This window comes from Prauserella flavalba, assembly GCF_003202235.1.
In the GTDB taxonomy this organism is placed as follows: domain Bacteria; phylum Actinomycetota; class Actinomycetes; order Mycobacteriales; family Pseudonocardiaceae; genus Prauserella_A; species Prauserella_A flavalba.
Window position 1 is genome coordinate 1 of the sequence record NZ_MASU01000023.1, and the last position, 56385, is coordinate 56385.

Here is a 56385-nt window from a genome sequence, read left to right on the forward strand (position 1 = left end):
CCAGCCCGCTCGTGGAGGTGGACGGCCGCCGCATGCGGGTGTCCAACCTGGACAAGGTCCTCTATCCGCACGTGGGCTTCACGAAGGGTGAGGTACTCGACTACTACGCGCGTATCGCCCCGGTGCTGCTGCCGCACGTCAAGGACCGGCCGCTGACGCTCAAGCGCTACCCCAACGGCGTGGAGGGCAAGTCGTTCTTCGAGAAGGACGTCTCGCGGCACGCGCCGGAGTGGGTGCGCACGGTGTGCATCGAGACGCCGGGCAGCTCCCGCGGCTCCGACAAGGCCGACTACGCACTGATCCAGGACCTGCCCACGCTCGTCTGGGTGGCCAACCTCGCGAGCCTGGAGCTGCACATTCCACAGTGGACCGTCGGTCCGCGCGGCGCGAAGCGCAAGCCGGACCTGCTCGTGTTCGACCTCGACCCCGGCGAGCCCGCGACGATCGTGGAGTGCTGCGAGGTCGCGCTGCGGCTGCGGGACGAACTCGCCGAGGACGGTATCGAGGCCTACCCCAAGACCAGCGGCTCCAAGGGCATGCAGCTGTACTCGCCGGTTCGCGTGCGCTCGGCGGAGCGGACCCGCGAGTACGCCAAGCAGCTCGCCGAACGCCTGGAGAAGGCGATGCCCGAGCTGGTGGTGTCGCGGATGGCGAAGAACCTGCGCCCGCACAAGGTGTTCATCGACTGGAGCCAGAACAACACGCAGAAGACCACCGTGGCGCCGTACTCGCTGCGGGCGCGGCCGTCGCCGACCGTGTCGACTCCGCTGCTGTGGGACGAGGTCGCCGAGTGCGAGACAGCGGCCGACCTCGTGTTCACCGCCGACGAGGTGCTGGAGCGCGTCGAGGAGCACGGCGACCTCTTCGAGCCGCTGCTCGCCGGGGACCGCCCGGCGCTGTGAGGCGTTCGCGCTGGGCAACCCATCGCGCGCTGCTGGAGACCGTGGCCGACGTTATGCTCCTCCTCATGCCGAGGTCGGTCGATTCGGGGGGCCACGCGGAGAGCCGCCTCCGCCGCATCGAGGCGGTCACGGACAGCGCCCTCGCCCATCTCGATCTGGAGCAGCTGCTGCCGGAGCTGCTCAAACGCGTGCGCGAACTCCTCGACGCCGACACCGCCACCGTGCTGCTGCTCGACAGCGGCGGCGAGCACCTGGTGGCCGCGGCGGCCTCCGGCATCGAGGAGGAGGTGCGCCAGGGCGTGCGGATCCCGATCGGGGAGGGTTTCGCCGGGCACATCGCGGCCTCCCGTAAACCCCTGGTGATCCAGCAGGTCGATCCGACGACCGTGGTCAACCCGCTGCTGTGGGAGAAGGGCATCCGCTCGCTGGCCGGTGTCCCGCTGCTCGCCGGAGGCGAGATGCTCGGGGTGCTGCACGTCGGCACGCTCGACTCCACCCCGTTCACCGAGGACGACGTCGAGGTACTCCAGGTCGCGGGCGACCGGCTGGCGCTGGCGACCCGCACCGGGCTCACGCGCGGCGAGCGGGCCGCGGCGTCCGCGCTGCAGCGCACGCTGCTGCCCGCCCTGTTGCCCGCCATTCCCGGCTTGCAACTTTCGGCGAGGTACGCCCCCGGCGAGGCGAGCGGCGTCAGCGGCGACTGGTACGACGTGTTCACCCTGCCGTCGGGCTGGCTGTGCGTCGCGGTCGGCGACGTGGTGGGGCGTGGGCTGGCCGCGGCGACGGTGATGAGCAGGGTGCGCACGGCCACCCGCTCGTACGCGCTCGACTCGGACAGCCCCACCGAGGTGCTGACGCGGCTCGACCGGCACATGCGCCACTTCGAGCCGCAGACGATGGTGACGATGGCGTACGCGATGTGGGAGCCCTCGCTCAGCCGGATCCACCTGTCGCTCGCCGGGCATCTCGCACCGGTGCTCGCGCGGCCGGGCGAGCGGGCCGAGCTGATCGAAGTGCCGGTGGACCCGCCGATCGGCATCGGCACCGCTCCCGTGCAGCGCCGCAGCGTGACGGTCGGCATCCCGCAGGGCGCGACGGTGCTGTTCTACACCGACGGCCTCGTCGAGCGACGCGACCGCTCACTCGACGACGGGCTGGCGCTGCTGTGTGAAACCGTCGCCACGGGCCCGACCGAGCCGCTGTGCTCGCGTGTGATGTCGCGGCTCGTCGGCACCAGCCCCACCGACGACGACATCGCCGTGCTCGCCATGCGCAGACAGGAGGCCGAGGAGCTGCGGGAGATCAGCTTCGAGCTGGACGCGATCCCCGAGGTGCTCGCCGACGTCCGCGCGACGCTGCGCCGCTGGCTGCCGTCGGCAGGCGCGACACCGGAGGAGGCCGGGGACATGCTCGTGGTGGTCGGCGAGGCGTGCTCCAACGTCATCGAGCACGCGTACGGTCCGCTCGGCGGCACGCTCTCGCTGCGGCTCGAGGCACGCGAAGGGGAGGTACTCGCCACCGTGGGCGACACCGGCCACTGGCGATCGCCCCGCGGCACCCACCGGGGGAAGGGAACGGAGCTCATGCACCAGCTCAGCGACGACCTCAGGTTCGAACACGGACCGGGAGGAACCCTCGTGCACATCCGCAAGAACGTCACCGGCGGCGATCCGGCATGACGACGGCGAACGTCGAGGTGCTGTCGTCCGACGCCGGTGCGATCGAGATCGCGGTCACCGGCGAGGTGGACCTCTCCAACTGCGAGGTCGTCCAGGACGACATCTTCGCCGCGATCACCAACCACCTGCTGACCGTCCGCCTCAACCTCGCCGGTGTCACGTACCTCGACAGCGCGGGCCTGCGGATCCTCTTCGCGCTCGCGGAGCGGCTGCGGCTGCTGCAGACGGAGTGCCAGGTCATGGCCCCGTTCGGCTCGGCAAGCAGGCGGGTCATCGAACTGTCGGGCCTCAGCAACCTGGTGGAACTCCGGCCCTGACAAGGAAAACCCGCTAGCTTGGCGTGGTGACCTCGGCTCCGGAGCAAGAGAGCGGCAACAGGGTGCTCGCGGGCAGCTGGGTGGTGCTCCTGCTCCTGCTCATGATCGGCGGCGGCGGTGCGGGCGCGTTCGGGCTCGGCACGCTGGCGCGGGACTCGGGACTGCTCGACGGTGACTCCCCGGTGCTGATCCCCGTCTGGATCGCCGGGATCGCCGTAGGCGGCATGACCGGCATGGCCATCGCGGTCGGCCTCCGCGCGCTGCCCCGCCGGCTCCGCGACGGCAGGCTCGGAGAGGTGGCCAGGCTGATCCTCGTCTGTGCCGGGGCGACGGCACTCGGCACGGTGGCGTACCTCGGGATCGTCGGCGGCCTCGTGTCCGTGTGCGCTCTCGTGCTGCCGCACGGAGTGACCGAGTTCCTCGCGGTCATGCTCTCGATCTTCGGGCTGCCCGTCGTCGGCCCCGCGACCTACCACCTCGTCAGCCGAGGGCAACGGCGCGGGCGGGCGGGCGCTCAGCAGGAGGCCGGCTCCGCCACACCCGGGCAGGGCAGCCGGCGCGGCGGCACACCGTGCGTCTCCGGCCGGTACTCGAAATGCCACCACTCGTTGTCGTAGGTGCGGTAGAGGTCGTGACGCGCGCCGTGTTTCTCCAGCCACAGCGCGCCTTCCCGCGGGCGGACGTCGAGCGCGATCCCGGCGACGTGCCCCGATTCGGCGGGCGGCAGCACGCGCAGGCGCGCCGCGGCCGGTGAGCCGCAGCGCCGCACCTCCTCGTCGAAAAGCCGTTGCTGCGCCGCGGGATCCCGGTGCCCCGAGGTGAGCCCGATCAGCTGGCCGTGCCGCCAGAACGCCTCGGTACGCGCGGCGGTGAACGCGGCCCTCGCGCCGTCGGTGAGCCCCGTGAGGTCCTCGGCGGGGAAGCGCAGGCCCAGTGCCCACCCGCAGGCGAGCTCACGGGCCCGCCGAGGACGCCACACCAGCGCGGGCAGCAGCAACACGACGGCGAGGAACACCGTGACGACGGCGAAGAGCCGATCCCGGATGGTGGGTGGTTGGTCCATACCGCTCACGGTCGGCGGCGGATGTGCGCACCTCGCGCCACGCGTGTCACAGTTCGTCGACAGCTTCGCCCGCCGCGGGTCTGTGACAGAACCATGACATTTCCCGCACGAGCCCGGGACATCGCCGGGTGACACTGGTCCGGTGGTAACGGATGTGCGGGCCCGGACGCGCGACGGCGGGGCGGGACTCCTGCTGGCGGCCGTGGCGTGCGTGCTCGGACTTCTGGTGACCTGTGCCGTCTTCGTGTGGACGCCAGCCGGCCAGGAACTGGACCAGCTTCTGCTGGCCGGTCCCGGCCGGGACGGTGCGGCCGACGGGGCGGCGATGGCCCTGCTGTCGGTCGTGGGCGATCCGCTGGTGCTGGCCGTCGTGCTCGGCGGAGTGCTCGTCGCGGGGATGCTGAGCGGGAGGACCCGTGCCGCGCTCGCGGGCATCGTGCTGTTCGGCTGCTCGGTCGCGGGCGCGCGGGTGCTCAAGTCCGTGGTGACGCGGCCCGACCTCGACGTCACCGGATCGACCACACACAACAGCTTTCCCAGCGGGCACGTCGCGGCGACGACGGCGATCGTGCTGGCCGTCCTGCTCGTGCTGCCCGCGAAGGTCCGCTGGTGGGCCGCCGTACCGGGCCTCGCGGGAGCCGTCCTCGTCGGCGCCGCCACGATGATCGCGGGCTGGCACCGGCTCAGCGACGTCCTCGGCGCGATGCTGCTCGCCGGGGCGATCGGGTGTGTCGCCTTCTGGTCGGCGGGCGGCGCCCGGCGGCGGCTGTGATACTCGGCGGCGTGTCACGGGTGTTGCTGATCGAGGACGACGCGGCGGTGCGTCAGGGGCTCGAGCTCGCGCTCGGCAGGCAGGGACACCGCGTGGACGCGGTGGAGTCGGGCGAGAGCGGACTGGACCGGTTGCGCACCGAGCCGCCCGACGTCGTGGTGCTGGACCTGATGCTCCCCGGCATCGACGGCTTCGAGGTCTGCCGCCGCATCCAGGCCACCAGCGAGGTGCCGATCATCATGCTCACCGCGCGCGGCGACGACATGGACGTGGTGGCCGGGCTGGAGGCCGGCGCCGACGACTACGTGGTGAAACCGGTGCAGGCGAGGGTGCTGGAGGCGCGTATCCGCGCGGTGCTGCGGCGCACCGGCCGCGAGCAGGCGGCGCCGGAGGAGCGGTACGGCGACCTGACGATCGACCGCTCCGGGCTGGTGGTGACCAGGCAGGGCGCGCGCGTCGGGCTGACGCCCACCGAACTGCGGCTGCTGCTGGAGCTGTCGGCGACGCCCGGCCGCGTGTACAGCCGCCAGCAGCTGCTGGAATCGGTGTGGGACCAGGGATATCTCGGCGACTCGCGGCTCGTCGACGCGTGCGTGCAACGGTTGCGCGCGAAGATCGAGGACGATTCGGCGGCCCCGGTGTACGTGCAGACCGTGCGCGGGTTCGGGTACCGGTTCGGGCCGTTGTGAGCCGCCTCGGAAGCCTGCGGACCCGCCTGCTGCTCGCGTTCGCGACGCTGAGCGTGCTCACCGCGGTGGCCGTGGCCGGGGCGAGCTACGTGCAGTCGCGCAACCTGGTGCTGCAACAGGCACAGGACGCCGCCGTGGTGTCGATGACGACCCGGCTGGAGACGCTGTTCCCCCTGCGGGATCCGGAGCCGGACGAGGCGGGGCTTCGCGAGATCGCCGGCGTCGTCACCGACCGGGAGACCTCCGCCGTCGCGATCCACGGTGGCGCGCGGTCGGCGGGCGGGCTCGACCCCGAGGTGATCCCGGGGGAACTGCGCCTGACGGTGAGCGACGGCCGGATCGCGTGGCAGCGGGTGCAATTCGGCGGTGCGCCCGTGCTGATGATCGGGACGCCGTTGCTGATCGTGGGGCCCGACGGGATGACCGAGCCGTCCGGCATCGAGGTCTACACCGCGCGCAGCCTGCTCGCCGAGCAGCACAGCATCGAGCAGCTCGCCGAGCGGGCGTGGCTCATCGGCGGGGTGGCGCTGGCGGTCGCGGTCGCCGTCGCCCTGCTGGCCGCCCGCGGTGTGCTGCGTCCGGTGCGGGAGCTGGGCGACGCGGCGCGGCGGCTCGGCGAGGGCGACCTGAGCACCCGGATCGCCGTCCGGGGCTCCGACGAACTGGCCGAGGTCGGCCACACCTTCAACGACACGGCCGCCCAGCTGCAGCGGCACGTCGAGCGCCTGCGCGCGATGGAGGCCGACGCGCGGCGCTTCGTGGCCGACGTCTCGCACGAGCTGCGCACGCCGCTGGCGGCCGTCGCCGCGGTCGCGGACATCCTCGACGAGGACGCCGACGCCCTGCCCGACGAGCTCGGCCGCGCGGCCAGGCTCGTCAGCCAGGAGGCCCACAACCTGACCCGGCTCGTCAACGACCTGATGGAGATCAGCAGGTTCGACTCCGGCGCCGCGGCTTTGGAACCGGACGAGGTGGACGTGGCAGAGGTGGTGCGGGCGAGCCTGCGGGCGCGGGGTTTCACCGAGCGCGTCGAGACCGAACTGCCCCCGGTGACGGCCGTGGTCGATCCCCGGCGGGTGGACGTCATTGTCGCGAACCTCGTCGGCAACGCGCTGCGGCACGGCGAGCCGCCCGTGTCCGTGCGGCTGACGGGCGACGCGGAGTGGGTGACGGTGGAGGTGCGCGACCACGGGCCCGGACTCGACGCCGCCGTGCTGCCGCACGTGTTCGACCGGTTCTACAAGGCCGACGCGGCGAGGGCGCGTTCCGAGGGCAGCGGCCTCGGGCTGGCGATCGCGAGGGAGAACGCGGTGCTGCACCACGACGGCACGCGCAGGGGCGAGCTCACGGCTGCGTCCGCCCCCGACGGCGGGGCCGTGTTCACGCTGCGCCTGCCGCGGTGGGCAGGAGAGAGGGAGGCGCACGCATGAGGCGCGGGCTGTGGCCGGGTGTCGCCGCGCTGCTGGCGCTCGCCGGGTGCGGCGTGCAGCCGAGCGGGGTGATCGTCGGCGCGTCACCACCGAGCGGGGCGGCGGCACCGGGCCCTGCCACGACCCTGTACTTCCTCTCAGCTGGCAGGCCCTTCCCGGTGCTGCGTGCCGGGCCGCCGCTGTCCTATGCGGACACGCTGGCGGAGCTCGCGGCCGGCCCGACGGAGGAGGAGCGAGCACGCGGGCTCGGCACCGAGGTGCCGCCGGAGGCCGCGCCGTTCACGGTGACGGCGAGCGGCGCGGGCCGCGTGGTGGTGACCCTGTCCATGTCGCCGGAGCGGCTGTCCACTGTGGCCACCGAGCAGATCGCGTGCACGGCGGCGGACCGCCGCGGCGAGGTGGTGCTCTTCGGCGAGGGCCAGGGTCGCTCCGCGAGGTGCCCGCGGTAGAGCCGGGGTGAGATACCGTTCGGCCATGCGCAGGAACAGGCTCGTCGGCGTGGTCGTCGCGCTCGTGGTGGTGTGGATCGTGGTCGTCACCGTGCTGATCTCGCGCGAGCCCGAGCCCGGCGCCGCCTCGCCCGCCGAGCTGCGCGACCGGCTCGAACGCGCGCTGACCGAGCGCGACGCCGACGAGTTCGGGCTGCTGCTCGGCGGGCCGGGCGGGCAGGCCGACGACTTCGCCCAGACCTACGTCGACGAGCTGCGCGGCACGACGGGCGTGAGCGTCTCCCTGCGGCCGGACGGCACCGAGCCGCGCGTGGCGACGGTGAGCGGAACCCGCAGCGACGGCGAGCCGTTCACCTACGACCTCAGCGTGAGCGAGGCAGGCGGCCGCTGGCACGTCGACCTCACCCCGCCCCTGTAGCGGATCCGCACGAAAGGGTTCCATGACCAAGATCTTCAACGACCCCGCCGACTTCGCGGGCGACATGCTTTCCGGGTTCGCGCGCGCGTTCCCCGGGTTCGTGCAGCGGGTGCCCGGCGGGGTGGTCAGGGCGACGCAGGCGGCACCGGGCAAGGTCGCGGTGGTGGTCGGCGGCGGCAGCGGGCACTACCCGGCGTTCGCGGGCTGGGTGGGCCCCGGTCTCGCCGACGCCGCCGTGGTGGGCTACGTCTTCTCCTCGCCGTCCACGCAGCAGGTGGTGGCCGTCGCCACGGCCGCCGACGCGGGCGCGGGCGTGGTGCTCAGCTACGGCAACTACGCGGGCGACGTGCTGAACTTCGAGGCCGCCCGCGCCCAGCTCACCGACGCGGGCATCCCGGTGCGCTCGGTGGTGGTGAGCGACGACCTCGCGAGCGCGCCGCGGGACGAACGGTCCCTTCGCCGCGGCACGGCGGGCGATCTGGTGGTCGTGAAGATCGCCGGGGCCGCGGCCGAGGCCGGATACGACCTCGAGGGCGTGGTCCGCGTCGCCGAGCGCACCAACGCGGCGACGGTGTCGCTCGGGATCGCGTTCGAGGGTCCGACGCCGCCGGGTTCCCGTGGTCCGCTGTTCACCGTGCGCGACGGCCGGATGGGCGTCGGACTCGGCATCCACGGCGAGCCTGGCGTGTCGGAGGAACCGCTGCTCGGTGCGCGCGAGCTGGCCGGGCTGCTCGTCGGGCGGGTCCTCGCCGAGCGCCCCGACGGCGCGCGCAGGGCGACCGTGCTGCTCAACGGTATGGGCGCTACCAAGTACGAGGAACTGTTCGTGCTGTGGAACGAGGTCGTGCCCGCGCTGGAGGCCGAAGGGGTCGAGATCGTCGAGCCCGAGGTCGGCGAGCTGATCACAAGCCTCGACATGGCGGGGCTGTCGCTGACGATCACGTGGCTCGACGACGAACTGGAGGCGCTCTGGGGCGCGCCTGCGCAGAGCCCCGCCTACCGCAAGGGTCCCGCCGAGGCCGCCCCGCTCACGCCGAGGCCGGTGCCCGAGATCGCCGAGCGCGCGATCCCGGAGGCGAGCGAGGCGTCGCGGCACGTGGCGAAACTGGTGCACGCGGCGTTCGAGACCGCGGCGGCCGCGCTCGCCGAGGCCGAACCGGAGCTGGGCGAGCTCGACTCGGTGGCCGGCAACGGCGACCACGGGCGCGTCATGGCCAGGGGTGCCCGCGCGGCGGCGACCGCCGCGGGCAGGGCCGTCGAGGCAGGGGCGGGCACGGCCACGACGCTGCTGTTCGCCGCCGACGCCTGGAGCGACCGGGCCGGCGGTTCCTCCGGTGCGCTGTGGGGTGCGGGACTGCGCGCGGCCGCGCGGGTGCTCTCCGACACCGACCCGCCCGCGAACGCCGTGCAGGCCGCGTGCCGTTCCGCGCTCGACGCCGTGACCGCCTACGGCAACGCGCGCGTCGGCGACAAGACCGTGGTGGACGCGTTCCTGCCGTTCACCGAGAGCCTCGAGGCCGACCTCGCCGCCGAGCTGCCGCTCGGCCCGGCGTGGGTCAACGCCTCGGCGGTCGCCGCGCGGGCGGCCGAGGCGACCGCGTCGCTGAGTCCCCGGCTCGGCAGAGCGCGCCCGCTGGCGGCGCGCAGCCTCGGCCACCGCGACCCGGGCGCGGTGTCGTTCGCCGTGGTGGTCACGGCGATCGCGGAGCACGTCGCATGAACACCGCGCGCAGGGCCACGGTGCTGCGGGCTGCGGAGCTGTACTACGACGAGCACCTCACGATGGAGGCGATCGCGCAGGAGCTGGGCTGCTCGCGCGCGACCGTGTCGCGCCTGGTCGGAGAGGCCCGCACCGCCGGGCTCGTGGAGATCACCGTGCATCGCAGCGGCAGGGCGGCGAGCACGCTCGAACGCCTCATCGCGGAGCGCTACGGGGCGGAGGCCACGGTCGTCTCCCCTCCGGAGCGGGCGACCGAGGGCGAACGGCTGCTGCACGTCGCGACGCAGGCGGCGGCGAAGCTGCGGCTCACGCTCTCGCCCGACACCACGATCGCGGTCACGTGGGGCATCACCATCGCCACGCTCGCCCGCAACCTCACACCCGGCGTGGTCCCCGGGCTGCAGGTGGTGCAGATGAGCGGGTCGGGCAACACGTTCTCCTCCGGCGCCGAGTACGCCTCGGGGGTGTTCGACCGCTTCGGCGCGGTACTCGGCGCCCGGGTGCACCATTTCCCGGTGCCCGCGTTCTTCGACTCGGCCGCAACGCGGGCGGCGCTGTGGGCTGAGCACAGCGTCCAGCGCATCGTTCGCCTGCAGCAGCGGGCCGACGTCGCGCTGTTCTCCGTCGGCGCGCTCGGCGGCGGCATCCCCGGCCACCTCTACCGCGCCGGTTACCTCGATCGCGACGACCTGCGCTCGCTCACCGAGCAGGGCGTGGTGGGAGACCTCGGCACGGTGTTCCTCCACGCCACCGGGTCGAGTACCGACCTCGCGATGAACCAGCGCTCGAGCGGCCTGCCGATCGAGACGCTGCGCCGCATCCCCCGCCGCCTGTGCGTCGCACTCGGCGAGGCCAAGGCCCCCGTGCTGCGGGCCGCGCTGCTCGCGGGCGCCGTCACCGAGCTGATCGTCGACACGAGGGCCGCCGAACCCCTCGTCGGCTGAACACATTCTCATCCGAGGCCGCTTCTGGATCGAAACGGCTACCGAAATAGCCCCGATAACTGCAACTCCGTTCACCGACACTGGGCCGTTCTGGTTACGCGTGCTTAGCATCGCCGCAATCTTCAGCGCGTGTCAGGAGTGTCGACGTGGACGCCACCCAGCAGTCCCCCGTTGAGCGCTCGGCGATCAGAAAGGTCGCCGTGCGGCTCGTGCCCTTCGTGGCACTCATGTTCTTCATCAACTACCTCGACCGGACCGCGATCTCGTTCGCCGGCCCGAACGGGATGAACGACGACCTCGGCCTCACCGCCGCCCAGTACGGCTTCGCCTCCGGGGTGTTCTTCGTCGGCTACATCCTGCTTGAGGTGCCCAGCAACATCGCACTGCACCGCTTCGGTGCCCGCAAGTGGCTCGCGCGGATCATGGTGTCGTGGGGCATCGTCTCGCTGCTGTTCACCTGGGTGGACAGCGTCGGCGGCCTCTACACGCTGCGCCTGCTGCTCGGCATCGCCGAGGCCGGGTTCTTCCCCGGCGCGATCCTGTTCCTCTCGCTGTGGGTGCCCGCGCGGCACCGGAGCAAGATCCTCGCGCTGTTCTACCTCGCGCAACCGCTCACCACGGTCATCGGCGCCCCGCTCGCGGGCGCGCTCATCGAGCAGCACGGCGTGTTCGGCCTCGAGGGCTGGCGCTTCATGTTCCTGTGTGTTTCGGTGCCCGCGATCCTGGTCGGCATCGCCACCTGGTTCTACCTCAGCGACCGGCCCGCCGACGCGAAGTGGCTGACCCAGGCCGAGAAGGACTGGCTCACCGCCGAGCTCGAGGGTGAGGCCAAGACCAAGACCGGATCCGGTTCGCACAAGGGCGGCGTGCTGGCCGCGCTGCGCAGCGGTCGCGTGTGGACGCTCGCGCTCATCTACTTCGGCTTCATCTACGGCCTCTACGCACTCGCGTTCTTCCTGCCGACGATCATCAGCGGCTTCGAGGAGGACTTCGGCACCACGTTCACGGTGCTCGAGAAGGGCCTCATCACGGCGATCCCTTACGTGCCGGCGGCGATCGTGCTGTACCTGTGGTCGCGCGACGCGACCAGGCGCGGCCTGCAGACGTGGCACATCGCACTGCCCGCGCTCGTCGGCGGCGTGAGCGTCCCGATCGCGCTGTTCATGGGTTCGCCCGCGGCGACGATCGTGGTCATCACCATCACGGCGTGCGCGATCTTCGCGGCACTGCCCAACTTCTGGACCGTGCCCGCGCAGTTCCTCACCGGCGCGGCCGCCGCCGTCGGCATCGCGCTCATCAACACCTTCGGCAACGTCGCCGGCTTCGCCGCCGGATACGTCACCGGGTTCCTCAACGACGCCACGGGCTCCTACGTCCTACCCATGTTCGTCGTCGGCGGGCTGATGGTGCTCTCCGCGGTGCTGATGGTGGCGCTGGCCAAGCGGGGCCGCGTGCAGACCGGCGACCCCGACGAGAAAGCGGTGACCAAGGCATGACCAGGCTGTTCAACGACCCGGCCGAGTTCGCCGACGAGGTGCTCGACGGCTTCGTCGCGGCACACCGGCGGTGGGTCCGGCGCGTGCAGGGCGGCGTGGTGCGCAACACCGCCAAGACGCCGGGGCAGGTCGCGGTGCTCGTCGGTGGCGGTTCCGGCCACTACCCCGCGTTCACCGGGCTCGTCGGCCAGGGCCTCGCCCACGGCGCGGTGTCGGGCAACATCTTCGCCTCGCCCTCGGCGCAGCAGGCGTGCTCGGTCGCGAAGGCCGCCGAGAGCGGCGGCGGCGTGCTGCTGCTGTTCGGCAACTACGCGGGCGACGTGCTCCACTTCGGACACGCGGCGGAGATACTGACGCAGCAGGGCATTCCCACGAGGACGTTCGCGGTCACCGACGACGTGTCGAGCGCACCCGCCGACCAGGCCGCCAAGCGGCGTGGCGTCGCGGGCGACCTCACCGTGTTCAAGGCCGCCGCCGCGGCCGCCGAAGCGGGGCTCGGCCTCGACGAGGTGTACCGCGTCGCCGAGCGCGCCAACGACCGCACCCGCTCGCTCGGCGTCGCGTTCTCCGGCTGCACGCTGCCCGGCGCGGACGCGCCGCTGTTCACGGTCCCCGAGGGGAGGATGGCCGTGGGCATGGGCATCCACGGCGAGCCCGGCATCGACGAGGCCGACGTGCCGAGCGCCGACGGGCTGGCCGAGCTGTTCGTGAGCACACTGCTCGCCGACCTGCCCGCCGACCTCACCGACGTGCGCGGGCAGCGGGCGGGCGTGATCCTCAACGGGCTCGGCACCGTGAAGCACGAGGAGCTGTTCGTCGTCTACCGGCGCGTGGCGCAGTTGCTCGCCGAGGCGGGCGTCGAGGTGGTGGACCCCGAGGTCGGCGAGTTCGTCACGAGCTTCGACCTCGCGGGCGCCTCGCTCACCCTGTTCTGGCTGGACGAGGAGCTGGAGCGGTACTGGACGGCCCCCGCCGACGCGCCCGCGTTCCGCAAGGGCTCGCTCACCCCGGCGCCGCCCGCGCCCGAGGACCTCGCCGTGGACTCGGCCGAACAGACCGTGCCCGAGGCGAGCGAGGAGTCCCGCGAGGCGGCAGGCGTCGTACTCACCGCGCTGGAGGCCGTGCGCAAGGTGATCGACGGCAACGCCGACGAGCTGGGCCGGATCGACGCGGTCGCCGGCGACGGCGACCACGGCATCGGCATGCAGCGCGGCGCGGTCGCCGCCGTCGACGCCGCGCGGGAGGCGCTGCGGCTCGGCGCCGGTGCGGGCACGCTGCTCGCGCTCGCGGGCGACGCGTGGGCCGACAAGGCGGGCGGCACGTCCGGCGCACTGTGGGGCCTGCTGCTGCGCAGCATCGCGAACACGTTGGGGGACAAGGGGAAGCCCACCGCCGCGACCGTGAGCCAGGGGGTCGCGGCCGGGCTGGAGAGCGTGCTCAAGGTCGGCGGGGCGAAGGTCGGCGACAAGACGATGGTCGACGTGCTGGTGCCCTTCGCCGAGGCGCTCGCGGCCGGGGTCGGCGAGTCGAGGGGGCTCGCCGAGGCGTGGGGGCACGCGGCCGAGCAGGCCGACGCCGCCGCGAAGGCGACCGCGGACCTGGTGCCGAGGATCGGCAGGGCCAGGCCACTCGCCGAGAAGAGCGTGGGAACGCCCGATGCGGGCGCGGTGTCGCTGGCGCTCATCGCCGGCGTCGTGCACGGCGTGCTCGCCGACAGGAAAGGTGTGTGATGACGGCTCAGAAGTGGCGCATCGTGGTCGGGTCGGACGACGCCGGCTTCGACTACAAGGAGGCGCTCAAGGCGGACCTGGAGGCGAGCGAGCTCGTCGAGTCCGTTGTGGACGTCGGGGTGGACGCGGAGGGGCACACCCCGTACCCGACCGTCGCGGTCACCGCGGCCGAGCTGATCGCCAAGGGCGAGGCCGACCGCGCGCTGCTCGTGTGCGGCACGGGCCTCGGCGTGGCGATCTCGGCCAACAAGGTGCCCGGCATCCGCGCCGTCACCGCCCACGACAGCTTCTCCGTCGAGCGCTCCGTGCTGAGCAACAACGCGCAGGTGCTCACCTTCGGACAGCGCGTGATCGGCCTCGAACTGGCCCGCAGGCTCGCCCGCGAGTGGCTCACCTACACCTTCGACGAGAACTCTCCGTCGGCGAAGAAGGTGCAAGTGCTCACGGACTACGAGAGCGTGGGTTCGTGCTGACCCTGGGCATCAGCCTGAAGCTGTACTTCTCCCACGCCAGGACACTGGCGTGGAGCAGGGACGTGGCCGCGCTCGCCTCGCACGAGGCGATCGCGGGGGGGCACGCCGAGCTGTTCGTGCTCCCCTCGTTCCCGAGCATCCCGGCCGTGACCGAGATCTTCGCGGGCACGCCGGTGCGGGTGGGCGCGCAGGACCTGTGCGCCGACGACAGCGGCGCGTTCACCGGCGAGGTGGGCGGGCCGCTGCTGCGCGAGCTGGGCTGCGCCTACGCCGAGGTGGGCCACGCCGAACGGCGGCGTCTCTACGGCGAGGACGACGCGACCGTCGCCCGCAAGACCGCGGCGGCACTGCGCAACGACCTGGTGCCGGTGCTGTGCGTCGGCGAACCCGACCGGGTGCCCTCGGCCGAGGCAGCCGACCGCTGCGTCGCCGAGGTGGCATCCGCGCTCGGCGTCTCCTCGGGCCCCGTGGTGGTCGCCTACGAGCCGCACTGGGCGATCGGCGCCGCGCGGCCCGCGCCCGAGTCGCACATCGCCGAGGTGTGCGGCACGCTCAAGGACCGCCTCGGCGTCCGCGTGATCTACGGCGGCAGTGCCGGGCCGGGCCTGCTGACCCGGCTCGGCACCTCGGTCGGCGGGCTGTTCCTCGGCCGGTTCGCGCACGACCCCGCCGCCGTCGGGAAGATCCTGGACGAGGCGCTGGCACTGGCGAAGGGATCCTGATGGCGATCGGACTGAGCACGTACGCGTTCTTCTGGCGCATCTCCGACCGCGCCGAGAAACCGCTGACGCTCACGCGGATGCTGGAGCAGACCAGGGAGCTCGGCGCGGACGTCTTCCAGATCTGCGACCACCCACCGGTCGAGTCACTGTCCACAACGGAGCTGCGCGAGCTGCGGTCCGTGGCCGGCGACCTCGGGGTGACCCTTGAACTCGGCACGCGGGGCGTGCGGCCGGAGCACCTGAAGCGCTACCTCGACCTCGCCGAGGCGCTCGACGTGACGCTCGTGCGCAGCATGCTGTACTCCGCCGCCGACCGGCCCACGCTCGCCGAGGCCACCGAACGGCTCCGCGAGGCCGTGCCCGGCTACGCCGAGCGCGGCGTGACGCTCGCGCTGGAGACCTACGAGCAGGTGGCGTCGGCCGACCTCGTCGACGTCGTGGAGGCCGTCGGCAGCGACCACCTCGGCATCTGCCTCGACCCGGCCAACTGCGTGGCGAACCTCGAGCACCCGAGGCAGGTCGTGGAGACCACCGCCCGGCACGTGGCCAACCTCCACGTCAAGGACTTCGACTTCGCCCGCCAGGCGGGCTGGGTCGGATTCACGCTCTCCGGCTGCAGGCTCGGCGAGGGGCGCCTCGACTACGGCGCCATGATCGAGCGGGTCAGACCCGCCGAGAAGAACATCAACCAGATCGTGGAGCACTGGCTTCCGCTGCAGGACGACTTCGAGACCACCTGCAGGCTGGAGGACGAGTGGACGCGGCACAGTGTGGAATTCCTAAGGAGCAACTCATGACCACGGTCACCGTCGTCGGCGCGGGCGGCAAGATGGGCCAGCGCGTCTCCAACAACCTCGCGAAGAGCGACTACCGCGTCCTCTACAGCGAGAACTCGCCCAACGGGCGGGAACTGCTGGCGAGCCAGGGCCGCGAGGTGTCCGACTCGGCCGAGGCCGCGCGCGAGAGCGACGTCGTGATCCTCGCCGTGCCGGACGTCGTGCTCGGCAAGGTGTCCGAGGCGCTCGTGCCGGAGCTGAAGCCGGGCGCGATCGTGCTGACCCTCGACCCGGCGGCGGCGTACGCGGGCCTGCTGCACAAGCGCGACGACATCGAGTACGCCGTGGCGCACCCGTGCCACCCCTCGGTGTTCCTGGAGCGCACCACCAAGGAGGAGTACGCCGACACCTTCGGCGGAATCGCGGCACCGCAGGAGGTCGTCGCCGCGTTCGAGTCGGACAACGAGACCGCACGCAAGCTCGCCGACGACGTCATCCGCGTGATGTACGCACCCGTCGTGGACGTCCACTGGGTGACCGTGAAGCAGCTCGCGGTCCTGGAGCCGACGCTCGTGGAGACGGTCGCCTGCATGGTGGGCTCGCTGCTCAACGAGGCACTGCACGAGACCGTGCACACCGTCGGCGTCCCCGAGTCCGCCGCGCGCGCCATGCTGCTCGGCCACGTGCAGGTGGCGCTCACCAACACGTTGCGCGGGTCCAACCCGTTCTCCGACGCGTGCCTCATCGCGATGGACTACGGGCGCGAGACGATCGTGAAGGACGACTGGAAGAAGATCTTCGACGACCGCGAGCTCGACAAGGTGATCGCGCGGATGCTGAAGATCGACGCGGTGAAGCGCTCCTGACCCACAATGGGGCCATGCGCTATCTCCGGCTCGGCCCCGGCGACCGGCTGCCCGTCCTCGGTCAGGGCACCTGGCACATGGGTGAACGCGGACGTGACCGGAAGGCCGAGGTCGAGGCCCTGCGACTGGGTCTCGACCTCGGCGTTTCCCTGATCGACACCGCGGAGATGTACGGCGACGGCGGCGCCGAGGAGGTCGTCGGCGAAGCGATCGCGGGCCGCCGCGACGAGACGTTCCTGGTCAGCAAGGTCCTGCCGCACAACGCGAGCCTGCGCGGCACGATCGCGGCGTGCGAGCGGAGCCTTCGCCGCCTCGGCACCGACCGGCTCGACCTGTACCTGCTGCACTGGCGCGGCGGGCACCCGCTGGCGGAGACCCTGGAGGCGCTGGACCGGCTGCGCACCGACGGCAAGATCCGGCACTTCGGGGTCAGCAACTTCGACCGCGACGACCTGCGCGAGACGTGGCGGACGCCGTGCGGCGAGCACGTGGTGACCGACCAGGTGCTCTACAACCTCACGCGGCGCGGCCCCGAGTTCGACCTGCTGCCGTGGTGCCGGGAGCGCGGGGTGCCGGTGATGGCGTACTCGCCGATCGAGCAGGGCAGGCTGCTGCGTGACCGCGTGCTCGCCGAGGTCGCGCAGCGGCACGGCGTGACGCCCGCGCAGCTCGCGATCGCGTGGGTGCTCCACCAGCCGGGGGTGTGCGCGATCCCGAAGGCGGCGACGCGCGAGCACGTGGAACAGAACGCCGCGGCCCTGGAGGTGACCCTCACGCCGGAGGACCTCTCGGCCCTCGACACCCGCTTCCCACCCCCAAGCCGCCCGGAACCCCTTGAAATGCTCTGACCCCGTCCCTCCGTCCCCCAAGGCCACCTTTGTTGCGTTGAACGCAACTAAGGTGGCCTTGGGGGACGGTCACCGTGGCGGGGAGGGCTCCGTTCGTGGGAGTTGGCGGCGCAGGAGTGTGGCCGAGAGGACGGCGAGTGCGGCGAAGACGGCGGCGCCGACCCAACCCACCGCGTTCAGGCCCTCGGTGAACGCCTCGCGCGCGGAGCCCAGCAGCTCGGCTCCGGTCGGCGAGGGCAGCTCGCCCGCCGCCGCGGCGGCTCCGTTCACGCCCTCCCGCGCCGACTCCGCGACGTCGGCGGGTACCCCCGTGGGGAGCACGAGCCCCGCCCGGTACACGGCCGCGCCGAGGCTGCCGAGTGCCGCCAGCCCGAGCGCGATCCCCAGCTCGTTGCCGGTCTCCGAGATCGACGACGCCGACCCGGCCTTCTCCGGTGGCGCCGAGCCGACGACCAGGTCCGTGCCGAGCGCCGTCGGCGGAGCCACGCCGACACACGCGAGCGTGAAGCCGACCATCAGCAGCAGCGCCCCACCGGTGCCGCTCACCTGCGTGATCACCACACAGCCCACAGCCGCGACGAGCAGCGAGACCACCAGCACGTGCGGCACCGGAAAGCGGCGGGCCAGGTGCGGCGCGAGCTGCGCACTGACGATCATGGCAAGCGCTTGCGGCGCCAGCCACAGCCCCGACTGCAACGGCGAATGCCCCGCGACCGTCTGCAGGTACTGCGGCACGTAGAGGAACGTCCCCGCCATCACGACGCCGCCGAGCATCATCACCAGCAACATCGTGCTGAACGCGCCGCGGCGGAACAGGCGGACGTCGACGAGCGGGTCGGCGAGCGTGCGCTGCCGCCACACGAACGCCACGCCCATCGCGAGCCCGCCCGCGATCGCGAGTCCCTGCGGCCAGCGCCAGCCGTGCGCGGCCAGCTCCTTGAGACCCCACACCACCGGCAGGATCGCGGCGAGCGACAGCACGACGCTGACGAGGTCGAGCCGCCCGGCCACGGGAGCCCGGTACTCCGGCAGCAGCCGCTGCCCCGCCACCAGCAGCACGAGCATCACGGGAACGCCGAGCAGGAACACCGCGCCCCACCAGAAGAACTCGAGGATCACGCCGCCGACGATCGGGCCGACCGCGGTGCCGACCATGAAGCAACTCATCCACGCCGCGATCGCCACCGCGCGCTGGTGGGCGTCGGCGAACATGTTGCTGATCAGCGCGAGCGTGGAGGGCATGAGCGTCGCACCCGCGACACCGAGCAGCGCGCGAGCGGCGATGAGCATCTCCGCACTGGTCGAGTAGGCCGCCACCAGCGAGGCCGCGGTGAACGCGCTCGCCCCGATGAGCAGCAGCCGCCGCCTGCCGATCCGGTCGCCGAGCGTGCCCATCGTCACCAGGAAGCCGGCAACGAGGAAGCCGTAGATGTCGAGGATCCACAGCTGCTGGGTGCTGCTCGCGCCGAGGTCGGCGCTCAGGTGCGGCAGCGCCAGGAAGAGCACGCTCATGTCGAGCGACACCAGCAACGTCGGCAGCGCCAGCATCGCGAGCCCGACCCACTCCCTGCGGCCCGCCCTCGTCGCGGGCTGTTCCATCGTCACCATCTCGGCTCCTCCCGTGTTCACGGGGGACAGACCGGGGCAGGCCGGAGAACTCATCGCGCCCTCGCGATGAGTTCTTCCTGTCGGTGGGGTCTGTCAGGATGAGGACCTCGAGGCAGCGAAAGGGCACGGCCATGCCGCATACCAAGGTCGACGACGAGTTCCTGCGCCAGGCGGATCCGTTCCGGCGCGAACTGCTCGCGCACTGCTACCGCATGCTCGGCTCGGCACACGACGCCGAGGACCTGGTGCAGGAGACCTACTTGCGCGCGTGGCGCGCCTACGACAGGTTCGAGGGCCGCTCGTCGCTGCGCACGTGGCTGCACCGCATCGCCACCACGGCGTGCCTGACGGCACTGGAAAGCAGGAACAAGCGGCCGATGCCCACCGGGCTCGGCGGCGGCAGCGCCGATCCCGGCGACGACCTCGCCGACCGGCCCGAGGTCCCGTGGCTGGAGCCGATCCCCGACGTGCTGGCGGGCGCCGCGCCGAGCGACCCCGCCACGATCGTCACCGAGCGGGAGAGCATCCGCCTCGCACTCGTCGCCGCGTTGCAGCACCTGCCGCCCCGGCAGCGGGCGGTGCTGATCCTGCGAGACGTTCTCAAGTGGCGGGCCGCCGAGGTCGCCGAGGCCGTCGGGGTCACCACCACGGCCGTCAACAGCATCCTGCAGCGCGCCCGCGCGCAGCTCGCGCAGGTGTCGCCGACGCCGGACGACGTCGAGGAGCCCGCCGCGGCGGACCAGCGGGAGCTGCTGGAGAAGTACGTCGACGCGTTCGAGCGCAAGGACGTACCCGCCCTCGTGGAGCTGTTCACCACCGACATCGTGTGGGAGATGCCGCCGTTCGCCTCCTGGTACTCGGGTGCCGCCGACGTGGGCACACACCTGGCCGAGCGCTGCCCGGCGCGTCCCGGCGGCGTGCTCATGGTGCCGGTGGAGGCCAACGGGCAGCCCGCGTTCGCCCAGTACCTGCGCGACCCCGAGAGTGGCGAGTTCCGGGCCTTCACGCTGCAGGTGCTCACGTTGACGCGTGGGGGAATCGGCCACGTCGCCAACTTCATGGACACGCGGCTGTTCGAGCTGTTCGGCCTGCCGCCCACGCAGCCGTCACCCGGGGTCGCGGCCGAGGAAGGCCAGCAGCCGGTCGCCGGGGCCGGCCAGCGGTGACACCGCGACCGGCGCGGCGAACCGTGAAGGCCGGTCGGCACCGCTGACGAACAGGGGCACGAGCTCCAGCAGCTCGCGCGCGAGCGCGCGCGGAATGGGGCGGTCCGCATCGCAGGCGCGGGCGACGTCCCAGCCGTGCACGGCGACCTCGACGGCGCCGGCGCCCGCGACGAGGCCGGCCGCGAGCGGGCTGCCCGCGACGGAGATCGTGCCCGCGTCACCGGCGGAGGTCCACTCGCCCATGAGGTGACAGGCCCGCTCGCGCAGGGCGCCCACGAGGTCGGCGGGGTCGCTTCGGCTGGGCGGATCGAGCGCGATGACGCCGATGTCCGCGGCCTCGGACAGCGCGAGCAGCGAGTCGTCCATGTGCCCGAGCAGGTCGCCGAGGTCCCAGCGCCGGCAAGGTGTCGCCCGGGGCAGCGTCTCGCGGCTGACCAGGCGCAGGCTTCCGAGCGTGTAGCCGATCGCCCGCTCGAGCAGGTCCACCTCGTCGCCCATCGCCCACCTCCGTCGGGAGTACAGACCGGCGAAACCGCACAAACTCATCGCGAGTCGTGCACTCCGGACCGCGAGTCGTGCGCTCCCGACGGCGAGTCGTGCACTCCGGACCGCGAGTTGTGCGTTCCCGACCGTGCCTAGAGCCCGAGGTTCAGCTCCGGGATCCGGTCCCCGTAGCGGGCGACCAGCTCGGCATTGCGCTCGTCGCCACCGGGCACGTTCGCGCTCGTCCACAGCGGCAGCACCACGCCCCGTCGCACGGCGAGCCCGTCGAGTGCCGCGAGCAGGGCCGACCACACGTACGCGCCGAGGATCGTCGACACCGCAGCCGTCCTCGGCGCCGCGGCCGGATGCACGACGTCGCCCGGCGGTACCCCGGTGTCGAGCACCACCGTCGCGTGGTCGGCGAGCCGGGTGCCGGACCGGTCACTCGCCTGTGCCGACGCGGCCAGCGACGTCACCGCGATCACGGGCACGCCCCGCGCGAGCGCCGTCTGCGCGATCTCCACCGGGTACGGGTTGCGCCCGCTCGTGGAGAACACCACCACCACGTCGGCGGGCGTCGGCTCAGCGGCCTCGATCAACGCCCGCCCCCGCCCCGGCTCGCGTTCCGCGCCCGAGCTGCGCAGCGCGCCCAGCAGCGGCAGCACCTGCGGATCCCACAGCGGCCGGACCGCGGCGAGCCCGCCCGCGCGGTAGAACGTCTCGCACACCATCGCCAGCGAATGCCCGGCACCGGCGGCGTACACGAGGCCGTCGCCAGCCACAGCGTCGAGTACCAGTGCCGCCGCCCGTTGGATGTCACCGTGCCGCGCGTCGAGTCCGTCGAGCAGCTCCCGGACGTTCTCCCGCATGCTGGAGCCTCCTTCGATCGCCTGGTCACGCTAGAGCTCGCCAACGCGATTCGTCCAGACCAATTTCAATCTTGACCACCGGCCGCGCACCACTCTAGGTTCTTACATAGGACGTCCTATGTCCAGTTCACTCCCCCAGCAGCAAGGAGGCTGCCGATGCCCGCTGTGTCTCGCCGCACCGCCCTCTCCCTCGCCGGAGCCACCGTGGCCGGTCTCGCACTCGCACCGTCCGCCGGCGCGGCCACCCGCGCCGCGTCGGTGCCGTTCACATCGGGCACCGAGGGCTACCACACCTTCCGCATCCCCGCGCTCGTCCGCACGGCCTCGGGCGAACTGCTCGCGTTCGCCGAGGGCCGCGTCGAGTCGGCGGGCGACACCGGCGCGATCGAGGTGGTGCTGCGGCGGTCGGCCGACGGCGGGCGCACGTGGGGCCCGCTCTCCGTGGTGTCGAGCAACGGCAACGCCACCGCGGGCAACCCGGCGCCGGTGGTGCTGGACGGCGGCGACATCGTCCTGCTCACCACGCGCAACGGCCACGTCACCGAACGGGAGATCATGGAGGGCCTAGTGTCCGAAGCGGACACCAGGCGCGTGTTCGTGCAGCGCAGCACCGACGGCGGGCACACGTTCTCGCCCGCGCGGGAGATCACGGCGCAGGCGAAGGAACCCGGCTGGCGTTGGTACGCGACCGGACCCTGCCACGCCATCCAGCTGCGGCACGGCAGGCACGCGGGCCGCATCGTGGTGCCCGCCAACCACTCCGCCTCGCCGCGGGCGGGCTCACCCGACACCGGCGCGGAGGCGAAGTACTACGGCGGGCACTGCCTGCTCAGCGACGACGGCGGCCACACCTGGCGCATCGGCTTCACCGACACGCGCACCGACGGCTGGATCGCCGCCAACGAGACCACCGTGGCCGAGCTGCCCGACGGCACGCTGTACTTCAACAGCCGCGACCAGGGCGAATCGCCCGCGCACCGTCTCGACGCCTACAGCAGCGACGGCGGCGAGACGCTCGACGCGCCCTACCGCGAGCAGCCCGCGCTCACAGGCCCTCGCGTGCAGGGCAGCGTGCTGCAGACATCCAGGGGCGACGTGCTGCTGTTCGCCGGACCGTCCAATCCGGACGCCCGACGCGCGATGAGCCTCCGGGTCAGCGGCGACCGGGGTCGCACGTGGCGGACGGCGCACACCGTGTCCGACGCGCCCGCCGCGTACTCCGACCTGGTGCAGCTCGACGCCCGCACCGTCGGCCTGCTCTACGAGACCGGGACCGGCGGCAGCTACGAGACGATCGCCTTCGAGCGGCTGCCGATCCCGCGTCCCTGACCCGTCAGCTCGGCGCGTCGCCGAACTTCTCCGCCCCGTGCACGGCGCGGCCCGCGACGAACGTCGCCAGCACGCCGATGTCGCCGATCCGTTCGCTGGGCACGGTGGTGGGGTCGTCGTCGAGCAACACCAGGTCCGCGAACGCGCCCGCCGACAGGTGGCCGCGCTCGTGCTCCTGGCCGGCCGCGTAGGCGGAGTGGAGGGTGTAGGCGCGCAGGGCCTCCTCGGCGTCCACCCGCTCGTGGGTGCTCAGCACCGCACCGGCCTTGGTGGTGCGCTCGACCATCGACCGGATGCCGAGCAGCGGCGCCCCGGCCGACACGCACGGGCGATCGGAGCTGCCCGGCACCCGCAGCCCGGCGTCCACAAAGGACTTGTGCCGGTAGAGCCACGGCACGCGGTCCTCGCCGATCGCCTCGGCCATCGTGTCGCCGATCTCGTACAGGAACCGGGCCTGCGGCACCGGGACGACGTCGAGCGCGGCCATCCTGGCGAGCTGCTCGGGACGGACCATCGCCGCGTGCTCGATGCGGTGCCGCACACCGGGCCTCGGCAGCACACGCTGCGCTTCCTCGAAGGTGTCGAGCGTGAGGTCGATCGCGCGGTCACCGATCGCGTGCGCGGCGATGCGCCAGCCGCCCCTGTGCGCGGCGAGCATGCGTTCCCGCAGCACGTCGGGATCGTCCCCGAGCACGCCAAGGCCGCCATGCCCGCAGAACGGCTCCGTCACCGCGGCCGTACGGCTCGACAGCGCGCCGTCGGTGAAGATCTTCATCGGCCCGATGCGCAGGAAGTCGTCACCGAAACCCGTGCGCAGACCCAGATCGAGCCCGAAGGCGTCGCCGTGCAGCGGGTGCAGCATCTCGCTGGCGGGCATAAGCTCCACCCGCAGCGGCAGGAGCCCACGCTGTCGCGCCAGCTGGTAGGCCGCGGCCTCCGCCGGGCTGTGCCCGATCCAGCCGCCGCCGATCCCGGCCTCGGTGACGTGCGTGAGGCCCTCGGCGACGTACACGCGCGCCGCCCGGTCGATCGCCTCCACCAGCTCCTCGACGGGGTACGGCTTGACGAGCGCGTCGACCAGCTGCTGCGCCTGCTCGGCCAGCAGGCCCGTGGGCGCACCGTCGTCGTCCAGCTCGACGACGCCGCCTTCCGGCACCTTCGCGGAGCCGTCGAGCACCCCCGCCTGCGCGAGAATGGCGCTGCTCGCCACGCACATGTGCGCCGAACGGTGCTTCAGCCACACCGGCCTGCCGCCGCCGGCCCGGTCGAGCGCGGCGCGGTCGGGATGCCCGCCGAGGACGAAGTCGTCGTAGCCGGAGCCGATCACCCAGCCGTCGGAGGGCAGGTTCGCCGCCCGCGCCGCGACCGCGTCGTAGAGCTCCTCCGGCGTGCGGCAGACCGAAAGGTCCAGCTCCGCCAGCGAAAGGCCGTACCACACCATGTGGTTGTGCGCGTCGGCGAAGCCGGGGGTGAGCACGGCACCGTCGCCGTCGACGACGTGCCGCGCGGTCAGCCCCTCGACCTCCTCGTCGACGCCGACGATGCGGCCGTTCAGCACGCCGACCGTGTGCGCGCGGGGCCGGTCACCGGTCAGGGTCAACGCCCGCACGTCACGCAGCAGCAAGTCCAGCATCCGTGTCCTCTCACGCCAGGTTGTCCTACCGTCAACGGCAGCCTAGGCGCATGGTGCACGGCCGGGGCCGTGCCCGTCGAGGACTCCGGAGGTCACTTCCCGCGGCGGTCTCCCTTCACGGTGTGGTCGTCGATGTCGATCTGTTCCTTGCGCACCTCGTCGGTGATCGTCTGCTCCTCGGTGACCTGTTCGGTGCCGATGCGCACACGCTCCACGGGCACGGTCTCCTTCTTCACGACGGGCCGCTCGGCGTGCAGGATGACCTCCTGCTCGTCCTCGCCGATCTTGGCGCTGCCGTCGTGGATGCCGTCGGTGATCGGCTCGCGCTCGATCCGCACCTCCTCGTGGCTGACGGGCACGCTGATCTGCTGCTCCTCGGTGACGACGTGCTTGCGCAGGCGCACGCGACCGGTCTCGACCTGCTCGGTGGAGACCTTGAGCTGCTCCTCGCTGCGGGTCATGGACTCGCCCGTGGCGCCCTTCGACCGGTCCCGCTGCCGGCCACGCAGGCTCTCGGCGCCCGACATGCGCTGGCCCTGACGCTCACCGGCCTGGCCCGCTAGCTGTCCTGCCGCTTGACCGGTGGGCTGGGCGGCCGCGTGCCTGCCGGACTGGGTCATGGACTCGGTCGGCTGGGTGGCCTGGTCGCTGCCGGAGCGCGTGCCCATGCCCTGCATGCCGGCCATCGACTGACGTTCGTCCTTGCCGCGGCGGGCGTTCTCCATCGTGCTGCGCGGCGCGGGCAGATCGTAGTAGCGGTAGAGCTCGACGCTCTCCTCCTGCGAGAGGTGCCCGTCGGCCTCGATCCTCGGAGCGTCGGACACCTTGTCCTTCGCGACCTGGACGTGCAGCCCGTCGGAGTCGAGGCTGGCGCCGCGGAGGGGCACGAAGCTCTCCTTCTGACCGAACATTCCGGTCCGCACCGTGACCCATTCGGGCTCGTGGGTGTCGTCGGCGAGGTAGACGGTGCCCACCTTGCCGATCTTGCTTCCGCGCTGGTCGACGACCGTGCTGTCGACGAGATCGTCCGGCCTCATGGTGTGGGTCATGATCACGGTTCCTCTCGGTTGCCGTTGTCACTGACCCGATGGGGATCCGGGAGGCACTGAGCGAATGCCCGAGGCCCCGGGACGGCAACCGTGGAACCGCTCATGTGGGTGAAGTGCATGCTGTCCAGCGGAAGACGGCTCCTGCCTCGAGCGACCGGATCGGGGAACACTGTTGCCTCGTGCGAGACCGCTGTCTGCACGACGCACCGTTACCAGCCGGCCGGGACTTCGTGTCCGGGAGATTCGCCGTCGTGACCGGCGGGGGCCGCCACCTCGGCCGCGCGATCGCGCTCAGGCTCGCCGAGTCCGGCTGGGACTGCCTCGTCGCCGGACCCGACGAGACCGAGCTGACCGTCACCGCCAAGTCGACTTCGGCATCCGCCGGCACGATCGCGGTGTGCCCCCGCGACGTCGCGAGCCCGGACGGCAGGCACACGCTGACCTCGCTCGCGGCCGGCATCGCCGAGAGCATCGGCCTCTTCGTCAACGTTGATCCTCAGGAGGACCCGCGGACCGTCTCGGCCCTTTCCCGGTGGGCCATTCAACGGATGAGCGGCGCCGGCGGGTCGGTGGTCAACGTGGGGCGCGGGCTGGCCGCGCTGACCCGTGAGCTCGCCGTTGCCGCCGCGCGCTGGAACGTCCGCGTGAACACCGTGGCACCTGGGATGATCAAGACTCCTGAGCACGACGTCAGCCCCGAGATGGCGCAGCTGTTGTGTGACGCGACACCGTTGCGGCGGCTCGGCACACCCGACGACGTCGCCGCGGTCGTGGAGTTCCTCGCCTCCGACGGCGCCGCGTTCGTCACCGGTGCCGAGTGGGTCGTCGACGGCGGCTGGTCGGTGTGGTGAGGCTCAGTTCAGCCTCCAGCTGACCCACCCAGTCCACAGTGGACAGGATGTACCGACCACGGTGATCCTGCACCAGCCGCAGGTAGCGCGGTACACCCGAGCCCCCGGTCAAGCGTGAGCCGGAACACCACTCACTCCGAACCTACGACGATGGATCGAGTCGGAGCGCCGCAGCCGCATGGTCGAACCACGCGGCGAGGAACCGCTCGGGGTCCGTGTCGCCGGGCGTGTGCCCGATGAGCGTGTCGAGGATCGGGTAGTAGGTCAGCGACGCGAGCAGCACGGCGGCCGTCGCCTCCGGATCGGCGACGGCCGCCTCGCCGCGCTCACACAGCCCGGCGATCCACTCCCCGCAGACGCGATAGAGATGGGCGAGCACGCCCTGCCACATCCGCTCGAACAGTTCCGGAAAGCCGCCGAATTCGCGGATCATGATCCTGATCAGGTCCCGCTCGCTGTCCATGACCGCCCACACGACATCCGCCAGAAGCCGCAACGCCTCCCTCGGGTCCTCTGGCAGTTCGGCGACCGCCTCGGCGTGCTTCCTCGCGAGCGTCTCGACGTTGCGGGTGACCGCGTGTTCAAGCAGCGCCTTCTTCGAGGGGAAGTGCTTGTAGAGCGCGCCGGAGCCACCCGTGAGCCCGCTGGCGACCTGGATGTCCACGACCGATGTCGCGTCGTAGCCGCGGCTGGCGAAGAGCCTGATGGCCTCGTCGAGGATGCGGTGCCGCGTCTCGCCAGGCGTTGTTCGAGCCATAGTAAGAGAGTACTCTCTTACTATGGCTGGAGTGACGGTGGAGCGGACCGTCCGGTGCACGCCAGAGGAGTTCCTCGCGCTGGTGATGGACGCCGAGCGGTACGCGAAGATCGACGACAAGCTAGGACACATCGACTGGGTGCACCGCGACGGAGACGTCACCCAGTTCAAATTCCGCTCACGACTGCCCGGCCTGCCGGGGCCCGCGCCGAAGGTCGTGTCGCGGATGCGGCTCACCCCGGGCGAGCGGGTCGACATCGAATACGCCCCGCCGCCGCACAACCGGCTCGTTCGCAGGCTGTCCACCTTCGCGGCAAGCTTCGTCTGCGAACCCGCCGAGGACGGCACGAAGGTGACCAGGTCGGTCGAGATCGGCTTCCCGCCCGCGCTGCGATGGCTCGCCGAGCCGCTCCTGCGCCGGGCACTGCGCCGTGACGTCGAGCGCGAGATCGACGGCGCGAAGGCACTTCTGGAGCGGAGGAAGTAGAAAGGGAGTGTGGAGCCGGCAAGGGGACTCGAACCCCTGACCTGCTGTTTACAAGACAGCTGCTCTACCAACTGAGCTATGCCGGCCTGGCTCGCGGACACGCGAGCGCGGGCCCACTATATCCGCCACCGGCTCACCGAGACCTCCCGGCCGCGCGCGTTCGCCCGACTGCCGCACGGCCTCCGGAAAGTTAGATTGGTCGCCGGTCGCGGTGAACGGAAAACGTGGCGGACGCCACGGTGGTCAGCATGCAACGGCCGGAGCGCGCCGGTCGATGCTACGCGCGGAACCAGTAAGGAGGTGGCTGATGAAACTACGGCCGCGCGCGAGAACGGCGCTGAACCGCCGGCACGCGTGGCAGATCCTGGAAGCACCGGCCGAGGAACGGGCAGAGAAGCGAGTCCCACGGCAACAGCGCGGCCGCACGCTGCGCCAGCGGGCCTGGCACATCCTCGAAGCACCGACCGGCGAGCTTCCCGTGGTCGAGCCCCCGGCGACCATGGGTCCAGAACTTCCCGACGAAGCGACCCTGCATCTGGTCCTCGACCTCGTCGTCCGCATCGGCGAGGTCCAGATGGCCAGTGGCGCGGGCGCTTCCGACGTGACCGCGACGATCCTCGCCCTGACCCGTGCCCTCGGTCTACCTCACTGTGAGGTGGACGTCATTTTCACGTCCATCACCGTCAGCTGTCATCGAGGCAGCGACCTCTCGCCCGTGACGGCGGTGCGCGTGGTCCGCGCGCGCAGCCTCGACTACACGCGGCTCTCCGACACCGAGCGTCTCGTGCAGCAGCTGCTGCGCGGCAAGCTCAGCGCGGAGGAGGGCTACGCCGAACTGCACCGCATCACCAACGCGAAGCACCCGTACCCGCGCTGGGTTTCCACGCTCGCGTGGGGCGGTATGGCGGCCTCGATCTCACTGCTGCTGGGAGCCTCCGGCTGGGCGGCGATGGTCGCGTTCGTGATCAGCGCCGTCGTCGACCGCGTCGGCCGGATCCTGAACAAGCTGTCGCTGCCGTTCTTCTTCCAGCAGGTGGTCGGCGGGTTCGTCGCCACGCTGGCGGCGATCACGTTCGTCAACCTCGACATCATTCCCGAGGACAGACCGACGCTCGTGGTCGCCGCGGCACTGACCGTGCTCCTGTCCGGGCTCTCGACGGTCTCGGCGGTGCAGGACGCGATCACCGGCTACTACGTGACCGCGGCGGGCCGCAGTCTCGAGGTGGCGCTGATGAGTGCCGGGCTGATAACCGGCGTCGCGGCCGCGATCGGGCTCGCGGAACGCCTCGGCGTCGAGCGGACGCCGATCCCCGCGATCGACGCGCTCACGGCGGTGAACCTGCCCATCGTGATCCTCGCCGGGACCGGTGCGGCCGCGTGCTTCGCCCTCGCGTCGTACTCCAGCTTGCGCCCGATGGCGGTTGCGGCGGCGGCGGGTGCCGTCGGCGCGGGCGCCTACGGCGCGCTGACGATGCTGGACTCGAGCCAGATCATCGCCTCCGCGCTCGCCGCCACGTTGGTCGGCCTCGGCGGTGGCGTGCTCGCCCGCAGGCTGCGGGTGACCCCGCTGGTGGTCGCTGTGTCCGGCATCACGCCGTTGCTTCCCGGTTTCGCGACGTACCGCGGCCTGTCGCAACTGGCGGACTTCGGCACGGCGACCCAGCTGATGGAGGCGGTCGCGATCGGCCTGGCACTGGCCGCGGGAGTGGTGCTCGGCGAGTGGCTCGCGCAGCCGCTGCGCACCGGTCTCGGCAGGCTCGAGCGCAAGCTCGCAGGGCCCCGGATGGCCGGTCCGCTCGACGCTGGAAGCCGTCTGGAGTAAGCACATCGCGATAGTGTTTTCACATGCCCGCGACAGCCACGAAGTCCGAAGCACGCGCCGAGTTCGTCGTCGTCGCCAACCGGTTACCGGTGGACCTCGACCGTGCTGAAGACGGCACCCAGCGTTGGACACAGAGCCCCGGCGGGCTCGTGTCCGCGCTGGAGCCGTTCCTGCGCTCCCGCAAGGGGGCCTGGGTGGGCTGGCCCGGGGTTCCGGACGTCGAGGTGGACGAGTTCAGCGACGAAGGGCTCGTCCTCCACCCGGTGACGCTCACGTCCACCGACGTTCGCGACTACTACGAGGGTTTCTCCAACGCCACGCTGTGGCCGCTCTATCACGACGTGGTCGCCAGGCCGATCTTCGACCGCGGCTGGTGGGAGAGCTACGTCCGCGTCAACCGCCGCTTCGCCGAGGCGAGCGCGGCGGTGGCGGGCGAGGGCGCGACCGTGTGGGTGCAGGACTACCAGCTCCAGCTCGTCCCGAGCATGCTCCGCGAGCTGCGGCCCGATCTGCGGATCGGCTTCTTCCTGCACATCCCGTTCCCGCCGGTGGAGCTGTTCATGCAGATGCCGTGGCGGGCGGAGATCGTGCGCGGGCTCATCGGCGCCGACCTCGTGGGTTTCCACCGGCCGGGTGGCGCGCAGAACTTCCTGTGGCTGGCCCGGCAGCTGATCGGCCTGGAGCCGAGCAGGGGTTCGGTCGGCGTCCGCTCGAGACCGGGCATGGTGCAGGTCGGCGACCGCACCGTTCGCGTCGGCGCGTTCCCGATCTCGATCGACGCCGCGGGGCTCGACTCGCTCGCCCGCACCAAGGCCGTCGCCGACCGGGCCGCGCAGGTGCGCGCCGACCTCGGCAACCCGGAGACGATCCTGCTCGGCGTCGACCGCCTCGACTACACCAAGGGGATCGACCTGCGCCTGCAGGCCTTCCACGAGCTGCTGCAGGAGGGCAGGGTCAAGCCAGAGAACGTGACGTTCGTCCAGCTCGCCACCCCGAGCCGCGAGCGCGTGGAGCACTACCAGCGCATGCGCGGGGAGATCGAGCAGATGGTGGGCCGCATCAACGGCGAGTTCGCCCGCGTGGGCCACCCGGTCGTGCACTACCTTCACCAGTCGGTGAACCGGACGGAGCTCGCGGCATTCTTCTCCGCCGCCGACGTCATGGTGGTGACCCCGCTGCGTGACGGCATGAACCTGGTCTGCAAGGAGTACGTGGCGTGCAGGCACGACCTCGGCGGCGCGCTCGTCCTGTCGGAGTTCGCCGGCGCCGCGGCCGAGCTGAGCAGTGCGTTCCTGGTCAACCCGCACGACCTGGACGGGGTGAAGAATGCGCTGGAACAGGCTATTACGCTCGACCCCGCGGAAGGTCGGCGTAGGATGCGCGCCTTGCGTCGTCAGGTCCTGACGCACGACGTCGACAGGTGGGCGCGCTCGTTCCTCGAGGCTCTCGGGTCCGAGACGGCCGCCTGACTCCCCAGACCACTGCGAGCTCCTTGAGGAGGAGTGTTGACAGCCGAGGCCCTGCCCGCTGAGCTGCGGCGCGCGATCATGCAGATCGCCAGGACGCCGCGCCTGCTGGTCGCCTGCGACTACGACGGCACGTTGGCGCCGATCATGGAGAATCCGGACGAGGCGCGCCCTCGCTCCGAGTCGGTCGGAGCGCTGCGCTCGCTCGCCGGGCTCCACGAGACCACCACGGCCGTCATCTCCGGCCGCGCGCTGCGTGACCTCGCGACCCTGTCCCGCCTCCCCTCCGAGGTGCATCTCGTCGGCAGCCACGGCTCCGAGTTCGACATCGGCTTCGTCCACGAGCTCGACGCGCACGCCCGCGACCTGCACAGGCGCGTCGAGGAGGAGCTGGACCGGCTCATCGAGGGCGTCGCGGGCGCGTCGCTGGAGGTGAAGCCCGCGAGCATCGCCGTGCACGTCCGCCGCGCCTCGCGCGAGGACGCACACCGCATCGTCGAGGCCGTCCACAATGGACCATGCACGTGGGACGGCGTTTCGACCACCGACGGCAAAGAGGTCGTCGAGCTCTCGGTTGTCCAGACCAACAAGGGCGCCGCGCTCGACACCCTCCGGCACCAGGTGGGCGCCACGGCTGCCGTGTTCATCGGCGACGACGTCACCGACGAGAAGGCGTTCGCGCGGCTCGCGGGGCCCGACCTGGGCATCAAGGTCGGTGGGGGCGAGAGCCTCGCCCAGTACAACGTGGACGATCCCGAGCAGGTCGCCACCGTGCTCGCGTTCATGCTCGAGGAGCGGCGGAACTGGCTCTACGGTGAGCAGTCTCCCCCGATCGAGCGGCTTTCGATGCTCGCGTCGGAACGCTCCGTGGCGCTGGTGACACCCGACGCGAAGCTCACCTGGCTGTGTCACCCCGGCCCCGACGCGCCCGCCGTGTTCGCCGACCTGCTCGGCGGCGAGAGCGCGGGCCACTTCTCGATCAAGCCGCATCGCAACGGGCTGCCGCTCGGCCAGCGCTACCTGCCCAACACGATGACGGTGGAGACACGCTGGTCGCGCCTGCTGGTCACCGACTACATGGAACCGGAGTGCCCCGCGCACCGCACGGACATCGTGCGCGTCATCTCCGGTGAGGCCGCCGCGTCGATCGTGTTCGCGCCCCGGCCCGAGTTCGGCGGCGTGCCCGTGCGGCTGCTGCCGGAGGAGGACGGCCTCCGGGTGCTCGGCACGTCGGAGCCGTTCGTGCTGCGCGCGCCCGGCGTCCAGTGGGAGATCACGAGCGACGGGCTGCACGACACGGCCAGCGCGCTCGTGCAGCCCGAGCCGGGCAGGCCGGTGGTGCTGGAACTGCGCTGCGGGACGACCGACCTCGGCCCGCACGACCTGCCCGAGCTGGACCGCCGCGCCAAGGCCGGCGAGTACTGGAGCTCCTGGGCGACGACGCTGAAGCTGCCGACGGTGGAACCGGAGCTGGTGGCCCGCTCCGCGCTCACGCTGCGCGGGCTCGCCGACGCCGACACCGGCGGCGTGATGGCCGCGGCGACCACGTCGCTGCCCGAGGAGATCGGCGGCGTCCGGAACTGGGACTACCGGTACTGCTGGATCCGTGACGGCGCCATGACCGTGCGCGAGCTGGTGACGCTGGGCTCGCTGGAGGAGGCCGACGGCTTCCTGCGCTGGCTGCACGGCGTGCTGTCGACGCTGGCTGGCCCCGAGCGTCTGCACCCGCTGTACACGCTGTCGGGCACGCAGCTGGGCGCCGAGGCCGTGATCGACTCGCTGCCCGGGTACAAGGGCTCGCGCCCGGTGCGCGTCGGCAACCTGGCGAACCACCAGGTGCAGCTCGACGTGTTCGGCCCGGTGGTCGAGCTGGTGGTCACGCTGGCGGAGGCGCGCGGCATGCTGCGCGACGAGGACTGGCAGATGGTGCGCGCGATGGCCGAGGCGGTCAAGCGGCGCTGGAACGAGCCCGACCACGGCATCTGGGAGGAGCGGCACATGCCGCGTCACCGGGTGTATTCGCGGGTGATGTGCTGGCTGACGCTGGACCGGGCGATCAAGCTCGCCGAGGTCTACGACCGGCCGATCCCGGCCGGCTGGCCGGAGCTGCGCGACGAGATCGCGGCGGACGTGCTGGAGAAGGGCTGGAACGCGGAGGTCAACGCGTTCACCACGGCATACGACGGCACGGACCTGGACGCGGCGTCGCTGTTCGTGGGCCTGTCGGGGCTGCTGGACCCGCAGGACGAGCGGTTCCAGCAGACGGTGACGGCGATCGAGGCCGAGCTGCGCAGCGGGTCGACGGTCTACCGCTACCACCGCGACGACGGCCTGCCGGGCGGCGAGGGCGGCTTCCACCTGTGCGCGGCGTGGATGATCGAGGCGTACCTGCTGACGGGCCGCCGCACGGAGGCGCAGGAGCTGTTCGAGCAGCTGGTCGACGCGGCGGGCCCGACGGGCTTGCTGCCGGAGCAGTACGACCCGATCGCGGAACGCTCCCTGGGCAACCACCCACAGGCGTACTCGCACATCGGCCTGATCCGCTGCGCCCGCCTCCTGGCAGCCCAGTAACCCGCTAGACCGGTCCGCAGTGAAGGCCACCTTGCCTGCGCCCACCCGTCTCCCGCCACCACCCAAACGGAGGCGCTCCGCGCCGCTGTGCCACCCAACTGCAGTGAAGGTGGCCTTCACTGCAGTTGGGTGGCACGCGTCAGGGTTGGGAGCACGTCAGGCAGCGTCCGCGATGCGGACCGCGGGACGGGGACGAGCGGCAGCCGCTCTGTACGCGGCGTTCAGCTCGGCGACAACCGCGCCGGGGTCATTCAACAGGCGGGACGGCAGCGTCTGCACGACCGTCACACCCACCTCCGCGTAGCGGGTGTTTCTCGCCAACGTTCTCGCGTAGCCGTCGGCGGAGAAGTGGAAGTCGAGCGAGTCGACCTCCCACGCCAGGCCCACGTCGTCCCACCAGGCGTCGGGACAGGCGACATAAGTGCCGTCCGGCCCGCGGAGCTCGTGGTTCCAGTGCGTGGGCGGCACTGCGACATCAGCCACGATGCGACGGGCGTGGAACTCGGCGACGGAGCGGAGCCGCTCGATCTGAGCCAGCACCCGGCGAGGTATCGCGGTGCCCCGCTGAGTGCCGTGTTCCAGCTCGTACGACAACGTCTCCGTAGCGCACTGCCCACGCTGTACGGCCTCGATCAGTAGCTTGGCCACCGGGTCAGCGGCCCTGATCCGGCGGGCGGCATCGAGCACGGCACGCACGGGCGGCGCCAGTGGTACTTGATCGCGCCGGATCGCGGTCGGCATTCGTTTCGTTCGCTCCACCGTGAGGAAGCCACTGCTTTGCAGTTTGTGTTCATGCGGCACCAACACGTGCACACCGGCCGAGGCAGGTAGTGCCGTGTCCCGGAACCCGAGCCTCCGGCAAGCCTCCACGCCGGTGACGACGGCGTCCCCACCTGCGAACAACAACGCAGCGACGACCCGCTGCTCCTGAGTCGGCGGCGAAGTCTGGAACACGACGACGCCCGGCAGCAGGCGACGCCACGGTCCGTCCGGCAGGCAGCGCCGATACACGGTGCTGCTCGGCATGCCCAGCGCTTCCAGCGAAGCGACCCGGACAACACCGAGCCGGCTCCGTTGCCGCAGCAATTCGGGGTAGTCGGCCCAACGTCCTCTCTTCACCAGACAGATCCTGGAAACCACCGCGCCGAAAACGAACCCCCAATCTCCCCACCTGTGGACAACCACCCCCATGTGGACAACTCGCTCGCCACACCCCGACCGCAGTGAAGGCCACCTTCACTGCGTTGAACGCAGGCATGGTGGCCTTCACTGCAGTTGGGCCACTCGGTCAGCCGCCGGCTACCGAGGGGATGATCACCACTTCCGTATGGGGTTGCAGAGGGGTTGCGGGGCCGGCGAGGCGGCGGCACTCCTCGCCGTCCACGTAGAAGTTGACGTAGCGGCGCAAGGCTCCCCGTTCGTCTCGCAGACGCCGTTCCAGCGCCGGGTACCGCTCTCCCAGTGCGTCCAGCGCAGCGCCCAGCGTGCCCGCCGCCACTTCCACGTGCGACACCCCGCCGGCCAGCCCGCGCAGCATCGACGGCAGTCCCACCGAGGCCATTCAGATCACCGCGGCGCGCACGCAGAGCACGTCGGGCAGGTGACCGGCCACCTGGGCCCACGTGTCGCCCTCGTCGGCGCTCGCCCACACCTCGCCGGAGCGCGAGCCGAAGTACACGCCCGCCGGGTCGGCACTGTCCGTGCACATCGCGTCACGCATGACGGCGGACCAGAAGCCCACGTCGGGAAGGCCCTTGGACAGACCCGTCCACGAGTTTCCCGCGTTCTCACTGCGATACACACGGCACCGGCCCTGCGGCGGGAACCGCATCATCGACGACTCGAGCGGGAACGAGTAGATCACCTCGGACCGAGACGGGTGCGCGACCATCGGGAATCCGAAGTCGGCGGGCAGGCCCTCCGCGATCGACTCCCAGTTGCGCCCGCCGTCGGCACTTCGGTACACGCCGCTGTGGTTCTGCAGGTACTGCCGGTCGGGGTTCGCGGCATCCACCGCCACCTTGTGCACGCACTGGCCGTACTCCGGGTACTGCTGCCCCTCCGGCATGAACTCGGCGAAGATCCCGCTGTTCGACGCGGTCCAGCTCGCGCCGCCGTCCTCGGTGCGGTAGACCCCGCCGGTGGACATCGCGACGTTCACGCGCGCCGGGTCTCTCGGGTCCGGCAGCACGGTGTGCAGGGCCTTGCCCCCGCCGCCGGGCATCCAGTGCTCCCGGTGCGGGTGGTCCCACAGGCCCCGCACGAACTCGTACGTGCGACCTCCGTCGACGGACTTGAACAGTGCCGTCGGCTCCACACCCACGTACACCACGTCGGACTCGGGGCCGTACGCGAACTGCCACACGCCCTCCAGCGCGGCGCCGGTGTCCTCGGGGAAGGAGACGGGCGCGTCGTCGGGCTCGCTCCACGTCTCCCCCAGGTCATCGCTCGTGACGACGGTGGGCCCGAAATGGCTGTTCAGCACGGCCGCCGACAGTCGCGGTGTCTCGCGCCGCATGTCGATGCCGATCGCCTTCACGTCCGCGATCGGGAACTGCGGGCCGGACACGTCCCAGTGCCGTCTGTCCCGGCTGCGCGCGAGCCAGAGGCCCTTGCGCGTGCCGATGGCGAGCAGGATTTCCATGGTCACCTCCATGTGAGTCACATCACATCGAAGGCTACGCCGCAACACCGACAGAACCCGGCCGCGTCTCACCGGCGACGAGGCGGCCGGGAGGTCGTCGGGGGACTCCCCGGCCGCCTCCCTGTCACTTCACCGGCACGTACTTCACGGCGTGCACCGCACTCGCGAGATCGCCGACCTCCAGCGCCTTGATGCCCTCCGGCAGCGGCCCCGGGTCGGGCGGCACCAGCGCGTGGGTGAACCCCAGCCGCACCGCCTCGGCGAGCCGCCTGCCGACCCCCGTCACCCTCCGCACCTCGCCGGCCAGCCCCACCTCGCCGATCGCGACGAGCCGGGGCGAGAGCGCCTCGTCGCTGAACGCCGACGAGACCGCCAGCGCCGCGGCGAGGTCCACGGCGGGCTCGGTGACCTTCATGCCCCCGACCGTGGCCGTGTAGACGTCCTTGTCGCCGAGCAGCACGCCGCCCCGCTTCTCCAGCACCGCGAGCACCATGCTCACCCGCGCCGAGTCGAGCCCGCTCACCGCGCGCCTCGGCTGGTTCAGGTGGGAACGCCCGACGAGGGCCTGCACCTCGCACAGCAGCGGCCGCTTGCCCTCCACGGTCACCGTGACCGCCGTGCCGGGCACCGCCTCGGCGTGCCGGTTCAAAAACAGCCCCGAAGGGTCGGGGACGCCGGTGATGCCGTCGTCGCGCAGCTCGAAGCAGCCGATCTCGTCGGCGGCGCCGAAGCGGTTCTTCACGCCGCGGACCATGCGCAACGTCGAGTGCCGGTCGCCCTCGAAGTGCAGGACCACGTCCACCAGGTGCTCCAGCACGCGGGGCCCGGCCACCGAGCCCTCCTTGGTCACGTGCCCCACCAGCACCACAGGAAGGCCGCGTTCCTTGGCGAGCGCCACGAGCCCCGCGGTCACGGCCCGCACCTGCGTGACCCCGCCGGGAGCGCCGTCGACCTGCGGCGACGACATCGTCTGCACGGAGTCGACGATCAGCAGGCCCGGCTTGACGTCGTCGACGTGGCCGAGGATCGACGAGAGGTCGCTCTCGGCGGCGAGGTACATCTCGCCGTGGACGTTGCTGGTGCGCTCCGCCCTCAGCCGCACCTGGCCCGCGGACTCCTCGCCGGTGACGTACAGCGCGGCCCCCGCCCCGTCGGCGGCCGCCCATTGGTAGGCCACCTCCAGCAGCAGGGTGGACTTACCGACTCCCGGCTCACCGGCCAGCAGCACCACGACACCGGGCACGAGCCCGCCACCGAGCACGCGGTCCAGCTCCGAGACACCGGTGGGACGCGCGCGGGAACTCTCCACGTCGACGTCCGCGATGGGCCGCGCGGGCGCGCTCGGCGCTCCTGCCGCGACGCGCGCGATGGGCGGGCGCGTGTCACCGCGCTCCTCGATCGTCCCCCACGCCTGACACTCCGGGCAGCGACCGACCCACTTCGCGACCTCGAGACCGCATTCGGCGCAGCGGTAGCTGCTGGACCCCTTCTTGACCACGCGCAGACCGTAGCCGGGGGCACCGACAAAGCGGCGTCAGTGACCGCCTTCGCCGTGTCCTTCCTCGGCGACCCTCGGCTCCGAGGGGGCCATCACGGGCAGCTCGACGTCGACCGGGCCCGCGTCGCGGAAGGTCAGCGTCGCGATGACGGTCTGGCCGGGGCGGATCTCGCGCTTGAGGCCCTCGAGCACGATCTCGCCGTGGAGCTGCTTGCCCGCGCCGGGCTCGTTCGGCCCGATGGCCAGTGCCGTACCGGCGGGGACGGCGCGGTCACCCTGGACGGAGACGTTGGTCGCGGCGTCGGACGAGACCGACACCAGCTCGTCGTTGCGGCCGCTCCGGTTGACGATGCTCATGAGCACCTCGGCGTCGGAGCCCTCGAGGTAGGCGGCCGGCTGCACGTCCTCGGGGTAGGCGAGCTCGGCGTTGCGGATCGCGATGTCCTTCACCTCGGCCGACGCGCCGTTGATCGCCGCAGCCTGGGTGTCGGTCTGGGTGATCTGCCCCGCCCCGCACCCCGCGACGAGCAACGCGGTACCGAGACCGAGAACGGCCGAGCCCAGCATGCGACGTTTCACTTCCGAGTCCCTCCTAGCTAAGGACTTGCCCTGCCGCGCAGACTATCCCGGCGCCATATTCAGGGCGCGACGTGGTGGCCACTCGAGTGGTGCGACCCACCCCACAGCCCAAGATCAAACGTCCACAATGGATTCTATTAACGCCGGGAAAAGCATCCGCGCCCACCTGCGTGAGTATGCGAATCGACGGTTTGTCAACCCCTGGGCGCCCCTTGATCAGGCCACTGACCTGCGAGGACGAGTGCGGGTGGCTGGTTAGCCCTGGATGCTCCGTGCTAAGCTGGATACAGCGAAAGGGGCAGAGGACACATGGTTTTCAAGGTCGGAGAGACCGTCGTCTACCCGCACCACGGTGCCGCACTCATCGAAGCGATCGAGACACGCGTGATCAAGGGCGAGGAAAAGCAATACCTCGTCCTCAAGGTCGCGCAGGGAGATCTCACCGTTCGCGTTCCCGCCGACAACGCCGAGATCGTCGGCGTGCGTGATGTCGTGGGTCAGGACGGCCTCAACCGCGTCTTCGACGTGCTGCGTGCACCTCACACCGACGAGCCGACCAACTGGTCGCGTCGGTACAAGGCCAACCTCGAGAAGCTCGCCTCCGGCGACGTGAACAAGGTGGCCGAAGTGGTGCGCGACCTCTGGCGGCGTGAGAAGGACCGTGGCCTTTCCGCTGGTGAGAAGCGGATGTTGGCCAAGGCGCGACAGATCCTGGTGAGCGAGCTGGCTCTCGCCGAGGGCACCGACGAGGGCAAGGCCGAGGTGCTCCTCGACGAGGTTCTGGAAACCGCGGCGGTCTAGCAACCCTGAACGTCATCGCACTGGTTCCCCTCGAGGAGCACGACCATCGCCTTTCCGGGGCGCTGATCAATTTCCGGGGCGAGCCGTTGCTGTCGCATGCCGTTCGCGGCCTGCTGCACTCGGACTGCGTGGACCGGGTGGTCGTGGCAGGCCCGCCGCAGAATCTGACCGCGTACGAGACCGTGCTCGAATCGGTCGCGGACACGCGGGTACGAGTAGTCGCCGGGGGCGCCGGCCGTGCCGAATCGGTGCGGTCGGCGTTCGCGGCCTGCTCGGCGACACCGTCGGACGTGGTGCTCGTGCACGATCCGGCGCGACCCTTCACACCGGCCGCCACCATCCGTGCGGTCGTCGATTCGGTGCGCTCCGGGGCGCTGGCAGCGGTCCCCGTCGAGCCCGTCACCGACACCATCAAGCTCGTCGACTCCGACGACGTCGTGTGCGGTACGCGGGACCGCTCGAAACTGCGTTTCACCCAGACCCCGCAAGGCTTTCTCGCCGACGTGCTGCGCCAGGCCGGTCCGGCCGAGCCGCTCGGCGAACTGGGGGCCAAGGTGCACACCGTCGCCGGACATCCCCACGCCATGCGCCTCGCGACGTCGTTCGACCTCGCCGTCATCGAGGCCCTGTTGACCTCGGAGAAACGCCAGTGAGAATCGGCCAGGGCATCGACGTGCACCCCATCGAGGCCGGCCGGGAGTGCTGGGTCGCCGGGCTGCGCTGGGACGGAGTGGACGGCTGCGCGGGCCATTCCGACGGCGACGTGGCGGCCCACGCGCTGTGCGACGCACTGCTGTCGGCGGCCGGGCTCGGGGACCTCGGCGGCGTCTTCGGCACCGGCGACCCGCGCTGGGCGGGCGCGCACGGCGTCGCGTTCCTGGCCGAGGCCCGCAGGCTCGTCGAGGAGGCCGGCTACCGCGTCGGCAACGCCGTGGTGCAGGTCATCGGCAACCAGCCCCGCATCGGCACCCGCCGGGCCGAGGCGCAGCGGGTGCTGGGTGAGGCCGTCGGCGGCGACGTGAGCGTGTCCGGCACGACGACCGACGGGCTCGGCCTCACCGGCCGAGGCGAGGGCATCGCCGCGATCGCGACCACCCTGCTCGTCCCCCGGTAACCGGTAACCTGGATCTGTGACGATTCAGGCAGTGATGTTCGACTTCTCCGGCACCCTCTTCCGACTCGAGCAGAACGAGACCTGGCTCAGCGACCTGACCGACCACAACGGCGATCCTCTCGACGTCGAGGCGCAGGCCGAGATGATGCGGCGGATGACGGCGCCGGTCACGCTCACGGTCGACCTCGACGACGAGCACCGGAACGCCTGGGAGAACCGCGACCTTGACCCCGGCCAGCACCAGAAGGTGTACCTGGAGGTGCTGCGGCAGTCCGGCGTCGCGCGCGTCGAGCAGGCCAAGGCGCTCTACGACCGGCTCATCGACCCGTCCGAGTGGACGCCCTACCCCGACACCGAGCAGGTACTGAAGACGCTCGCGGGCAGGGGCGTGCGCGTCGGCGTGCTCAGCAACATCGCCTTCGACATCCGCCCCGCCTTCACCGAGCGCGGGCTCGACGAGTACGTGGACGAGTTCGTGCTGTCGTTCGAGGTGGGGGCCATCAAGCCCGACCCGGTGATCTTCCGGAACCTGCTCGACCGGCTCGGCACGGCCCCCGAGCACACGCTGATGGTCGGCGACAGCTCCCAGGCCGACGGCGGAGCCAGGGCGCTCGGCTGCCCGTTCGCCCTGGTGGACCCGCTCCCGACGAGCGAGCGCACCGACGGCCTGCTGACCGCCCTGCGCGAGCACTCCGTGCTCTGACCCGTACCATTTCCGCGTGGTCCTACATCTCTACGACACCGCTACCAGGGACGTGCGGGAGTTCCACCCCGCACGTAGTGGAACGGCGTCCATGTACGTCTGTGGGGCCACCGTCCAGGGCATCCCGCACATCGGCCACGTCCGTGGCGCGCTGAACTACGACGTGCTCAGGCGCTGGCTGGTCCACAGTGGACTCGACGTGCTCATGGTCCGCAACGTCACCGACATCGACGACAAGATCCTCACCAAGGCCGCCGACGCGGGCAGGCCGTGGTGGGAGTGGGCCGCGACCCACGAGCGCGCCTTCGAGGACGCCTACACCGCGCTGGGCTGCCTGCCGCCGTCGATCGCGCCGCGCGCCACCGGCCACGTCACTCAGATGATCGAGCTGATGCGGCGACTGATCGACAAGGGGCACGCCTACGCCGAGGGCGGGGACGTCTATTTCGCGGTGAACTCCTTCGACGGCTACGGCGCGCTGTCCGGGCAGCGGCTCGACGAGGTCCAGCAGGGCGAGACGCTGGCCGAGGGCAAGCGCGACCCCCGCGACTTCACCCTGTGGAAGGGCAGCAAGCCGGGTGAGCCGTCGTGGCCGACCCCGTGGGGTTCCGGCAGGCCGGGCTGGCACCTCGAGTGCTCGGCGATGGCGACGACCTACCTCGGCGCCGAGTTCGACATCCACGGCGGCGGCGTCGACCTGGTGTTCCCGCACCACGAGAACGAGCGCGCGCAGTCCAACGCGGCAGGCGACCCGTTCGCGCGGTTCTGGCTGCACAACGCGTGGGTGACGCTCTCGGGCGAGAAGATGTCAAAGTCACTCGGCAACGTCGTGTCGATCCCGGAGATGCTGCGCCGCTACCGCGCGGTGGAGCTCCGGTACTACCTCATCCAGCCGCACTACCGGTCGACGATCGAGTACTCCGACGCCGCCCTGTCGGAGTCGGCGCAGGGCTACCGGCGCGTCGAGCAGTTCCTCCGGCGCGTCGCGGGCTCGGCTGGCGAGGTCCACATCGGACGCCTTCCCGCCGAGTTCACCGCCGCGCTCGATGACGACCTCGGCACGCCGCAGGCCTTCGCCGTGCTGCACAACACCGTGCGTGACGGCAACGCCGCCCTCGACGCGGCCGACTCCGCCAAGGCGCTGGAGCTGGCCGAGACCGTGCGGGCGATGACCGACGTGCTCGGTCTCGACCCGCTGTCGGAGCAGTGGGCCGAGGTCGGGGGCTCGTCGGAGGCCAAGGCGCTCGACACGCTCATCGAAGGGATGCTGGCGGCGCGGCAGCAGGCCCGCAAGGACAAGGACTTCGCGAGGGCCGACGCCATCCGCGACCAGCTGACCGCTGCCGGCATCGCGGTGGAAGACACCCCCAATGGTCCCTTGTGGACAGTGAGAGACTGAGACATGGCAGGCAACTCCCGGCGCCGCGGCGCGATTCGCAAGGCCGGCACCAAGAAGGGCCAGGTCGTCGGTTCCGGCGGCCAGCGGCGCAAGGGCCTCGAAGGCAAGGGCCCGACGCCGAGGGCCGAGGAGCGGAAGGGGCACCCGGCACAGCGCAAGGCCGCCGCGGCCGCCGCACGGGCCGAGAAGAAACGCAACGTCGCCAAGAAGCAGGCCGAGGGTCCCGAGATCATCGCGGGCCGCAACCCGGTGGTCGAGGCGCTGCGAGCCGACGTGCCGGCGACCGCGCTGTACGTGGCGCTCAACATCGACGCCGACGACCGCGTCAAGGACGCCGTGCACCGGGCGGCCGACAAGGGCATCTCGATCCTCGAGGTGCCGCGTGACGAGCTCGACCGCAGGACCGGCGGCGCCGTGCACCAGGGCCTCGGCCTGCAGGTGCCGCCGTTCGAGTACACCCACCCGGACGACCTGCTGGCGATGGCGAGGGACTCGGGTGAGGCGCCGCTGATCGTGGCGCTCGACGGCGTGACCGACCCGCGCAACCTGGGCGCGGTGATCCGCTCGGCGGCCGCGTTCGGGGCGCACGGCGTGCTGCTTCCGGCCCGGCGCAGCGCGGGCATGACGGCCGTGGCGTGGCGCACCAGCGCCGGCACTGCGGCGCGGCTGCCCGTCGCGGTGGCGACGAACCTGACGCGGCAGCTGCAGGCGTGGGCCTCCGAAGGTCTCATGATCGCCGGGCTGGACGCCGACGCGTCGCTCGACATCGACTCGCTCGACCTCGCCACGGATCCGCTGGTGATCGTCGTGGGCTCCGAGGGGCGCGGTCTCTCGCGGCTCGTGCGGGAGAACTGCGACGTGACGGTGTCGATTCCGATGGCGCCCGGCGTCGAGTCACTCAACGCGTCGGTGGCCGCGAGCGTGCTGCTCGCCGAGGTCGCGAGGCGGCGGAGGGCCGAGGGCCGCGTCTAGGGCCCGGCATGGCGGAGGCCACTTGACGGCGGTCTTCACCACGCGGGGCTCCCTACTCCGTTAGGGTCACGTTGCCGCATCGTGCCCAGGGGGTCCCACCGGATGTCGTTCGTGTCGCCACTCTTCCTGTGGTACTTCATGCCCGCGGTGCTCGTCGCGGTGCTGGTGTGCCCCCGGAGCTGGCGAAACGGCATCGTCGCGGTGGCGAGCCTGATCTTCTACGCGACGGGCGCCGGGTCGTTCACGCTGCTGCTGCTCGCGTGCATGGCGATCAACTTCGCGGCGGGTCCCGCGCTGGAACCCGACGAATGGGGCATGCGGCCCGACAACCGGCGGCGCTGGCTGCTCATCGGCGTGATCGCGTTCGACCTGTCGATCCTGCTGGTGTGGAAGTACGCGGGCTTCGCGACCGAGCAGATCGCCTGGTTCGCGCAGCTGTTCGGCGGCGACTTCCCCATCGCGGAGCTGGCGCTGCCGATCGGGATCTCGTTCTTCACGTTCCACCACATCTCGTACGTCGTCGACATCTACCGGGGTGAGCGGCACGCCCTGCGCAACCCGGTGTCGTTCGCGACGTACATCTCGATGTTCCCGCAGCTGGCGGCCGGCCCGATCGTGCGGTACCGGGAGATCGCCGACCAGCTGCCACAGCACCGTTCGCACCGGTTCGACGACATCGCGGCCGGATTCCCCCGGTTCGCGCTGGGCCTGGTCAAGAAGGCCGTGATCGCCGACTCGCTGGCCCGGATGGTGGACGCGTGCTTCGCGACGCCCGCCGACGAGATGACGTTCGCGATCGCGTGGCTCGGCGCGATCGGCTACACGCTGCAGCTCTACTTCGACTTCTCCGGCTACTCCGACATGGCGATCGGGCTCGGCCGGATGCTGGGCTTCCGGCTCCCGGAGAACTTCGCGCGGCCGTACTCGTCGGTGACGATCACGGAGTTCTGGCGGCGCTGGCACATGTCGCTGTCGCGGTGGTTCCGGGACTACGTGTACATCCCGCTGGGCGGCAACCGCGCGGGCGCGCGCAAGACGTACCGGAACCTGTGCATCGTGTTCGTGCTGACGGGGTTCTGGCACGGGGCGGCGTGGACGTTCGTCGTGTGGGGTGTCTACCACGGTGCGCTGCTGATCATCGAGCGCGCGTGCGGCTGGGACAAGGCGCCGAGGGATTCGGCGGCGCGCGCGGCGAGGCGGGCGCTGACGCTGGTGCTGGCGATCTTCGGCTGGGTGCTGTTCCGCTCGCCCGACATGGCGCACGCGGTGACGATGCTGGGGCACATGCTGGTGCCCGATTTCGACGGCCTCTCGGAGCTCGTCGAGGCGTCGCTGACGAATCAGCGCCTGGTGCTCCTGCTGGGCGCGGCGGCGATCTTCTTCCTCCCGGCGCACCCGGTGACGGGCCCGCTGCTGGAGTCGGCGCGCAGCAGGCCGGCGACGGTGCTGCGGATCGGCATCATGACGGTGGGCCTCGCCTACGCGGCGATCCTGGTGGCGACGGGCACGTTCAGCCCGTTCCTGTACTACCAGTTCTGACGCCCAGGTGGTCCGGTCCTCGGGTCGCCCCGTTCGCATACCCTCCTGACCTGCGCGTTGTTTGTCGATCTTTCTCGAGAGTTCTCACGCCTGCCCGCCGCCTGACGGCCTGGAGACGGCCTGGCGGCCTCCGGCCACGCCTCCCCCATCGTCCCGATACGCAGCCTCCTCAGCGGCCGCTGCACCGGGCCAAGGCACGCTTTCCCGCCTGACGCGGTGTGGCGGCCGTTGGACGATCCGGCGTCCGGGGCGGTGGGGAACTGTCTCGTCGCCTGCGGCGGCGCGCTGGCACCCACCTGCGCGCGGCCGTCCGCGCGGCCCGCCGGGCGTAGCGGAGCGGGAGCCCGGCGTGTGCGGCGGCGCGGGCGATGGCGGCGGAGGCGTTGTGAATCTCGCAGAGCTGCGCCTCGCTGGGCAGCTTCTCGCCGTCCGGCGGCGGTACTCCTTGCGATCTGCTTGTGGCGCGGTTCGTCGTCGTTCGAGAAGTTGTCGCTTCCGGCTGAATACTGACCCTCTGGTTCCGCGCGAACTTTGACCCACCCCATGACGATCATGAGGTGCTGAACGTGGAGGACTGGGCGGAGATTCGCCGGTTGCATCGGGCGGAGGGGATGGCGGTTCGGGCTATCGCCCGCCGGCTCGGGATCTCGAGGAACACGGTGCGGAAGGCGCTCGCGTCGCACGCACCTCCGAAGTACGAGCGGCCGGCGAAGGGCTCGATTGTGGATGCGGTGGAGCCGCAGATCCGGGCGCTGCTGGCGGAGTTCCCGGACATGCCCTCAACGGTGATCCTTGAGCGGGTGGGCTGGCAGCGCGGGAAGACGGTGTTCTTCGAGCGGGTGCAGCAGCTGCGGCCGCTGTTCAAACCGACCGATCCGGCCTCGCGCACGGAATACCAGCCGGGCGAACTGGCGCAGTGCGATCTGTGGTTCCCGCCTGTGGACATCCCGCTCAGATTCGGGCAGGTGGGCCGCCCACCGGTGTTGGTCATGGTCTCCGGCTACTCGCGGATCATGGCCGCCCGGATGCTGCCCTCGCGGCAGAGTCCGGACCTGCTGGCCGGGCATTGGGCGCTGATCAGCGACTGGGGCCGGGTGTCCAAGGCGCTGGTGTGGGACAACGAGGCCGCTGTCGGGCAGTGGCGCGGCGGCAAGCCGCAGCTGACCGAAGCGATGAACGCCTTCCGCGGAACGCTCGGCATCAAGGTGATCCAGTGCCGCCCGGCAGACCCGGAAGCCAAGGGACTGGTCGAGCGGGCCAACGGCTATCTGGAGACCTCGTTCCTGCCCGGCCGCGCCTTCACCAGCCCCGCCGATTTCAACACCCAGCTCGAGGACTGGCTGGTGCGGGCCAACACCCGGCAGCACCGTCGGTTGGGCTGCCGCCCGATCGACCGCTGGGAGGCCGACAAGGCGGCGATGCTCGAGCTACCGCCGGTCGCCCCGGTGGTGGGGTGGCGCAGCACCACCCGGCTCCCGCGCGACCACTACGTGCGGCTGGACTCCAACGACTACTCCGTGCACCCCAGCGCCGTCGGTCGCCGGGTGGAGATCAGCGCCGACCTCGACGCGGTCGTGGTCACCCTCGCCGGTGTCGAGGTCGCCCGGCATGCCCGTTGCTGGGCCGATCACCAAAGCATCACCGACCCGGTGCACGCCGCCGCGGCCGCCGAACTACGGCAGGCCCGTCGACTGGTCGCTGTCGCTCCGGTGCAGACCGCTGTCGAGCAGCGCAGCCTGGCCGACTACGACCGACTGTTCGGCCTCACCGACACCCCGGTCAGTGCCGAGGGGGTCGCGTGATGGCCAGCAAGACAAGCAACGGCAACGGCCGCAATGTGGCATCCGAGATCGCCTACCTGACCCGGGCGTTGAAGGCACCCTCGCTGGCCGGGTCGGTGGAGCGGCTGGCCGAACGGGCCCGCGCCGAGACCTGGACCTATGAGGAATTCCTGGCCGCCTGCCTGCAACGTGAGGTCGCCGCCCGCGAAGCCCACGGCGGCGAAGGCCGCATCCGCTCGGCCCGATTCCCGTCGCGCAAATCGCTGGAGGAGTTCGACTTCGATCACCAGCGCTCGCTCAAGCGGGACACCATCACCCACCTCGGCACCCTGGACTTCATCACTGGCAAGGACAACGTGGTCTTCCTCGGCCCACCCGGCACCGGCAAGACCCACCTGTCCATCGGATTAGGCATCCGGGCCTGCCAGGCCGGGCACCGTGTCGCCTTCGCCACCGCCGCCGAATGGGTCGCCCGGCTGGCCGACGCCCACCACGCTGGCAAGCTGCAAGAGGAGCTCGTCAAGCTCGGCCGCATCCCGCTGCTCATCGTCGACGAGGTCGGCTACATCCCCTTCGAAGCCGAAGCCGCGAACCTGTTCTTCCAGCTGGTGTCCAGCCGCTACGAACGAGCCTCGCTGATCGTCACCAGCAACAAGCCCTTCGGCCGCTGGGGTGAAGTCTTCGGCGACGACGTCGTCGCCGCCGCGATGATCGACCGCCTCGTCCACCACGCCGAAGTCATCTCACTGAAGGGAGACAGCTATCGACTCAAGGACCGAGACCTCGGCCGCGTCCCAGCGGCCACCAAGACCAACGACTAGCAACATCCCGGGGTGGGTCAACCTTCACCCGGAACAACCGGGTCAGGATTCAAGCGGCGTTGACAGAAGTCCGGTGCTCGCCGAACAGCAATTTTGACGCCTGCGGACACGCAGGCTCCTCGGCGGCCTCGGCCCTCGCTTCGCCGAGCGTCCCTCCGCGGGTTCTCGCTGCTCACGGGCACCGGCCATTCTTGGCCGCCCGGTGACCTTGTTCGGGCACGCCGGGGGCAGCAGCGTGAGCGGCGGACCGCATCGAGGCAGGTGACGAGAGATGAACCAGAAGGTGGACCTGGCGAGCCGTTACGAGGGCGCGGACGCCACGGGCTCCATTCACATCGCGATGAACCCCCAGGCACTCGTGCTCAGCGTGAGCATCAACGAGGGTTGGCGCAAGAAGCTGGCTCCCGAGCAGTTCGCCGACGCGCTACTCGACGCGTATCGGGAAGCCATGCAGACGGCGATCTCGGCAGCGGCCACGGCGGGAAGCTCCGGGGCCGCGCGGGGACCGGCGAGCCAGGCCATAGCGAAGATCCTGCGCGATTACGACGACGATGGCCCATCCGCTGACTGGTACACCGGTATCCGGGCGAAACTCGATCGGATCAAGCAGCGCCGGAAAGCCATCGAGGAGTACGTCGCGGAAGCCAGGGTCGACCCGATCGACCGAGAGGTGCGCGGCCCGAACGGATATCTCACCTTCCAGCTGCAACGCGGAATTCCGGTCAGCGTCACCGCTGCGGTGCCCGCGTTGCGATCAGCGAGCACCGAGCTGCTCCGCAAGGACGCGATGGCGGCATTTCGCGCGGCGAATCTGACGGCCGAGAACTGACGGCTCCGACCGGCAACGAAAACAACCAATACTTGGAAAGGGTTCACATGCCTGGCTACGAAGTCATCAGCTCGGCGGTGCGCGCCGAGGCACCGAAGTGGGACGAGTTCACCGAGGTGGTGAAGACGACCCGAGCGTTCATCCAGGGTGCCACCCTGGAGAGGACCGCCTTCTTCGTTCTGACCCCCACGGCGGGCATCGAGATCAACCTGGCCCCGGAGACCCATCAGCAGGCGTACGAGAAGGTTCGCACCTACATGGATTCCGTTCTTCAGGGCGCCGAGGTGGAATTTCCGCAAATCGGGGACGCCTTGATCAAGGCCGCCAACAAGTACGACCAGGCCGAGGAAGAGGTCGAATTCGACCTCAACGAAATCTGGACCATCAACAACGAGTTCCACAAGCCCGCGAAGCAACACGGGTAAATCCTGTTCCTCCGCTCACCACCTGGTCAACATTCCGACCTCAACCGACCGAGGAGTCAGCCATGCCACCCACCTTCGCGGAGCTGGAGACCTCATGGAACGAGTCGTTCTCCGAAGCCAAGGACGCCATCGGGCAAATCCAGAATTTTTTCACACAAATCGACAACGAAACGAGCATGGCCGTCGAAATCCTGTCCTCCGCCGTCAAGGTCGGCGTCAAGAGGCTGGGGGAACTGAAGGACGATCTCGTTGCGATGTACAACGAGGCCGAGCCTCATCAACTGCCGGTGATCTCGTTGATGAAGCAGAGCTTTGCCTGGCTCGACAACGTCAAGAGTCCCATCTCGAATCTCTCCCCGCAGGTCACGATCTGGCGCGACCAGAACCTGTCCAGCTGGGGAGGTGGCGCGGGCCGCGCATACCTGCTCGAAAAAACGACACAACAGAAAGCTGCGATCGACGACGTCTCGAAGAATGCGGACAAGATCAGCGAATGGCTGATGGACATCGCGCAGCGGAACGTCGAATACATGCTCGAGTTCGTCGACAAGCTCGGCGTGATAGTCGGCCATTACGCGGGCGCAGCGGCCGCCGCGGCTACCCTGGTCGGCATCGCCGAGGCAATCGGTGATGCGGCAGATGCGGTTGCCGCGGTCTTCGCCGAAATGGTGGACCAGTTGACCGACGTTGCGTCCAGGTTCATGCTCGCGGTATCCGACGAACGAAAGATCGACAGCATTACGACCGACAACACCGCGCTTCCGGGCGGCAAATGGCCGGAGTCGGTTGTCGGCTAGGGCATGACCGGCGCGAGCGGCGCCGATGAGTTTTCCCGGCCCCCCGGGTCTACCCCGGCATGAACAACAACGTGACCGCCAACCTCGCCGTCTCGCTCGACGGCTACACCGCCGGGCCCGGGCAGACTCTCGACAATCCCTTCGGTACCGGGGCGGACGCCCTCACCGCGTGGATGTTCGAGACCGACCTGCCGGGGCGCGAGCGCGACAAGCAGCTGCTCTCCGACATCCACGCCAACACGGGCGCGCACATCATGGGGCGCAACATGTTCGGGCCAGGGCGCGGCGCCTGGGACCAGAGCTGGACCGGGTGGTGGGGTGACGAGCCGCCCTACCACGCACCTGTCTTCGTCCTGACCCACCACGAGCGGGCGCCGCTGAAGATGCAGGGCGGCACCACGTTCACGTTCGTCACCGACGGCATCGAGTCGGCACTCGAGCAGGCTCGCGCGGCCGCGGGCGAGCAGGACGTGGAGATCGCGGGCGGGGCCGCCACCGTGCGCCAGTACCTGGCCGCCGGTCTGCTCGACGAGCTGTGGCTTCATCTCGTTCCCGTGACGATGGGTGCCGGTGAGCGACTCCTCGACGGGGTCCACGGGCTGGCCATGGAACCCGTCGAGGTGATCGGCTCGCCCACCGTGACCCACCTGCGGTACCGCGTCAGCCGCCCAGCCCGATAGCGGCGACCATGAGCGGGATCAGGAGTGCGATCAGGATCGCGCCCGCGACGTCGAAGAACGCGCCGGAGCGGATCATCTTCGTGATGGGCACCGCTCCGGACCCGTAGACGATCGCGTTCTGCGGCGTCGACACCGGCAGCATGAAGCCGAACGACGCCGCGAACGTCGCCGCCAGCGCCGGGATGAACGGGTTGACCCCCGCGGCCTCGGCGATCGGGATGATGATCGGAACCACCACCGCCGCCGACGCGGTGTTGGACGTCGTCTCCGACACCACGATCGCCAGCAGCACCGCGAAGATCACCAGCGTGACGCTGCTCGTGAAGCCGAGCGCGTTGGCCAGACCCGTGCCGACGCGCTCGGCGAGGCCCGTGTCCCGCAGCAGCGTGCCGAAGATGATGCCCGTGCCGAAGAGCAACACCGTGCCCCAGTCGATGCGCGCCGCCTCCGTCCACGTGAGCGTGAACCTGCGCTCCGGCCAGTTCACCGGCAGCAGGAACAGCAGCGCGGCGCCGAGCACGGCCACGACGCCCTCGTCGAGCCGGTTGCTGATCATGTCGTAGGCCTCCGAGTCGCCGCCCGCGACGAGCGCGACGATGCCCGGCGTCACCCACAGCACCACGGTGACCAGGAACGCGATGAGGGTGTTCCACTCCGCGCGGGAGAGCTTGCCGAGCTTCTCCCGCTCGGCGGCGACGTACTCCTCGACGCCGGAGAGCCGCTTGACCTCGGGTCGGTTCAGCAGGATCAGCACCGCGGCGAGCACCACGAACATCAGCACGCACACGGGCAGGGCCATGACCGTCCACTGCAGGAAGGAGATCCGCTCGCCGGTCGCCTCCTCGATCAGCTCCCTGCCGATGAGGTTCGGCGGCGAGCCGATCGGCGTCAGCAGCCCGCCGACGCTCGCACCGTAGGCGAGCACGAGCATCAGCGCGATACCCACTCGCAGCCGCAGCGGATCGAAGTTCTCCCCTTCCGGTGTCTGCCTACGGATGAGCTCCGCGATCACCGACAGCAGGCCGACCGCGGTCGGCAGCAGCATCGCGACCGTCGCCGTGTTGGAGATGAACGCCGAAATGACGCACGTGACGGCGCCGAGCGCCACGATCACGCGCCACGTGCTCTTGCCGACGCCCGGCAGGCTCAGGATCCGGAACGCGAACCTGCGTGCCAGCCCGTGCCGCAACATCGCCTGCGCCAGGATGAACGCGCCGATGAACACGAACACCGTCGACGAACCGAACGGAGCCAGCACGTCGTCGGCGGGCAGCACGCCGAGTATCACGATCGCGGCGACCCCGATGAGGCCGCCGACCGGGATCGGCACCGGCTCGCACACCCAGAGCACCACGACGCCCAGCAACACGGCCGCGAGCTGTTGCTGCGAGGAGTCGAGCGCGGTCGGCACGAACAGGAAGACGATCGTCACCAGGGGCGCGAGAACGAAGCCGACCGTTCTGCGCGCTCTTTCGAACCGTTCCTCGGCCGGCGTCAGCTTCTGCTCGGCCAGCCCGCGATAGGTACTTCCGGAGAGCAGGGCCGACGTGACGCTCTGCGTACGCCCGCCTTCGGCATCATCGCTTGGTCCCATACCGGGACCCTATCGAGTCAGTGATCCACGTCACTAGGCCTCACGGCTCAATGCCCGGATCAATGTCCGGTCTCCGGCACGAGCGCGAGCTGGTCCGGGTGGAAGGCGTCGCGCTGCGGCGGCGGCAGCCACGCCTCCGGCCGGTTGCTCTTGTGCTTGCCCAGTTCCGTGAGGCTCAGCGGCGCGCCGAAGTCGGTGCCGTACGAGTCGGTCTTGTCGATTCGCACCAGGTGCGTCTCCTCGGGCGGCAATCCGATGCCGATCGCGATCACGTACGCGTCGGGCAGCTCGGAGGTGAAGCCGGCCCACGCTCCCGCGAAGTGCCACACCCGCGCCCGCACCGGCTCGCCCTCGACCCGCCAGGTCACCTGAGGCCACTCCTCGTACCGCTTCGCCTGCTTCTCCGCGTGCTCGACGAGCGCGAGAATCAGCCCGTCGGGGCGCGGCACGGACCCGTCCGGAAGGGTCAGGTTGACCAGGCCGAACGCGCCGCCGAAGGCCACCTCGGCGAGCGGGTCACCGCCGTTGGGGCACATGGTCTCGTCGTAGCGCGGCCTCGGCAGCGTGCCGATCCGGACACCGTGCTCGCTCCCCTGCCGCCGATGCCCGAGCCACAGCGCCCACGGCCGGCCGTCGGGGGCCCCTTCGAAGAAGTCCACCCAGCGAGGGCCCCGGAAACCCCAGTCGAGCCCGTAGACGGCGAAGTCGACGGGCAACGATGTTTTGTCTGCGACATCCGAGTTCACCCGGAAATACTGCACTCTTCAACCCGCATCGGCAGCTCGATCGTTACCAAGCCGCAGCATTGGGTGACGCTGCGCGAGATCGCCCGTGACGGTCCGGAGTGGACGATTCCACAGTGGAGCGCGCAAGGGCACACCCCACTGCAGTGAAGGCCACCTTCACTGCGTTGAACGCAGTGAAGGTGGCCTTCACTGCAGCTACCCGACCAAGTGCTGGTGTGGACCTCGATCAGGCCGGCTGGGTGGCGGGCTCCTTCTTCTTGCTCGCCTGCTCCGGCTCGGGCGACGGGCCGAGCCGCTCGATGGCGTCCCGCAGTGCGGTGTGGCTCGCGGCGAGGCGCTCGGCGACGACACTGCGCAGTTCGAGTGCCTCGGTGCGCTTGGCGTTGGCGTCGGCGAGCTTGCTCTCGGCCTCGGCGATCATCTTCTCGGAGCGGGCCTTCGCGGTGGAAACGAGCTCCTCCGCACGGCGCTCGGCCTCGGCGGTCTTGGCCGTGATGCTCTCGGCGGACGCCTTCTCCGCCGCGGCGATGCTCTCCGCGGACTTCTTCTCGGCGGCCGCGATCTCCTCGGCGGACTTCTTCTCCGCGGCGGCGATCTTCTCGGCCGACGCCTTCTCCGCGCTGGCGATCTTGTCGGCGGATGCCTTCTCGGCGGCCGCGATGCTCTCCTGCGACTTCCGCTCGGCGGCCGTGCGGCGCTCCTTGGCCTCGGCGTCGAGGCGGTTGCGCTCCTGCTCGGCCTCGGCGGCCCGCTGCTCGGCGTCGGCTCGGGCCTTCTCGCGGGTCTTGTCCGCGTAGGCGTCGGCGGCCGAGCGCGTGGCCGCTGCCTCCTCCTCGGCCTTCTTGCGGAGGTCGGCGATCTCCTCCTCGGCGAGCTGCATCATCGTCTTGACGCGCTCGCTCATGGCCGCGGGCCCTGACGGGTCCTCGACCATGCGGGTCAGCGCCGCCTTGGCCTCGGTGAGCTCCTGCTGCGCGTAGCTGAGCGCCTTGGTGAGGTCGGCGACCGACGCCGTGGCCTCGTCGCGGCTGCGGGCCGTGCGCTTGAGCTCGGTGGACAGCTTCTTCAGGTGCTCGTCGACCTGTACCTGGTCGTAGCCTCGGAAGACCGTGGTGAACTGGGTGGACCTGGTGGGGTTGGGAGGTACTCCGGCTTCTGCCATTCGGCAACCTTAATGAGTCCACAGGTGGAATCCCATACCTCCAAACGGACGCTTTCTGGACTGGCCCGATACTGTGCGTGCAACGCTGCGCCCACGTGGGGAGGGACGTCTGAATTGGACGCGGTCCTCGACGACATCGCCCGGCACTGGCCGCTGTACGCGGCCATTCCGTTCGTCGCCGCGCTGATCGGCTACGTCACCAAACGGGTCGCCATCGAGATGATGTTCCGGCCGCTGGAGTGGACCGGAATCAGGGGGACGTTCCTCGGCTGGCAGGGCGTCGTTCCCCGGCACGGCGGGCGCATGGCCGCCATCGCGACCGATCTGCTCACCGCGAATTTGCTCGATATTCGCGACGTGTTCGACCGGATCGACTCGGGGCGGATCGCGCGCGAGATCGAGCAGCCGCTGCTGCGGGCCGTCGACGACATCGCCCGCGACGTCCTCGCCGAGTACCACCCGCGCATGTGGGACCGGCTGCCGCCGATGGCGCAGGAGCTGATCGTCAAACAGCTGCAGGCGTCTTCACCCCGGCTCGTCGGGCAGCTCATGGACGAGGTACGGGAGAACCTCGACGACGTGCTCGACGTCAAGCACATGACCGTGCAGCGGCTGACGCAGGACAAGGCGCTGCTGGTGCGGCTCATCCGCGAGACGTCCCGGCCCGAGATGGCGTTCATCGCCCGCTCCGGCATCTACTTCGGATTCGTGCTCGGCATCGTGCAGTCGGTTATCTGGGCGGTGACGAAGGAGCCGCTGGTGATGCCGATCTTCGGTGCCTGCATCGGCTTCTTCACCGACTGGCTCGCGATCAAGCTGATCTTCGTGCCGCGCGAGCCGATCCGCGTGTTCCACCGCTTCACGGTGCAGGGCAAGTTCCAGCGGCGGCGCACCGAGGTGGCGCGGCAGTACGGCGAGCTGATCGCCCGCGAGGTGCTGACCGTGCCGAACCTGATGGAGTCGATCCTGCGCGGCCCGCGCTCCGACCGGCTGATGGCGATGATCCGGCGCATGGTGGCCGAGGCGATCGACGAGCAGACCAGCGCCGCGAAGCCGCTGGTCACCGTGGCCATCGGCACGCGACGGCTCGAGGAGATGAAGCGCGCAGCGGCGGCGAAGGCGATCGAGCGGCTGCCCGACACCGTGTCCCACGCGGAGGGCTACCTCACCAAGGCGATGAACGTCGCCAACATGGTCGAAGAACGGATGATGAAGCTGACGCCGGTGGAGTACGAGGGCCTGCTGCGGCCGGCCTTCCGGCAGGACGAGTGGAAGCTCATCGCCGTCGGTGGCGTCATCGGCTTCATCGTTGGTGAGCTGCAGGTACTCCTGATGCTGCACTGACGGCGTCGACGGCACCGTGCCGTTCGCGACCCCGCACGTAGGCGACCACGCGGCACACCAGATAGATGGTGAACGAGATCGCGGTGACGAAGAAGCTCACGGGCGCACCCGGCGCGAGCGAGAGCACGATGCCGCCGATCGCGGCGACCTCCGCGAACACCACGGCGAGCACGGTCGCCCGCAGCGGGCTGGCCGTGAGCCTGGCCGCCGCGGCGGCCGGGGTGACCATGAGCGCCACCACCAGCAGCGCGCCGACGATCTGCACGCCCAGCGCGGTCGCGATGCCGACGAGCACCGCGAACAGCGGCGACAGCAGGCCGACCGGGACGCCCTTGGCGACCGCGACGGCGGGATCGACGCTCGCGAACAGCAGCGGCCGGTAGATCAGGCCCAGCACCACGAGCACCACGACCGCCGCGACCAGCAGCGCCGTGAGGTCCTGCGGCTCGACGGCGACGATCTGGCCGACGAGGATGCCGAACTTGTTCGACGCCCTGCCCTCGTAGAACCACAGCAGGAGGACGCCGAGGCCGAGCCCGAAGGACAGGATCACGCCGATCACGGAGTCGCGCTCGGACTCGCGACCGCCGAGCAACCCGAGCAACAGCGCGGCCACCACCGCGCCCAGCAGCGCGCCGTAACTCACGCCGATGCCCAGTAGCAGCGCCGCGGCCGCACCGGTGAACGCCAGCTCGGCGGTGCCGTGCACGGCGAACGACATCCGGCGCATCACGATGAGCGGGCCGAGCGTGCCCGCGACGAGGCCGAGCACGGCCGCGGCGAGCAGCGCCGTCTGCACGAAGTCAAGGCCGAGCAGGCGCGCGGTCAGTTCGAAGTCGAACAGCTTGTCCATGATCGGTTACGACACCCGCTCGTCGACGTGATGGTGCACCTCGTCCTCGCACAGCGCGCTCTGCGCACCGGCGACGTGGATCTGCCCGCCGACCCGCAGCACCTCCACGCGCGTGCGGTACAGCTCGGACAGCGTCCGCGAGTTCATCACCTCGTCGGGCGTGCCGATGCGGAACTGGCCGTTGACCAGGTACAGCACTCGATCCACATAGGACAGGATCGGATTGATCTCGTGGGTGACGAACAGCACGGCGGTGCCGGCCTCGCGCCTGCGCCGGTCGATCAGCTCGCTCACCACGCGCTGGTGGGTGAGGTCGAGCGAGGCCAGCGGCTCGTCACACAGCAGGACGTCGGGTTCGCCGATGAGCGCCTGCGCGACCCGCAGCCGCTGCTGCTCGCCGCCGGAGAGCCTGCCGACCGGCGAGGAGGCGTAGGACTCCGCGCCGACCGAGTCGACGAGCTCCGCGACCCGGCGCCGCCGCCTGCCCGCGCCGAGCAGGCCGAAGCCCCAGCGATCGCCGTCGAGGCCGAGCCCGACGAGATCGGTGCCGCGCAGCGTGAGCTGCTCGTCCATCGCGCGCTGCTGTGGGATGTAGCCAACCTTGCGGTTGCCCCTGCCCGGCGACCTGCCGACCACGCGGACCTTGCCCGCGCTCAGCGACTGGAGCCCGAGCAGCACGCGCAGCAGGCTGGTCTTGCCGGAGCCGTTCGGACCGAGCA

At 70.8% G+C, this 56385-nt stretch carries 56 protein-coding genes and 1 tRNA gene (1 of these 57 only partly in view); 39 read left to right on the top strand and 18 right to left on the bottom strand.

Going from position 1 to position 56385, the window contains the following annotated elements; all coding sequences use genetic code 11:
- Nucleotides 1–11 precede the first annotated feature (11 nt).
- The 4 genes from ligD to BA062_RS36910 all read left to right on the top strand — a co-directional run bounded on the left by ligD (nt 12) and on the right by BA062_RS36910 (nt 3515).
- The gene (gene ligD, locus BA062_RS36895; protein WP_245960221.1) at nt 12–902 is read left to right on the top strand and encodes a non-homologous end-joining DNA ligase; all 891 of its coding nucleotides are present in this window, start codon (nt 12–14) and stop codon (nt 900–902) included.
- 65 nt (nt 903–967) lie between these two features.
- Nucleotides 968–2581 carry an ATP-binding SpoIIE family protein phosphatase gene (locus BA062_RS36900; RefSeq protein WP_110343862.1) on the top strand — a complete coding sequence of 538 codons (1614 nt, stop codon included), beginning with the start codon at nt 968–970 and terminating at the stop codon, nt 2579–2581.
- Nucleotides 2578–2898, top strand: coding sequence for an STAS domain-containing protein (locus BA062_RS36905; RefSeq protein WP_110343784.1), 321 nt, complete (start codon nt 2578–2580; stop codon nt 2896–2898). Before BA062_RS36900 ends, BA062_RS36905 begins: the two co-directional genes overlap by 4 nt.
- A gap of 26 nt (nt 2899–2924) precedes the next feature.
- Nucleotides 2925–3515: a hypothetical protein gene (locus tag BA062_RS36910; RefSeq protein WP_146240138.1), complete on the top strand. Its 591-nt coding sequence runs from the start codon at nt 2925–2927 to the stop codon at nt 3513–3515.
- On the opposite strand, the gene vanY-N is transcribed toward BA062_RS36910, so the two are convergent.
- Nucleotides 3413–3961 carry a D,D-peptidase/D,D-carboxypeptidase VanY-N gene (vanY-N, locus tag BA062_RS36915; RefSeq protein ID WP_110343786.1) on the bottom strand — a complete coding sequence of 183 codons (549 nt, stop codon included), beginning with the start codon at nt 3959–3961 and terminating at the stop codon, nt 3413–3415. The genes BA062_RS36910 and vanY-N overlap by 103 nt on opposite strands.
- Nucleotides 3962–4103: 142 nt before the next feature.
- On the opposite strand from vanY-N, the gene BA062_RS36920 reads away from it, so the two are divergent.
- The 14 genes from BA062_RS36920 (at nt 4104) to BA062_RS36985 (ending at nt 17294) form a co-directional block, all read left to right on the top strand.
- Entirely contained in the window at nt 4104–4733 is a 630-nt protein-coding gene (locus BA062_RS36920) for a phosphatase PAP2 family protein (RefSeq protein WP_146240139.1), read from the top strand.
- Between the two features lie 11 nt (nt 4734–4744).
- Nucleotides 4745–5422 (top strand): response regulator transcription factor, encoded by a 678-nt coding sequence (locus tag BA062_RS36925; protein WP_110343863.1) that lies wholly within the window; start codon nt 4745–4747, stop codon nt 5420–5422.
- Nucleotides 5419–6852 carry a sensor histidine kinase gene (locus BA062_RS36930; RefSeq protein WP_110343788.1) on the top strand — a complete coding sequence of 478 codons (1434 nt, stop codon included), beginning with the start codon at nt 5419–5421 and terminating at the stop codon, nt 6850–6852. The genes BA062_RS36925 and BA062_RS36930 overlap by 4 nt, the downstream gene beginning before the upstream one ends.
- On the top strand, nt 6849–7301 hold the full coding sequence (locus tag BA062_RS36935; protein WP_110343789.1) for a hypothetical protein: 453 nt from the start codon (nt 6849–6851) through the stop codon (nt 7299–7301). The genes BA062_RS36930 and BA062_RS36935 overlap by 4 nt, the downstream gene beginning before the upstream one ends.
- 25 nt (nt 7302–7326) lie before the next feature.
- The gene (locus tag BA062_RS36940) at nt 7327–7719 is read left to right on the top strand and encodes a hypothetical protein (protein WP_110343790.1); all 393 of its coding nucleotides are present in this window, start codon (nt 7327–7329) and stop codon (nt 7717–7719) included.
- Between the two features lie 22 nt (nt 7720–7741).
- Nucleotides 7742–9439: a dihydroxyacetone kinase family protein gene (locus tag BA062_RS36945; protein ID WP_110343791.1), complete on the top strand. Its 1698-nt coding sequence runs from the start codon at nt 7742–7744 to the stop codon at nt 9437–9439.
- Complete coding sequence (locus BA062_RS36950) at nt 9436–10383, top strand: sugar-binding transcriptional regulator (protein WP_110343792.1); 948 nt, start codon at nt 9436–9438, stop codon at nt 10381–10383. Before BA062_RS36945 ends, BA062_RS36950 begins: the two co-directional genes overlap by 4 nt.
- A 146-nt stretch (nt 10384–10529) precedes the next feature.
- Nucleotides 10530–11879 carry an MFS transporter gene (locus tag BA062_RS36955; RefSeq protein WP_110343793.1) on the top strand — a complete coding sequence of 450 codons (1350 nt, stop codon included), beginning with the start codon at nt 10530–10532 and terminating at the stop codon, nt 11877–11879.
- The gene (locus BA062_RS36960; RefSeq protein ID WP_110343794.1) at nt 11876–13609 is read left to right on the top strand and encodes a dihydroxyacetone kinase family protein; all 1734 of its coding nucleotides are present in this window, start codon (nt 11876–11878) and stop codon (nt 13607–13609) included. Before BA062_RS36955 ends, BA062_RS36960 begins: the two co-directional genes overlap by 4 nt.
- The gene (locus tag BA062_RS36965) at nt 13609–14082 is read left to right on the top strand and encodes a ribose-5-phosphate isomerase (protein ID WP_110343795.1); all 474 of its coding nucleotides are present in this window, start codon (nt 13609–13611) and stop codon (nt 14080–14082) included. Before BA062_RS36960 ends, BA062_RS36965 begins: the two co-directional genes overlap by 1 nt.
- Nucleotides 14076–14804 (top strand): triose-phosphate isomerase family protein, encoded by a 729-nt coding sequence (locus BA062_RS36970; protein WP_110343796.1) that lies wholly within the window; start codon nt 14076–14078, stop codon nt 14802–14804. The genes BA062_RS36965 and BA062_RS36970 overlap by 7 nt, the downstream gene beginning before the upstream one ends.
- A complete protein-coding gene (locus BA062_RS36975; RefSeq protein WP_110343797.1) occupies nt 14804–15601 on the top strand; it encodes a sugar phosphate isomerase/epimerase family protein in 798 nt (265 codons plus the stop codon). The genes BA062_RS36970 and BA062_RS36975 overlap by 1 nt, the downstream gene beginning before the upstream one ends.
- The gene (locus tag BA062_RS36980; protein ID WP_110343798.1) at nt 15598–16446 is read left to right on the top strand and encodes a phosphogluconate dehydrogenase C-terminal domain-containing protein; all 849 of its coding nucleotides are present in this window, start codon (nt 15598–15600) and stop codon (nt 16444–16446) included. The genes BA062_RS36975 and BA062_RS36980 overlap by 4 nt, the downstream gene beginning before the upstream one ends.
- A gap of 14 nt (nt 16447–16460) precedes the next feature.
- Entirely contained in the window at nt 16461–17294 is an 834-nt protein-coding gene (locus BA062_RS36985; RefSeq protein WP_110343799.1) for an aldo/keto reductase, read from the top strand.
- A 69-nt stretch (nt 17295–17363) separates the two neighbouring features.
- Here the strand turns inward: BA062_RS36985 and BA062_RS36990 are convergent, their stop codons facing one another.
- Nucleotides 17364–18902: an MFS transporter gene (locus tag BA062_RS36990; protein WP_210407118.1), complete on the bottom strand. Its 1539-nt coding sequence runs from the start codon at nt 18900–18902 to the stop codon at nt 17364–17366.
- 98 nt (nt 18903–19000) lie between these two features.
- On the opposite strand from BA062_RS36990, the gene BA062_RS36995 reads away from it, so the two are divergent.
- Nucleotides 19001–20068: a sigma-70 family RNA polymerase sigma factor gene (locus BA062_RS36995; RefSeq protein ID WP_110343800.1), complete on the top strand. Its 1068-nt coding sequence runs from the start codon at nt 19001–19003 to the stop codon at nt 20066–20068.
- Here the strand turns inward: BA062_RS36995 and BA062_RS37000 are convergent.
- Together BA062_RS37000 and BA062_RS37005 are read right to left on the bottom strand one after the other, a co-directional pair.
- Entirely contained in the window at nt 20009–20566 is a 558-nt protein-coding gene (locus BA062_RS37000) for a TIGR03086 family metal-binding protein (RefSeq protein ID WP_110343801.1), read from the bottom strand. The genes BA062_RS36995 and BA062_RS37000 overlap by 60 nt on opposite strands.
- A 137-nt stretch (nt 20567–20703) precedes the next feature.
- Nucleotides 20704–21420, bottom strand: a complete 717-nt coding sequence (locus tag BA062_RS37005) for a sugar isomerase domain-containing protein (RefSeq protein WP_110343802.1) — start codon at nt 21418–21420, stop codon at nt 20704–20706.
- A gap of 156 nt (nt 21421–21576) precedes the next feature.
- Between BA062_RS37005 and BA062_RS37010 the strand changes: the two genes are divergently transcribed.
- On the top strand, nt 21577–22749 hold the full coding sequence (locus BA062_RS37010; protein ID WP_110343803.1) for a sialidase family protein: 1173 nt from the start codon (nt 21577–21579) through the stop codon (nt 22747–22749).
- A gap of 4 nt (nt 22750–22753) precedes the next feature.
- Here the strand turns inward: BA062_RS37010 and BA062_RS37015 are convergent, their stop codons facing one another.
- Together BA062_RS37015 and BA062_RS37020 are read right to left on the bottom strand one after the other, a co-directional pair.
- Nucleotides 22754–24382: an amidohydrolase gene (locus tag BA062_RS37015; RefSeq protein WP_110343804.1), complete on the bottom strand. Its 1629-nt coding sequence runs from the start codon at nt 24380–24382 to the stop codon at nt 22754–22756.
- Between the two features lie 92 nt (nt 24383–24474).
- Nucleotides 24475–25431, bottom strand: a complete 957-nt coding sequence (locus BA062_RS37020; protein WP_110343805.1) for a DUF2382 domain-containing protein — start codon at nt 25429–25431, stop codon at nt 24475–24477.
- Between the two features lie 251 nt (nt 25432–25682).
- On the opposite strand from BA062_RS37020, the gene BA062_RS37025 reads away from it, so the two are divergent.
- Nucleotides 25683–26282 (top strand): SDR family NAD(P)-dependent oxidoreductase, encoded by a 600-nt coding sequence (locus tag BA062_RS37025; protein ID WP_168214197.1) that lies wholly within the window; start codon nt 25683–25685, stop codon nt 26280–26282.
- 142 nt (nt 26283–26424) lie between these two features.
- On the opposite strand, the gene BA062_RS37030 is transcribed toward BA062_RS37025, so the two are convergent.
- Nucleotides 26425–27039 (bottom strand): TetR/AcrR family transcriptional regulator, encoded by a 615-nt coding sequence (locus tag BA062_RS37030; RefSeq protein WP_168214198.1) that lies wholly within the window; start codon nt 27037–27039, stop codon nt 26425–26427.
- A 22-nt stretch (nt 27040–27061) separates the two neighbouring features.
- On the opposite strand from BA062_RS37030, the gene BA062_RS37035 reads away from it, so the two are divergent.
- Nucleotides 27062–27526, top strand: a complete 465-nt coding sequence (locus tag BA062_RS37035; protein WP_110343808.1) for an SRPBCC family protein — start codon at nt 27062–27064, stop codon at nt 27524–27526.
- 10 nt (nt 27527–27536) lie between these two features.
- Here BA062_RS37035 and BA062_RS37040 read toward each other — a convergent pair.
- Nucleotides 27537–27612 (bottom strand) — tRNA-Thr (locus BA062_RS37040).
- Nucleotides 27613–27833: 221 nt separating this feature from the next.
- Between BA062_RS37040 and BA062_RS37045 the strand changes: the two genes are divergently transcribed.
- The 3 genes from BA062_RS37045 to otsB are packed head-to-tail and all read left to right on the top strand — an operon-like array spanning nt 27834 to nt 33385.
- Nucleotides 27834–29348 (top strand): threonine/serine exporter family protein, encoded by a 1515-nt coding sequence (locus BA062_RS37045; protein WP_110343809.1) that lies wholly within the window; start codon nt 27834–27836, stop codon nt 29346–29348.
- A 23-nt stretch (nt 29349–29371) separates the two neighbouring features.
- Nucleotides 29372–30817, top strand: coding sequence for an alpha,alpha-trehalose-phosphate synthase (UDP-forming) (locus BA062_RS37050; protein WP_110343810.1), 1446 nt, complete (start codon nt 29372–29374; stop codon nt 30815–30817).
- Between the two features lie 36 nt (nt 30818–30853).
- Complete coding sequence (gene otsB / locus BA062_RS37055; protein ID WP_110343811.1) at nt 30854–33385, top strand: trehalose-phosphatase; 2532 nt, start codon at nt 30854–30856, stop codon at nt 33383–33385.
- Nucleotides 33386–33541: 156 nt separating this feature from the next.
- Here otsB and BA062_RS37060 read toward each other — a convergent pair whose 3' ends face one another.
- From BA062_RS37060 to BA062_RS37080, 5 genes are all read right to left on the bottom strand, one after another.
- Nucleotides 33542–34576, bottom strand: a complete 1035-nt coding sequence (locus BA062_RS37060) for a hypothetical protein (RefSeq protein WP_245960213.1) — start codon at nt 34574–34576, stop codon at nt 33542–33544.
- Between the two features lie 97 nt (nt 34577–34673).
- Entirely contained in the window at nt 34674–34946 is a 273-nt protein-coding gene (locus BA062_RS37065; protein WP_110343812.1) for a MoaD/ThiS family protein, read from the bottom strand.
- Nucleotides 34947–36029 (bottom strand): WD40/YVTN/BNR-like repeat-containing protein, encoded by a 1083-nt coding sequence (locus tag BA062_RS37070; RefSeq protein WP_110343866.1) that lies wholly within the window; start codon nt 36027–36029, stop codon nt 34947–34949. It lies immediately after the preceding gene.
- A gap of 124 nt (nt 36030–36153) precedes the next feature.
- A complete protein-coding gene (radA, locus tag BA062_RS37075) occupies nt 36154–37527 on the bottom strand; it encodes a DNA repair protein RadA (RefSeq protein WP_110343813.1) in 1374 nt (457 codons plus the stop codon).
- A gap of 36 nt (nt 37528–37563) precedes the next feature.
- Complete coding sequence (locus tag BA062_RS37080) at nt 37564–38106, bottom strand: copper chaperone PCu(A)C (RefSeq protein WP_245960214.1); 543 nt, start codon at nt 38104–38106, stop codon at nt 37564–37566.
- A gap of 309 nt (nt 38107–38415) precedes the next feature.
- Between BA062_RS37080 and BA062_RS37085 the strand changes: the two genes are divergently transcribed.
- The 13 genes from BA062_RS37085 to BA062_RS37145 all read left to right on the top strand — a co-directional run bounded on the left by BA062_RS37085 (nt 38416) and on the right by BA062_RS37145 (nt 49967).
- Entirely contained in the window at nt 38416–38907 is a 492-nt protein-coding gene (locus BA062_RS37085; RefSeq protein WP_009156479.1) for a CarD family transcriptional regulator, read from the top strand.
- A 5-nt stretch (nt 38908–38912) separates the two neighbouring features.
- Entirely contained in the window at nt 38913–39560 is a 648-nt protein-coding gene (locus BA062_RS37090; RefSeq protein WP_210407120.1) for an IspD/TarI family cytidylyltransferase, read from the top strand.
- Nucleotides 39557–40021: a 2-C-methyl-D-erythritol 2,4-cyclodiphosphate synthase gene (ispF, locus tag BA062_RS37095; RefSeq protein ID WP_110343816.1), complete on the top strand. Its 465-nt coding sequence runs from the start codon at nt 39557–39559 to the stop codon at nt 40019–40021. Before BA062_RS37090 ends, ispF begins: the two co-directional genes overlap by 4 nt.
- A gap of 16 nt (nt 40022–40037) precedes the next feature.
- Nucleotides 40038–40724 carry an HAD family hydrolase gene (locus BA062_RS37100; protein WP_110343817.1) on the top strand — a complete coding sequence of 229 codons (687 nt, stop codon included), beginning with the start codon at nt 40038–40040 and terminating at the stop codon, nt 40722–40724.
- Between the two features lie 16 nt (nt 40725–40740).
- A complete protein-coding gene (gene cysS, locus BA062_RS37105; RefSeq protein WP_110343818.1) occupies nt 40741–42123 on the top strand; it encodes a cysteine--tRNA ligase in 1383 nt (460 codons plus the stop codon).
- Nucleotides 42124–42126: 3 nt separating this feature from the next.
- Nucleotides 42127–43095, top strand: a complete 969-nt coding sequence (rlmB, locus tag BA062_RS37110; RefSeq protein ID WP_110343819.1) for a 23S rRNA (guanosine(2251)-2'-O)-methyltransferase RlmB — start codon at nt 42127–42129, stop codon at nt 43093–43095.
- A gap of 102 nt (nt 43096–43197) precedes the next feature.
- Nucleotides 43198–44634, top strand: coding sequence for an MBOAT family O-acyltransferase (locus BA062_RS37115; protein WP_110343820.1), 1437 nt, complete (start codon nt 43198–43200; stop codon nt 44632–44634).
- Nucleotides 44635–45191: 557 nt separating this feature from the next.
- Nucleotides 45192–46436: an IS21 family transposase gene (istA, locus tag BA062_RS37120; RefSeq protein WP_110343821.1), complete on the top strand. Its 1245-nt coding sequence runs from the start codon at nt 45192–45194 to the stop codon at nt 46434–46436.
- The gene (istB, locus tag BA062_RS37125; protein WP_075849291.1) at nt 46436–47236 is read left to right on the top strand and encodes an IS21-like element helper ATPase IstB; all 801 of its coding nucleotides are present in this window, start codon (nt 46436–46438) and stop codon (nt 47234–47236) included. Before istA ends, istB begins: the two co-directional genes overlap by 1 nt.
- Before the next feature lie 271 nt (nt 47237–47507).
- Entirely contained in the window at nt 47508–48065 is a 558-nt protein-coding gene (locus BA062_RS37130; protein WP_110343822.1) for a hypothetical protein, read from the top strand.
- A gap of 47 nt (nt 48066–48112) precedes the next feature.
- Nucleotides 48113–48490 carry a hypothetical protein gene (locus tag BA062_RS37135; protein WP_110343823.1) on the top strand — a complete coding sequence of 126 codons (378 nt, stop codon included), beginning with the start codon at nt 48113–48115 and terminating at the stop codon, nt 48488–48490.
- Nucleotides 48491–48552: 62 nt separating this feature from the next.
- Nucleotides 48553–49287 (top strand): hypothetical protein, encoded by a 735-nt coding sequence (locus BA062_RS37140; RefSeq protein ID WP_110343824.1) that lies wholly within the window; start codon nt 48553–48555, stop codon nt 49285–49287.
- A gap of 59 nt (nt 49288–49346) precedes the next feature.
- A complete protein-coding gene (locus tag BA062_RS37145) occupies nt 49347–49967 on the top strand; it encodes a dihydrofolate reductase family protein (protein ID WP_110343825.1) in 621 nt (206 codons plus the stop codon).
- On the opposite strand, the gene BA062_RS37150 is transcribed toward BA062_RS37145, so the two are convergent.
- The 3 genes from BA062_RS37150 to BA062_RS37160 all read right to left on the bottom strand — a co-directional run bounded on the left by BA062_RS37150 (nt 49948) and on the right by BA062_RS37160 (nt 53469).
- Nucleotides 49948–51561: an SLC13 family permease gene (locus BA062_RS37150; RefSeq protein ID WP_110343826.1), complete on the bottom strand. Its 1614-nt coding sequence runs from the start codon at nt 51559–51561 to the stop codon at nt 49948–49950. The two genes, BA062_RS37145 and BA062_RS37150, sit on opposite strands and share 20 nt — an antisense overlap.
- 59 nt (nt 51562–51620) lie before the next feature.
- A complete protein-coding gene (locus tag BA062_RS37155; RefSeq protein WP_245960215.1) occupies nt 51621–52277 on the bottom strand; it encodes a hypothetical protein in 657 nt (218 codons plus the stop codon).
- Nucleotides 52278–52533: 256 nt separating this feature from the next.
- Nucleotides 52534–53469 carry a DivIVA domain-containing protein gene (locus tag BA062_RS37160; RefSeq protein ID WP_110343827.1) on the bottom strand — a complete coding sequence of 312 codons (936 nt, stop codon included), beginning with the start codon at nt 53467–53469 and terminating at the stop codon, nt 52534–52536.
- Nucleotides 53470–53583: 114 nt separating this feature from the next.
- On the opposite strand from BA062_RS37160, the gene BA062_RS37165 reads away from it, so the two are divergent.
- The gene (locus BA062_RS37165) at nt 53584–54813 is read left to right on the top strand and encodes a DUF445 domain-containing protein (protein ID WP_110343828.1); all 1230 of its coding nucleotides are present in this window, start codon (nt 53584–53586) and stop codon (nt 54811–54813) included.
- On the opposite strand, the gene BA062_RS37170 is transcribed toward BA062_RS37165, so the two are convergent.
- Together BA062_RS37170 and BA062_RS37175 are read right to left on the bottom strand one after the other, a co-directional pair.
- The gene (locus BA062_RS37170; protein ID WP_110343829.1) at nt 54773–55666 is read right to left on the bottom strand and encodes a metal ABC transporter permease; all 894 of its coding nucleotides are present in this window, start codon (nt 55664–55666) and stop codon (nt 54773–54775) included. The genes BA062_RS37165 and BA062_RS37170 overlap by 41 nt on opposite strands.
- Before the next feature lie 6 nt (nt 55667–55672).
- Nucleotides 55673–56385, bottom strand: partial view of a metal ABC transporter ATP-binding protein gene (locus BA062_RS37175; RefSeq protein ID WP_110343830.1) — the 3' portion only. Its footprint extends 106 nt past the window's final position; only the last 713 of its 819 coding nucleotides appear in the window; its start codon lies beyond the right edge, outside the window; it ends in the stop codon at nt 55673–55675.

Bases quoted from the DNA above. Each gene is read 5' to 3' on its own strand.
- BA062_RS36900 (WP_110343862.1), top strand. From the start codon at position 968: ATGCCGAGGTCGGTCGATTCGGGGGGCCACGCGGAGAGCCGCCTCCGC.
- BA062_RS36905 (WP_110343784.1), top strand. From the start codon at position 2,578: ATGACGACGGCGAACGTCGAGGTGCTGTCGTCCGACGCCGGTGCGATC.
- vanY-N (WP_110343786.1), bottom strand. From the start codon at position 3,961: ATGGACCAACCACCCACCATCCGGGATCGGCTCTTCGCCGTCGTCACG.
- BA062_RS36935 (WP_110343789.1), top strand. From the start codon at position 6,849: ATGAGGCGCGGGCTGTGGCCGGGTGTCGCCGCGCTGCTGGCGCTCGCC.
- BA062_RS36940 (WP_110343790.1), top strand. From the start codon at position 7,327: ATGCGCAGGAACAGGCTCGTCGGCGTGGTCGTCGCGCTCGTGGTGGTG.
- BA062_RS36945 (WP_110343791.1), top strand. From the start codon at position 7,742: ATGACCAAGATCTTCAACGACCCCGCCGACTTCGCGGGCGACATGCTT.
- BA062_RS36950 (WP_110343792.1), top strand. From the start codon at position 9,436: ATGAACACCGCGCGCAGGGCCACGGTGCTGCGGGCTGCGGAGCTGTAC.
- BA062_RS36960 (WP_110343794.1), top strand. From the start codon at position 11,876: ATGACCAGGCTGTTCAACGACCCGGCCGAGTTCGCCGACGAGGTGCTC.
- BA062_RS36965 (WP_110343795.1), top strand. From the start codon at position 13,609: ATGACGGCTCAGAAGTGGCGCATCGTGGTCGGGTCGGACGACGCCGGC.
- BA062_RS36975 (WP_110343797.1), top strand. From the start codon at position 14,804: ATGGCGATCGGACTGAGCACGTACGCGTTCTTCTGGCGCATCTCCGAC.
- BA062_RS36980 (WP_110343798.1), top strand. From the start codon at position 15,598: ATGACCACGGTCACCGTCGTCGGCGCGGGCGGCAAGATGGGCCAGCGC.
- BA062_RS36985 (WP_110343799.1), top strand. From the start codon at position 16,461: ATGCGCTATCTCCGGCTCGGCCCCGGCGACCGGCTGCCCGTCCTCGGT.
- BA062_RS36990 (WP_210407118.1), bottom strand. From the start codon at position 18,902: ATGGTGACGATGGAACAGCCCGCGACGAGGGCGGGCCGCAGGGAGTGG.
- BA062_RS36995 (WP_110343800.1), top strand. From the start codon at position 19,001: ATGAGGACCTCGAGGCAGCGAAAGGGCACGGCCATGCCGCATACCAAG.
- BA062_RS37000 (WP_110343801.1), bottom strand. From the start codon at position 20,566: ATGGGCGACGAGGTGGACCTGCTCGAGCGGGCGATCGGCTACACGCTC.
- BA062_RS37005 (WP_110343802.1), bottom strand. From the start codon at position 21,420: ATGCGGGAGAACGTCCGGGAGCTGCTCGACGGACTCGACGCGCGGCAC.
- BA062_RS37010 (WP_110343803.1), top strand. From the start codon at position 21,577: ATGCCCGCTGTGTCTCGCCGCACCGCCCTCTCCCTCGCCGGAGCCACC.
- BA062_RS37015 (WP_110343804.1), bottom strand. From the start codon at position 24,382: ATGCTGGACTTGCTGCTGCGTGACGTGCGGGCGTTGACCCTGACCGGT.
- BA062_RS37020 (WP_110343805.1), bottom strand. From the start codon at position 25,431: ATGACCCACACCATGAGGCCGGACGATCTCGTCGACAGCACGGTCGTC.
- BA062_RS37030 (WP_168214198.1), bottom strand. From the start codon at position 27,039: ATGGCTCGAACAACGCCTGGCGAGACGCGGCACCGCATCCTCGACGAG.
- BA062_RS37035 (WP_110343808.1), top strand. From the start codon at position 27,062: ATGGCTGGAGTGACGGTGGAGCGGACCGTCCGGTGCACGCCAGAGGAG.
- BA062_RS37045 (WP_110343809.1), top strand. From the start codon at position 27,834: ATGAAACTACGGCCGCGCGCGAGAACGGCGCTGAACCGCCGGCACGCG.
- BA062_RS37050 (WP_110343810.1), top strand. From the start codon at position 29,372: ATGCCCGCGACAGCCACGAAGTCCGAAGCACGCGCCGAGTTCGTCGTC.
- BA062_RS37060 (WP_245960213.1), bottom strand. From the start codon at position 34,576: ATGGGGGTGGTTGTCCACAGGTGGGGAGATTGGGGGTTCGTTTTCGGC.
- BA062_RS37065 (WP_110343812.1), bottom strand. From the start codon at position 34,946: ATGGCCTCGGTGGGACTGCCGTCGATGCTGCGCGGGCTGGCCGGCGGG.
- BA062_RS37070 (WP_110343866.1), bottom strand. From the start codon at position 36,029: ATGGAAATCCTGCTCGCCATCGGCACGCGCAAGGGCCTCTGGCTCGCG.
- BA062_RS37085 (WP_009156479.1), top strand. From the start codon at position 38,416: ATGGTTTTCAAGGTCGGAGAGACCGTCGTCTACCCGCACCACGGTGCC.
- rlmB (WP_110343819.1), top strand. From the start codon at position 42,127: ATGGCAGGCAACTCCCGGCGCCGCGGCGCGATTCGCAAGGCCGGCACC.
- BA062_RS37115 (WP_110343820.1), top strand. From the start codon at position 43,198: ATGTCGTTCGTGTCGCCACTCTTCCTGTGGTACTTCATGCCCGCGGTG.
- istB (WP_075849291.1), top strand. From the start codon at position 46,436: ATGGCCAGCAAGACAAGCAACGGCAACGGCCGCAATGTGGCATCCGAG.
- BA062_RS37130 (WP_110343822.1), top strand. From the start codon at position 47,508: ATGAACCAGAAGGTGGACCTGGCGAGCCGTTACGAGGGCGCGGACGCC.
- BA062_RS37135 (WP_110343823.1), top strand. From the start codon at position 48,113: ATGCCTGGCTACGAAGTCATCAGCTCGGCGGTGCGCGCCGAGGCACCG.
- BA062_RS37140 (WP_110343824.1), top strand. From the start codon at position 48,553: ATGCCACCCACCTTCGCGGAGCTGGAGACCTCATGGAACGAGTCGTTC.
- BA062_RS37145 (WP_110343825.1), top strand. From the start codon at position 49,347: ATGAACAACAACGTGACCGCCAACCTCGCCGTCTCGCTCGACGGCTAC.
- BA062_RS37150 (WP_110343826.1), bottom strand. From the start codon at position 51,561: ATGGGACCAAGCGATGATGCCGAAGGCGGGCGTACGCAGAGCGTCACG.
- BA062_RS37160 (WP_110343827.1), bottom strand. From the start codon at position 53,469: ATGGCAGAAGCCGGAGTACCTCCCAACCCCACCAGGTCCACCCAGTTC.
- BA062_RS37170 (WP_110343829.1), bottom strand. From the start codon at position 55,666: ATGGACAAGCTGTTCGACTTCGAACTGACCGCGCGCCTGCTCGGCCTT.